This is a genomic window from Microvirga sp. 2MCAF35, assembly GCF_052115545.1.
In the GTDB taxonomy this organism is placed as follows: domain Bacteria; phylum Pseudomonadota; class Alphaproteobacteria; order Rhizobiales; family Beijerinckiaceae; genus Microvirga.
The window spans coordinates 1-46871 of the sequence record NZ_JBFRGW010000034.1 but is presented as its reverse complement, the minus strand read 5'-3'; the positions used below and the strand labels follow the sequence as shown (position 1 = coordinate 46871).

Annotated in this window: 40 protein-coding genes, 2 pseudogenes and 1 riboswitch; of the genes and pseudogenes, 19 read left to right on the top strand and 23 right to left on the bottom strand. The window is 62.9% G+C overall.

Features of this window, described 5'->3' with window-relative positions; translation table 11 throughout:
• Positions 1-82: 82 nt before the first annotated feature.
• Both AB4097_RS16465 and AB4097_RS16460 read left to right on the top strand, forming a co-directional pair.
• A complete protein-coding gene (locus tag AB4097_RS16465) occupies positions 83-1015 on the top strand; it encodes an IS481 family transposase (RefSeq protein ID WP_442041457.1) in 933 nt (310 codons plus the stop codon).
• 78 nt (positions 1016-1093) lie between these two features.
• Positions 1094-1969, top strand: a complete 876-nt coding sequence (locus AB4097_RS16460; RefSeq protein WP_442041455.1) for an aldose 1-epimerase family protein — start codon at positions 1094-1096, stop codon at positions 1967-1969.
• Between the two features lie 46 nt (positions 1970-2015).
• Here the strand turns inward: AB4097_RS16460 and AB4097_RS16455 are convergent, their stop codons facing one another.
• Entirely contained in the window at positions 2016-2336 is a 321-nt protein-coding gene (locus AB4097_RS16455; RefSeq protein ID WP_442041459.1) for a response regulator, read from the bottom strand.
• A gap of 170 nt (positions 2337-2506) precedes the next feature.
• On the opposite strand from AB4097_RS16455, the gene AB4097_RS16450 reads away from it, so the two are divergent.
• The gene (locus tag AB4097_RS16450) at positions 2507-2710 is read left to right on the top strand and encodes a hypothetical protein (protein ID WP_442041453.1); all 204 of its coding nucleotides are present in this window, start codon (positions 2507-2509) and stop codon (positions 2708-2710) included.
• Positions 2711-2801: 91 nt separating this feature from the next.
• Here AB4097_RS16450 and AB4097_RS16445 read toward each other — a convergent pair whose 3' ends face one another.
• Positions 2802-3011 carry a hypothetical protein gene (locus AB4097_RS16445; RefSeq protein ID WP_442041451.1) on the bottom strand — a complete coding sequence of 70 codons (210 nt, stop codon included), beginning with the start codon at positions 3009-3011 and terminating at the stop codon, positions 2802-2804.
• Between the two features lie 249 nt (positions 3012-3260).
• On the opposite strand from AB4097_RS16445, the gene AB4097_RS16440 reads away from it, so the two are divergent.
• Positions 3261-4448, top strand: coding sequence for a YihY/virulence factor BrkB family protein (locus AB4097_RS16440; protein WP_442041449.1), 1188 nt, complete (start codon positions 3261-3263; stop codon positions 4446-4448).
• A gap of 138 nt (positions 4449-4586) precedes the next feature.
• Here AB4097_RS16440 and AB4097_RS16435 read toward each other — a convergent pair.
• The 7 genes and pseudogenes from AB4097_RS16435 to AB4097_RS16405 form a co-directional block, all read right to left on the bottom strand.
• Positions 4587-5357 (bottom strand): annotated as a pseudogene (locus AB4097_RS16435) (GDP-mannose 4,6-dehydratase); the annotation flags it as partial.
• 219 nt (positions 5358-5576) lie between these two features.
• Positions 5577-6504 (bottom strand): annotated as a pseudogene (locus tag AB4097_RS16430) (MDR/zinc-dependent alcohol dehydrogenase-like family protein).
• 172 nt (positions 6505-6676) lie between these two features.
• Positions 6677-6967: a hypothetical protein gene (locus tag AB4097_RS16425; protein WP_442041447.1), complete on the bottom strand. Its 291-nt coding sequence runs from the start codon at positions 6965-6967 to the stop codon at positions 6677-6679.
• Positions 6968-7033: 66 nt separating this feature from the next.
• Positions 7034-7495: a hypothetical protein gene (locus AB4097_RS16420; RefSeq protein ID WP_442041445.1), complete on the bottom strand. Its 462-nt coding sequence runs from the start codon at positions 7493-7495 to the stop codon at positions 7034-7036.
• 98 nt (positions 7496-7593) lie between these two features.
• Positions 7594-9138: a SpoVR family protein gene (locus AB4097_RS16415; protein WP_442041443.1), complete on the bottom strand. Its 1545-nt coding sequence runs from the start codon at positions 9136-9138 to the stop codon at positions 7594-7596.
• Positions 9135-10439 carry a YeaH/YhbH family protein gene (locus AB4097_RS16410; protein ID WP_442041441.1) on the bottom strand — a complete coding sequence of 435 codons (1305 nt, stop codon included), beginning with the start codon at positions 10437-10439 and terminating at the stop codon, positions 9135-9137. The genes AB4097_RS16415 and AB4097_RS16410 overlap by 4 nt, the downstream gene beginning before the upstream one ends.
• Positions 10440-10468: 29 nt before the next feature.
• Positions 10469-12415, bottom strand: a complete 1947-nt coding sequence (locus tag AB4097_RS16405) for a PrkA family serine protein kinase (protein ID WP_442041439.1) — start codon at positions 12413-12415, stop codon at positions 10469-10471.
• 580 nt (positions 12416-12995) lie between these two features.
• Here AB4097_RS16405 and AB4097_RS16400 point away from each other — a divergent pair.
• The 4 genes from AB4097_RS16400 to AB4097_RS16385 all read left to right on the top strand — a co-directional run bounded on the left by AB4097_RS16400 (position 12996) and on the right by AB4097_RS16385 (position 16844).
• Complete coding sequence (locus AB4097_RS16400; protein WP_442041437.1) at positions 12996-14060, top strand: NAD(P)-dependent alcohol dehydrogenase; 1065 nt, start codon at positions 12996-12998, stop codon at positions 14058-14060.
• 241 nt (positions 14061-14301) lie between these two features.
• Entirely contained in the window at positions 14302-15366 is a 1065-nt protein-coding gene (locus AB4097_RS16395) for a hypothetical protein (protein WP_442041435.1), read from the top strand.
• Between the two features lie 138 nt (positions 15367-15504).
• Positions 15505-15840: a hypothetical protein gene (locus AB4097_RS16390; protein ID WP_442041433.1), complete on the top strand. Its 336-nt coding sequence runs from the start codon at positions 15505-15507 to the stop codon at positions 15838-15840.
• An 89-nt stretch (positions 15841-15929) separates the two neighbouring features.
• Entirely contained in the window at positions 15930-16844 is a 915-nt protein-coding gene (locus AB4097_RS16385; RefSeq protein ID WP_442041431.1) for a YihY/virulence factor BrkB family protein, read from the top strand.
• A gap of 3 nt (positions 16845-16847) precedes the next feature.
• Here AB4097_RS16385 and AB4097_RS16380 read toward each other — a convergent pair whose 3' ends face one another.
• Both AB4097_RS16380 and AB4097_RS16375 read right to left on the bottom strand, forming a co-directional pair.
• On the bottom strand, positions 16848-18563 hold the full coding sequence (locus AB4097_RS16380) for a catalase (RefSeq protein WP_442041429.1): 1716 nt from the start codon (positions 18561-18563) through the stop codon (positions 16848-16850).
• A gap of 211 nt (positions 18564-18774) precedes the next feature.
• On the bottom strand, positions 18775-19074 hold the full coding sequence (locus AB4097_RS16375; RefSeq protein WP_442041427.1) for an HlyU family transcriptional regulator: 300 nt from the start codon (positions 19072-19074) through the stop codon (positions 18775-18777).
• A gap of 268 nt (positions 19075-19342) precedes the next feature.
• On the opposite strand from AB4097_RS16375, the gene AB4097_RS16370 reads away from it, so the two are divergent.
• Positions 19343-20179, top strand: coding sequence for a transglycosylase SLT domain-containing protein (locus AB4097_RS16370; protein WP_442041425.1), 837 nt, complete (start codon positions 19343-19345; stop codon positions 20177-20179).
• Positions 20180-20239: 60 nt separating this feature from the next.
• On the opposite strand, the gene AB4097_RS16365 is transcribed toward AB4097_RS16370, so the two are convergent.
• The 3 genes from AB4097_RS16365 to AB4097_RS16355 form a co-directional block, all read right to left on the bottom strand.
• Positions 20240-21028, bottom strand: coding sequence for a hypothetical protein (locus AB4097_RS16365; protein ID WP_442041423.1), 789 nt, complete (start codon positions 21026-21028; stop codon positions 20240-20242).
• A gap of 413 nt (positions 21029-21441) precedes the next feature.
• On the bottom strand, positions 21442-22917 hold the full coding sequence (locus AB4097_RS16360) for an aldehyde dehydrogenase family protein (RefSeq protein ID WP_442041421.1): 1476 nt from the start codon (positions 22915-22917) through the stop codon (positions 21442-21444).
• A gap of 2 nt (positions 22918-22919) precedes the next feature.
• The gene (locus AB4097_RS16355) at positions 22920-24116 is read right to left on the bottom strand and encodes a fumarylacetoacetate hydrolase family protein (protein ID WP_442041419.1); all 1197 of its coding nucleotides are present in this window, start codon (positions 24114-24116) and stop codon (positions 22920-22922) included.
• Positions 24117-24481: 365 nt separating this feature from the next.
• On the opposite strand from AB4097_RS16355, the gene AB4097_RS16350 reads away from it, so the two are divergent.
• From AB4097_RS16350 to chrA, 3 genes are all read left to right on the top strand, one after another.
• Positions 24482-25270, top strand: a complete 789-nt coding sequence (locus AB4097_RS16350) for an LOG family protein (RefSeq protein WP_442041417.1) — start codon at positions 24482-24484, stop codon at positions 25268-25270.
• A 133-nt stretch (positions 25271-25403) separates the two neighbouring features.
• Positions 25404-26228, top strand: coding sequence for a chromate resistance protein ChrB domain-containing protein (locus AB4097_RS16345; protein ID WP_442041415.1), 825 nt, complete (start codon positions 25404-25406; stop codon positions 26226-26228).
• Positions 26229-26232: 4 nt separating this feature from the next.
• Complete coding sequence (gene chrA / locus AB4097_RS16340) at positions 26233-27630, top strand: chromate efflux transporter (RefSeq protein ID WP_442041413.1); 1398 nt, start codon at positions 26233-26235, stop codon at positions 27628-27630.
• 47 nt (positions 27631-27677) lie between these two features.
• Here chrA and AB4097_RS16335 read toward each other — a convergent pair whose 3' ends face one another.
• The 5 genes from AB4097_RS16335 to AB4097_RS16315 all read right to left on the bottom strand — a co-directional run bounded on the left by AB4097_RS16335 (position 27678) and on the right by AB4097_RS16315 (position 33961).
• Positions 27678-28457 carry an SDR family oxidoreductase gene (locus AB4097_RS16335; protein WP_442041411.1) on the bottom strand — a complete coding sequence of 260 codons (780 nt, stop codon included), beginning with the start codon at positions 28455-28457 and terminating at the stop codon, positions 27678-27680.
• A gap of 21 nt (positions 28458-28478) precedes the next feature.
• On the bottom strand, positions 28479-29402 hold the full coding sequence (locus tag AB4097_RS16330; protein ID WP_442041409.1) for a dihydrodipicolinate synthase family protein: 924 nt from the start codon (positions 29400-29402) through the stop codon (positions 28479-28481).
• An 89-nt stretch (positions 29403-29491) separates the two neighbouring features.
• Positions 29492-29665 (bottom strand): hypothetical protein, encoded by a 174-nt coding sequence (locus AB4097_RS16325; protein WP_009493188.1) that lies wholly within the window; start codon positions 29663-29665, stop codon positions 29492-29494.
• 107 nt (positions 29666-29772) lie between these two features.
• Positions 29773-32559 (bottom strand): phosphoenolpyruvate carboxylase, encoded by a 2787-nt coding sequence (gene ppc, locus AB4097_RS16320; protein WP_442041407.1) that lies wholly within the window; start codon positions 32557-32559, stop codon positions 29773-29775.
• Between the two features lie 91 nt (positions 32560-32650).
• Positions 32651-33961 carry an Hsp70 family protein gene (locus AB4097_RS16315; protein ID WP_442041405.1) on the bottom strand — a complete coding sequence of 437 codons (1311 nt, stop codon included), beginning with the start codon at positions 33959-33961 and terminating at the stop codon, positions 32651-32653.
• Between the two features lie 182 nt (positions 33962-34143).
• Between AB4097_RS16315 and AB4097_RS16310 the strand changes: the two genes are divergently transcribed.
• The 4 genes from AB4097_RS16310 to AB4097_RS16295 all read left to right on the top strand — a co-directional run bounded on the left by AB4097_RS16310 (position 34144) and on the right by AB4097_RS16295 (position 40092).
• Complete coding sequence (locus AB4097_RS16310; protein WP_442041403.1) at positions 34144-36489, top strand: Tex family protein; 2346 nt, start codon at positions 34144-34146, stop codon at positions 36487-36489.
• Between the two features lie 152 nt (positions 36490-36641).
• Positions 36642-36747, top strand: a riboswitch (TPP riboswitch).
• 68 nt (positions 36748-36815) lie between these two features.
• Positions 36816-37820 (top strand): thiamine ABC transporter substrate binding subunit, encoded by a 1005-nt coding sequence (thiB, locus tag AB4097_RS16305; RefSeq protein WP_442041401.1) that lies wholly within the window; start codon positions 36816-36818, stop codon positions 37818-37820.
• Between the two features lie 9 nt (positions 37821-37829).
• The gene (locus AB4097_RS16300; RefSeq protein ID WP_442041399.1) at positions 37830-39404 is read left to right on the top strand and encodes an ABC transporter permease subunit; all 1575 of its coding nucleotides are present in this window, start codon (positions 37830-37832) and stop codon (positions 39402-39404) included.
• Positions 39391-40092: a thiamine ABC transporter ATP-binding protein gene (locus AB4097_RS16295; RefSeq protein WP_442041397.1), complete on the top strand. Its 702-nt coding sequence runs from the start codon at positions 39391-39393 to the stop codon at positions 40090-40092. The genes AB4097_RS16300 and AB4097_RS16295 overlap by 14 nt, the downstream gene beginning before the upstream one ends.
• A gap of 115 nt (positions 40093-40207) precedes the next feature.
• On the opposite strand, the gene AB4097_RS16290 is transcribed toward AB4097_RS16295, so the two are convergent.
• The 4 genes from AB4097_RS16290 to AB4097_RS16275 all read right to left on the bottom strand — a co-directional run bounded on the left by AB4097_RS16290 (position 40208) and on the right by AB4097_RS16275 (position 44506).
• Positions 40208-41299, bottom strand: a complete 1092-nt coding sequence (locus tag AB4097_RS16290) for an ABC transporter ATP-binding protein (RefSeq protein WP_442041395.1) — start codon at positions 41297-41299, stop codon at positions 40208-40210.
• 25 nt (positions 41300-41324) lie between these two features.
• Positions 41325-42173 (bottom strand): carbohydrate ABC transporter permease, encoded by an 849-nt coding sequence (locus AB4097_RS16285; protein WP_442041393.1) that lies wholly within the window; start codon positions 42171-42173, stop codon positions 41325-41327.
• 7 nt (positions 42174-42180) lie between these two features.
• Complete coding sequence (locus tag AB4097_RS16280) at positions 42181-43143, bottom strand: carbohydrate ABC transporter permease (protein WP_442041390.1); 963 nt, start codon at positions 43141-43143, stop codon at positions 42181-42183.
• 73 nt (positions 43144-43216) lie between these two features.
• Positions 43217-44506: an ABC transporter substrate-binding protein gene (locus AB4097_RS16275; protein WP_442041388.1), complete on the bottom strand. Its 1290-nt coding sequence runs from the start codon at positions 44504-44506 to the stop codon at positions 43217-43219.
• Positions 44507-44871: 365 nt separating this feature from the next.
• On the opposite strand from AB4097_RS16275, the gene AB4097_RS16270 reads away from it, so the two are divergent.
• The 3 genes from AB4097_RS16270 to AB4097_RS16260 all read left to right on the top strand — a co-directional run.
• Positions 44872-45753, top strand: coding sequence for a BadF/BadG/BcrA/BcrD ATPase family protein (locus AB4097_RS16270; RefSeq protein ID WP_442041386.1), 882 nt, complete (start codon positions 44872-44874; stop codon positions 45751-45753).
• Positions 45750-46535: a GntR family transcriptional regulator gene (locus AB4097_RS16265; RefSeq protein ID WP_442041384.1), complete on the top strand. Its 786-nt coding sequence runs from the start codon at positions 45750-45752 to the stop codon at positions 46533-46535. Before AB4097_RS16270 ends, AB4097_RS16265 begins: the two co-directional genes overlap by 4 nt.
• A gap of 16 nt (positions 46536-46551) precedes the next feature.
• The coding region (locus tag AB4097_RS16260; RefSeq protein WP_442041382.1) for an SIS domain-containing protein at positions 46552-46871 on the top strand (320 nt) is incomplete at its 3' end.

The following is a 46871-nucleotide window of genomic DNA, read 5'->3' as shown; positions in this document are numbered from 1 at the left end:
TGTGAGATCTGAGGAGGTTGTTCATCCCGTCTGAGGGCCTGAAGGTGGTCGTTGCGACACGAACCCCTGACGGACCTGAGAGATGAACAACCCGCACCAGAATGCCCGCACGACCCGGCTGGGTCGAGCGGAAATGATCCGCCGCATCATTGAGGACGGTCAACCTATCCGAGAGGTAGCCCGAGGCTTCGGCATCAGCGAGCGCACCGCTCGCAAGTGGCTGGCCCGCTTCAAGGCCGAAGGGCCAAGCGGACTGGAGAACCGCTCGTCCTGTCCCAGGACAGTAGCCAATCGCACGGCCACGTACTGGATCGGCGTGATCAAAATGCTCCGTCGGGAGTACCGGCTCACCGCTGAGGAGATCGCCGGAAAGCTCAACCTCGCCCGCTCGACCGTGGCGGCCTGGCTCACCCGGTGCGGCTTGGGTCGCTTAACGGCCTTGGAGCCGAAGGAGCCGCCGCGGCGCTATCAGCGTCAGCATCCTGGCGAGTTGATCCACCTGGACATCAAGAAGCTGGCCCGCTTCGAGCGGGTCGGCCACCGCATCACGGGTGACCGGCGCCATGCCAGCACAGGAGCAGGCTACGACTGCTTCCATGTGGCCATCGATGACGCCACCCGACTGGCCTATGTCGAGGTTCTGCCGGATGAGACCCGCCGCTCCACCACGGCCTTCCTGGTGCGGGCGCTGCGCTGGTTCAGAGCGCGCGGCATCCGGGTCGAGCGGGTGATGACAGATAACGGGTCTGGTTATGTCGCGCGACTGTTCCGGAAGGCGCTGCGGCTGCTTGGGATCCGGCACATCCGCACGAGACCGTACACGCCGAAAACCAATGGCAAGGCCGAACGCTTCATCCAGACGCTGCTGCGGGAATGGGCCTATGCGATCCCGTTCAGTTCATCCCATGCGAGAGCCGCTGACCTGCCGCGGTGGCTGACCTGGTACAATCAGCAGCGCCCGCATGGTAGTCTTGGCCGGCGAACACCGGCTCAGGCCCTCGCCGGAACAACCTGATCAGAACCCACATCTAGCTTGCGCCGCCTTTAGCCGATATTCCTTTTTAGGCGGAGATTGAAGTCTAGGAGCTGCCGGATGAGCATTACCATTTCGAGTCCCTTTCTTCGGGCTGAGGTATCGGAAAAGGGCGCGGAACTCGTGCGGCTTCAGGATGAGCAAGGCCAGGATCTCTTATGGGACGGTGACCCAGCCGTCTGGACCGGTCGCTCCCCTTTATTGTTTCCCATCGTCGGTCGTGTGAGGAATGACCGCGTCAGAGTCGACGGATCGGAATACGGGCTCCCGAAGCATGGATTTGCACGCACCTCCCTCTTCGAAATCAGAGAGGCCGAACCGTCCCAATGCCGGTTCGGCCTCGTTGCCGACGAGGCCACGCTTCAACAATACCCGTTCCCGTTCGAACTTGAGGTATCCTATAGGATTGAAGGCAATACGCTGACGATTACGGCTGCGGTGACCAATCCGGGATCCTCTGTCATGCCCGTTTCCTTTGGATTCCACCCGGCCTTTCGCTGGCCCTTGCCCTATGGTGCACCGCGGGAGGCGCACGCAATCCGTTTCGAGCGCGAAGAGACGGCTCCGGTCCGTCGGCCGGTGGACGGGCTCATTAGCCGAGATGTCGAGGAAAACCCTGTTCAGGGGCGGATGCTCCGCTTGCAGGATCGATACTTCGAGACGGATGCTCTTGTCTTCGACCGACTTGAGAGCAGGTCGGTCACCTATGGCGCGCCCGCTGGCGGTTCGATCCAGGTCGACTTTCCGGACATGCCGCACCTAGGCATCTGGACCAAGCCCGGGGCAGGTTTCATCTGTATCGAGCCGTGGCAGGGCCATGCAGATCCCGAAGGCTTCGACGATGAATTTGCCGCCAAGCCGGGCGTCGTTCTCCTTCAACCGGGCGAAACACGGAACTTCACGATGGCTATCACTGTCAGCAGCGCCAGCCTTTAAGCCTGGCGATACTCTGCCCCGACAGCCCCATCACGATTATCAGCCGTCAATGGCTCGTCACGAGTTCGCGGATGCATCTGACTACATCTTCGCTCGAATAGGGTTTCGGTACGAAGCGCCCGTCGTCAGGGATCTGTTCGGGAAGCGGTTTGTGGTAAGCGGACGAAATCAAGAGCGAGATATGCGGCCAGCGTTGCTGGACGTTCTCGGCCAAGTCCAGGCCGTTCATGGTTCCCGGCATATCGATATCCGTGAAGAGCACCTGCACGTCATGAGAGCAGGTTTCCAGTACGGCCAAGGCTACATCGGCATTCGCGGCCTCCAGCACGTGGAAGCCGGCATCCTGCAGATCCTCTGCGGCCGCCATGCGCACAAGGAGCTCATCTTCGACGAGAAGAACCACAGGCGTATCATCTGAATAATTGTTCATCATGAGCGATGGAACGAAACTAACCTATGTTAGTTCCTACTGCTCAGGTGGCTTTTAAACGGGGGAGCCGGGCTATGGCGTCGCACAAGTTCAAGGTTGGAGATCAAGTGCGATTGGTCAAGCTTGCGAGCACGAACACCGTTGAGGCTTTTCTCAATCTGGTGACGGCCATCGACGTCACCCGATCCCAGGACATATGGGAGATCACTCGCCTTCTTCCCGCCGACAGCAACGGCTTCCAGTACCATATTAGGGGCGATCAGGCGGGCCCGGATCGCCTGGTCCGGGAAGAGCAGCTCCAATCCGCCTGATCCGGGAATATCGTCAGATCAAGATGTAAGCATCGCCTGGTCAGTTCGTAATCGGCGATGCCTTCTTTCAAGCCGTATGACGACGGCCGGCTCAGCTCGCTTTGCGAAGCGGGGTTTCATCCACTTGCTTGACCGCTGGCCTAGTCCGGCTCCGGAACTGGTGCAGTTCCTGCCGAACCGTCTCGAGAACCGGATCGAAGGCCGGTCCATGCTCCTTCGCGATCTCGACAAGCACGTCGATCGCCCGAAGCAGGCGCTCCTCGGTCACCGGCTCCCACTTGCGTCCTGACCAATCGTCCATCTCAGACCCTCCTCATGGATTGGGAGAGACACTGATCCAGAGAATCTTGCATCCGGGTTAAAGGCGCCATCCAAAGTGCAGACATGCACAGCCCTCTTAAGAGCCCGGCCTGTGGTACTCCACAACGGCATGAAAGTTCATTGGCCTCCCTGCCTTCGATAAGTGCGTGGAACCGCTGCGTTATTCGGGAGGTTTACGGTTGAACCAGGCCGTTTGGCCGGCAACCGATCAATGAGGCTGTGTTCGACTATGGCAGACAATCCGGCTATCCAGCAACCTGGACCGCGGCAATCCTCCTCCTCTTCGACTATCACGACCATGTGGGCTGTGGTTCTCGGATGGGCCCTTGTGCGCCTTGTCGCGAGCGGGGAGCGCCCTGCTCCATTGTCTCCCCAGCCTTCTTCGCCTCCAGCGCGGGGGCAGGCGCAGCGTCGGAATACAGGGTCGGATATCGGCGAGAAGCAGCATGCTCCGCCTCACGCGGCCGCCGAGAAGGGCCGCGGGCGAGCCGCGGACACGCCGACAGAGATTCCCGCGCGAGGATGGAAGGACATCCTGTGGCGCACCTATGAGGAGTTCAACAAGGACCGTGTTCTGTCGGTTGCCGCCGGGGTGACCTATTACGCTCTGCTCGCCGTCTTCCCTGCGATTGCCGCCCTGGTCTCGATCTACGGCCTCTTCGCGGATCCGGGCACGATCCAGGATCATCTGAACACCGTGTCCGGTGTTCTCCCTGGCGGCGCCCTCGACATCATCCGCGAGCAAGTGACGCGGATCGCCTCGAAGGGAGGCGGGACGCTCGGTTTCGGGTTCATATTCGGCTTAGTCTTGTCTCTCTGGAGCGCCAATGCTGGGATGAAAGCGATCTTCGATGCCCTCAACATCGTTTATGGCGAGGACGAAAAGAGAAGCTTCGTTCAACTGAACGTGCTGTCTCTTTCCTTCACCCTGGGGGCCATCGTTTTCATTCTCTTCGCTCTCGCGGCAATCATCGTTCTCCCTATCGCCCTCAACTTCATCGGCCTGGGTTCGGGCACCGAGTGGCTTGTGTCTCTTGCGCGCTGGCCGATCCTCCTGATCGGGGTGATATTCGGGTTGTCGCTCGTCTATCGCTTCGGCCCCAGCCGTGACAAAGCGGAATGGCGCTGGGTTACGCCTGGTGGGATCGTTGCTGCCGTCCTGTGGCTTGCCGTCTCCATGCTCTTCTCATGGTACGTGGCGAATTTCGGAAGCTATAACGAAACCTATGGTTCGCTTGGCGCGGTGATCGGTTTCATGACATGGATCTGGCTGTCGACGACTGTGGTTCTGCTCGGCGCTGAGATCAATGCTGAGATGGAACATCAGACGACTAAGGACACGACCGAGGGCACTGATCAGCCCATGGGGACACGTGGTGCCGAGATGGCCGATACCATAGGCGTGGCGAAGAGCTGAATGCCTTGTATCACCCACAAGAAAGGCGCTCCCAACGAGCGCCTTTCTTGTTTGCACGCTCATCCTGCCATGCAATGAAAAAGCGCCGTCAAAAGCCGGCCTTTTCAGTTTGCCAAAGAAAGCATGAGACGCACTGATCTACCCGGCTGAGACTGCATCACCTAGATTGGGCATCTTGTGAGATCGACCATCATCGGCATGATCCTCCGAGAACCATGCAATCGTCGACTTCAAACCTGAATCGAGAGATGTCCGCGGCGACCAACCGAGAAGCTTCTTGGCAAGGGAGATGTCAGGGCGCCGGCGGCGTGGATCGTCTACCGGGAGCGGGCGCTTGACAACGCACGAGGATGATCCCGTCATCGCGAGAACCTTTTCGGCCAAGTCGCCCACCGTCAGCTCCACTGGGTTTCCAAGATTCACCGCCCCGGGGAACGGCCCATCATAGGCCATGAGGCAGAGGAATCCTTCGACGAGATCCGAAACGTAGCAGAACGAGCGCGTCTGGCTTCCATCACCGTAAATCGTGATCTCCTCACCCGCGAGAGCCTGGCAGATGACGTTCGAGACGACACGGCCGTCATCGGCCCGCATGCGCGGCCCATAGGAATTGAAGATCCGTGCCACGCGCACATCGGCTCGCCCTGCACGATCGAAGTCGAATGTAAGCGTTTCCGCTGCCCGCTTTCCCTCGTCATAGCAGGCGCGTGGGCCGGTCGGGTTGACGTTGCCTCAATAGCTTTCCGTCTGCGGATGAACCTCGGGATCGCCGTAGATCTCGCTTGTCGACGCGAGGAAGAAACGCGCATGGATCGATCCAGAGAAGGTGAGAAGGTTATGCGTCCCGAGGACGCTCGTCAGCATGGTATGCTCGGGGTCTGCCTGATATTGCGGAAGACGCCGTCGACACCAAGGTCAAGAATGTCATCGAGGCTTGAAACCAGTTGCGCGTCGGGCACCAATGTCCCGGCCTCGGCGACCAGTCCGCGATAGCAGCAACGTCGGCAACTCCGGTGCCGAGGATCGCCTGCATACGATGCCGTCCGATCCAGCCAACCCCAAGGAAGCCGAGACTCGGACGCGCGAGTGGGGTTACGGAATTCGCCTTGAACACAGCCTGTCGCACCATCAGTACGTCACCAGGACCTTGAGGAAGCCGTCCGCCCGATCGCGCGTGGCATTGAGCTCTTCGTCGAGCCGCTCCAGAGGGTAAGTGTGAGTGTAGAGGAAGCTTGGATCGAGGCGCCCCGACGCGATGGCATCCACAGCCGCACGCAATCCCTGCACGTAAATCTTCAGGTCGCGTTCATGCGCGTTGATCATGTCGATGCCGCGCCAGTTCCAGAGCCACATGTTGACCTGACGGGGACCATCCTGGTGGTACCCGGCGATGATCAGCTTGCCGCGTTCGCGGGTCAGCTCGCCCGCGATATCGAGTGGCCATTGCTTCCCGACTGCTTCGATCACCCGGTCGCAGAACGTGCCGCCGGTCAGTTCCTTGACCCGCTCAATGATCCCATGATGATCCTCCATCGGGATCGTCTCGGCCGCGCCCATGCGGCGTGCGAGATCGCGATCACCCGCGCTCCGGCATCGGAGGCGAGCTTGGTGAGAATGACCCCGAGAAGACCGATGCCGATGATGGCGATCGTCTGCCCGGCCTCGATGTCGCTGCGTTGAAAGATGTTCATCGCACAGCCGAGCGGTTCGCCAGGAAAGGGCTGGCCCGCCAGGGCATCCAGCAAGCGCACGACCGCATCGGCTTCGGCCAGATCGTATTCGGCATAGGACTTGTAGGAGAGCGCCGCGACCCGGTCTCCGACGGAGAGGCCTTCCACACCCTCGCCGACCGCGTCCACGAAACCCCAGGCTTCATGTCCGAGTGCTCCCGGCTCGGTCGGATACTGCATCCATTCAGGGCCGGCCCATGGCGTCAGGTTCGAAGCGCACACGCCGCAGCCTTCCAAGCGGAGCCGCACCTGTCCCGCCCCGGCACCGGACGCGGGACCTCGCTGATCTTGATCTGCCCGGGTCCTGTGAGGATGGCGACCCGCATGGTTCCCGGAGCCCCGGCCGGCTCATCGCTCCCCTTCGACGAAGATGTGGAAATGTCGTCGCTGGCAGCACTCTCTTTCAGCAAGTCTGTCCCTCCAGCATAATCGCCCGAGCAACTAGAGACCGGGGGGGAGACTTCAAGGCTTGGCTGTTCGTGACAGGGTGTTGTGATCTCACGCCGCAATCCGGGCGCACATCTCTGCGGTGTATGCCGTGCGTGCCCTGCCGTCGGGCACCAGGCCCTGTTCCCCACACCACGTCGCGAACGCGGCGGGCTCGATCATGATGCGTTCGACCCGAAGCCCCGCCTGCCGGCCGACGGATTCGTTGTTCTCGGCCGAGGCCAGCCAGACCTCGTAGGTCGAGGCAAGATTATGCGGATCAATCATCATGGCGCGGATGCGAGGGTAATCCTCCCGGCTGTACCAGGGCAATCCGATTCGGCGCGGCGGCGTATCCGTCATTCGTCAAGTCTCCGAACAATCGGCACCGGGCCCACTGATCAGAAGGCTCGGTGCCGCGACATTCTTTCAGCTCAGCAGGTAGAACACTGCCGGGGCGGCTGTGAGCAGCCCAGCCGTCGTGAACAGCATGAGCCGATGATCGGGATTCGCGATGCGATGGACCTTCCGGGCCGTCGAGCCGGCTTCCATGCTCCAGCCGTTCATGCAGGAGCAGAGGAGGCGATGGGAGGCGCCTTCCGACAATTCGAAAAATTGCATGGCGTCCCCGAGCGTGTCGCCCTTCAGGCCGGCGGCGCGCAGGACCGGATCTTCGAACGCAACCGTAATGGGGGATTCGTCCGACCTCAATTCCGGCCGCTTGTCCTTCGGGACGAACTCGATCTCGCCCAGTGACCTCAAGCGCCGTTTCGGCTGGCGCTCCAAAACTTCGGCCCAACGCTCGAGGCGTTCGCGCCGTGACAGGAAACCTTGGCTCAACTCATGCACTTCAGCGACGCTACGCAGCTTCTCTACAGGCTTGTGTTCCATAGGTATTCTCCTGCAAGGGAGCCGACCCCGAAACCAGGGCCGAGCCCAGGAATCCCTATGGTCGCGCGAGTCCCAGGCTTTTTTGCGTCAAAGTGTCTTTAAAAGAGCGTTTCGTGCGGGTGAGCCACGTGCTCCTGGAAGATCGCCCCGGTCGCCGGCTCCACCTCTTTCAGCACTACCGCATAGCCCCAGAGATTGGCCACCATCTGAAGGACCCGCTGGGCGTCGTCCTTGTGCAGCAGGGTCCGGTTGAGGACGTGATGGTGCAGGATCAGGCGCCTGTCTCCGGCGAGATCCACATCGACCACCTGGATGTCGGGATCACTCCAGCCGACGTCGTAATGGCGCGATAGCGAACGCCGCAGACGCCGGTAACCCCGCTCGTCATGGATCGCCTCGATCATGAGTTCAGGCTGGTCCGGGTCATCGACGAGATGGAACATGCGCCATTGCCGGATCAGGTGCGGGCTCAGGAACTGCGAAATGAAGCTCTCGTCGCGATAGTTCGCCCACACGTCGCGCAGCACAGCCATGGCATCGCCGCTGCCGGCGATGTCGGGGAACCAGTCCCGGTCCTCTGCGGTCGGCTTAGTGCAGATGCGTTCGATGTCCTGCATCATGCCGAAGCCGAGAGCGTAGGGATTGATGCCGCCGTAATGCGGGTCGTCGAATTCGGGCTGCCGAGTGACGTTGGTGTGCGACTGCAGAAATTCCAGGAAGGAGCCGTCGCTGATCTGGCCTGTCTCGTGCAGGCGGGTCATGATGCGGTAATGGCAATAGGTGGCGCAGCCCTCGTTCATCACCTTGGTCTGGCGCTGCGGATAGAAATACTGCGCGATCTGGCGCACGATGCGCAGGATCTCGCGCTGCCAGGGCTGAAGGCGCGGCGCGGATTTCTCCAAGAAATACAGGATGTTTTCCTGCGGCAATTCGAGAAGTGCGCGGCGGCGCTCCTCGCTCAGCTGCGGCTTGGCGGTCGCCCCCTTGGTCGGTACCGTGCGCCACAAATCGTTGAAGGTCTGCTCCTGGTGGAGATGGCGCTCTCGCTCCCGGCGCTCCTCCGAGCGCAGGTCGGGCCGTTTCTTGCGCGGATAGCGGTGCACGCCGTGGGACATCAGGGCATGGGCGGCATCGAGAACGCGCTCCACGGCCGCATGTCCATAACGCTCCTCGCAGCGCGTGATGTAACCCTTGGCGAATTCGAGATAATCGAGGATGCCATCCGCGTCGGTCCATTCCTTGAACAGGTAGTTGTTCTTGAAGAAATGGTTGTGGCCGAAGGCCGCGTGAGCGATGACGAGGGTCTGCATCGTCGCCGAGTTCTCCTCCATGATGTAGGAAATGCACGGGTTCGAGTTGATGACGATCTCGTAGGCCAAGCCCATGAGCCCCTGGCGATAACTCGATTCATGCATGGCGAAGCGCTTGCCGAAGGACCAGTGCTTGTAGAACAGGGGCATGCCGATCGACGCATAGGCGTCGAGCATCTGCTCGGCGGTGATCACCTCGATCTGGTTCGGATAGACGTCGAGCCCCAGCTCGCCAACCCCGATAGTCTCGACGGCATCATGGATGCGCTGGATCGTGCCGAAATCCCAATCGGCCCCATGAAAGAGCAGGTTGTCTTGCTCGATGACGCTCATGGCACCCTTGCTCCTGCTTCCGCATCGCGCCGGCGGAAGAGCTCCCGGAAGACCGGATAGATCTCGCGGCGGTGGTTCACCTTGCGCATGGCGAGGTTGGCCCCTTGCTCCAGGAGCGACTCATAGGTCTGCCACAGGGACGTCTTATGGTTGATGAACCCGGTCTGCATCCGGTCGCTGTCGCTGCCGACTTCCAGATAGGCGTAATATTGGCAGACTGGCAGGATCACGTTGCGCAGCAGGGTGGCGCTGGTAGCGCCGTCGTTGGGCGAGTTGTCGCCGTCCGAGGCCTGGGCGGCGTAGATGTTCCACGCATCCGGCGAATAGCGTTCCTCGACGATCCGCTGCATCTCGCGCAAGGCGGAGGACACCACCGTTCCGCCGGTCTCGGGGCTGTTGAAGAAGGTCTCCTCGTCCACCTCCTTGGCTTCGTGGGTGTGGCGGATGAAGACGATCTCCACGTGCTTGTAGCGCCGGGTCAGAAAGATGTAGAGCAGCATGTAGAAGCGCTTGGCCAAGTCCTTCATGTGCTCGGTCATGGAACCGGAAACGTCCATGAGACAGAACATGACGGCTTGGGCGACGGGTTTCGAGACGGGCTCGAAGCGGCGATAGCGCAAATCGATGGGATCGATATAGGGGAAGCGCTTGGTGCGCAGCTGCAGCTGCTCAAGTTCCTCACGAAGGGCGGTCAGCCGCTCGGACGGGCCTTCCTGCTCCTCGATCCGGGCGATCTCCTCCTGAAGACGGAGCAGGTCCTCGGATTTCGGCCGCCGCATGGCGATGCGGCGGGATAGGGCATTACGCATCGAGCGCAGCAGGGCGAGGTTCACGGGAGAGCCGGTGACCGTATAGCCGGCCCGCCGCAGCCCTTGCGTCTCTACCGTCGCCACGCGCCGTTTGGCGAGATCCGGCAGTTCCAGGTCGTCGAGAAAAAGATCGAGAAACTCGTCTCGGGTCAGGACGAAGCGGAAATCGTCCTCACCTTCGCCGCTATCGCCGCCCGCCGCGCCGCCGCCGCCTCCGGGCGGCCGTTCGATGGTATCGCCCTCCACGAAGCGCTTGTTGCCGGGCAGGATGTGATCATGCACTCCACCTTCGCCCGACCGCCGGAAGCTGGGCTCGCGAACACCCTCGGCCGGGATAGAGACCTCCCCTCCCCGTTCGAGATCGGTGATGTCCCGATCGCCTGCGGTCTGGCGTACGGCCCGCTGGATCTGCGCCTTGGCTCGGCGCAGGAAACGTTGGCGGTTGGCCAGACTCTTGCCCCCTGGGTTGAGGCGCCGGTCAATGATGTACATAGGAACGCCTGATCTGCCTCCGTCTTCCGTCAGCCCGCCTGCTTCACGCGCATGTACCATTCCACCAGACGCCGCACCTGGCGCTCGGTGTACCCGCGCTCCATCATCCGCTCTACGAACTCTCCGTGCTTCTTCTCCGTCTCGCTGTCCTTCTTGGAACCGAAGCTGATCACGGGCAGCAGCTCCTCGACCTGCGAGAACATGCGGCGCTCGATCACGTCGCGGATCTTCTCATAGCTTGTCCAGGACGGGTTGCGGCCCTGATTGCCAGCGCGCGCGCGGAGCGAGAACTTGACCACCTCATTGCGAAAATCTTTCGGATTGGCGATGCCGGCGGGCTTCTCGATCTTGGTCAACTCCTGGTTCAGGAGTTCCCGGTTCAGGAGCTGGCCGGTATCGGGATCCTTGAAGTCCTGATCCTCGATCCAGGCATCCGCATAAGCCACGTAGCGGTCGAAGAGATTCTGGCCGTAATCGTGATAGGATTCGAGATAGGCCTTCTGGATCTCGTGGCCGATGAAGTCCGCGTAGCGCGGCGCCAACTCGGCCTTGATGAACTCCAGATACCGCCGCTCCACATCCTGAGGCAGCTGCTCGCGCCGCAGGGATTGTTCGAGCACGTACATGAGATGGACTGGATCGGCCGCCACCTCGATGGTGTCGTGGTTGAAGGTGGCGGACAAGACCTTGAATGCGAAGCGGGTCGAGACTCCATCCATGCCCTCGTCGACGCCGGCGGAATCCTTGTACTCCTGCAGGCTGCGCGCGCGGGGATCGACCTCGCGCAGGCTCTCGCCGTCATAAACGCGCATCTTCGAGTAGAAATTCGAGTTCTCGTGCGCGCGCAAACGCGACAGGACCGAGAACCTGGCCAGCATTTCCAGCGTGGCCGGAGCGCAGGGCGCTCCCGCCAGTTCCGAACTGCGGATCAGCTTCTCGTAGATCTTCTGCTCCTCCGTGACCCGCAGGCAGTACGGCACCTTGATCACGTAGATGCGGTCGATAAAGGCCTCGTTGTTCTTGTTGGTGCGAAAGGTTTGCCACTCCGCCTCGTTCGAATGCGCCAGGATGATGCCACTGAACGGGATAGAGCCGATATTCTCGGTGCCGACATAATTCCCCTCCTGCGTGGCAGTGAGCAGGGGGTGCAGCATCTTGATGGGCGCCTTGAACATCTCGACGAATTCGAGAATGCCCTGATTGGCGCGGTTGAGGCCGCCGGAATAGCTGTAGGCGTCGGGATCGGCTTGGGACAGGGTCTCGAGTTTCCGGATATCGACCTTGCCCACGAGGGACGAAATATCCTGGTTGTTCTCGTCTCCGGGCTCCGTCTTGGCAATGGCGATCTGCCTCAGGCGGGATGGGTTGATCTTCACCACCTGGAACTTGGAAATGTCGCCCTTGAACTCGTCGAGCCGCTTGATGGCCCAGGGGCTGAGCAGATTGGTCAGGCGCCGGCGCGGAATACCGTACCGCTCCTCCAGGATCGGCCCCATCTGCTCCGGATCGAAGAGGCCGAGCGGGCTCTCGAAGACCGGGCTGATCTCGTCGCCCGCCTTCAGAATGTAAATAGGATTAACCTCCATGAGAGCCTTCAGGCGCTCGGCGAGAGAGGATTTGCCGCCGCCGACCGGGCCGAGCAGGTAGAGAATCTGCTTGCGCTCTTCGAGGCCCTGAGCGGCATGGCGGAAGAAGCTCACGATCATCTCGATCGTCTCTTCCATGCCGTAGAATTCGGAAAAGGCCGGGTAAACCCGGATCGTGCGGTTCATGAAGATGCGGCCGAGGCGGGCGTCCTTCGCGGTATCGACAAGCCGGGGCTCGCCGATCGCCGCCAGAATGCGCTCGGGAGCGCTCGCATACATCATGGGATCGTTGCGGCACCCCTCCAGGTAGTCCGCCAGGGACATCTCCGCCTCGCGGCGGGTCTCATAGGTCTTTAGGAAACTCGAGAACAGGTCGTCGGAATGATGCATGGCGCCACCGAAATCCAATCCCTCTCAGAGACAACTATTGTGCACCGCTAAGGTTGCTCAGACCATACGATACTGACGATGCGGTCAAATGATGCGGCGTACTCCTTTTGTCATGGCGGAGTAAAAAGCAGGTCGCGACAGGTTCCGCTCTGTCCGGGTCAACCCGTTCGACTTGAAGATAGGCCCGCCCTCGGCATCTAGCCTCGCGGATTGCGGGCGGGACAGCAAGCTAAAGTTTCTGGCAGACATCCGAAAATCCACTGTGCCGCATGGCCGCCTGCACATGATGTGGTTGTCTGCCGTATGTTCCTGCAAGGCTTTTACCGGCCGGCAACCCATCAATTGAGCGTTACCGTCATTTAATCGCGCCGGTTCTTAACCGAGGCTGAATCCGCCCTCATCCATGGGTGACGCAGGATCCATGCCCTGGGCCGAATGAATGTCTCGAACAAACATCCCGTTCATCGGTTGACGGGGGCCTGATCGAACCTATCGTCTGTTGCGCTTGAGTGCTCTGTGGCGCCCTCGCGCCGTGGCAGAACCTGCCTTTTCGACGACCGATAATTCGGAGAATTTTCCCGTGACCAAAGCTTTCGGCTATGCCGCCCAGGATGCGACCACCCCGCTTGCCCCGTTCAGCTTCGAGCGCCGGGAGCCCCGCGAAAACGACGTCCAGATCGAGATTCTCTATTGCGGCGTCTGCCACTCCGATCTGCACACCGCGCGCGAAGAATGGGGTGGCACTCTCTATCCCTGCGTGCCAGGCCACGAGATCGTCGGCCGCGTGACGCGTGTCGGACCGGGCGTGCAAAAATTCAAGGAAAGCGACCTTGTGGGCGTAGGCTGCATGGTCGATTCCTGCCGCACATGCCGCAGCTGCCGCGAGGGCCTGGAGCAGTACTGCGAGATCGGCTTCACCGGCACTTACAACGGGCCAGAGCAGGGTACGGGCGCCAATACCTATGGTGGCTATTCCAACAGCATCGTCGTCGATGAGAGCTTCGTCCTGAGGGTTCCCGAGGGCATGGATCTGGCCGCCGCAGCGCCTCTTCTCTGTGCAGGCATCACCACCTATTCCCCCCTGCGCCGCTGGCGCGTACAGGCCGGACACAAGGTTGGCGTGGTCGGCCTCGGCGGCCTGGGCCATATGGCCGTCAAGCTCGCGCGGGCCATGGGTGCGCATGTGGTGCTGTTCACCACCTCGCCCAACAAGCGGGAGGACGCGCTCGCCCTCGGAGCCCACGAAGTGGTCGTGTCGCGGGATCCCGAGGCCATGAAGGAGCATTTGAACAGCTTCGATTTCATCCTCGATACCGTCGCCGCCCCGCATGACCTCGACAGCTACCTGGTGCTGCTCGCCCGTGACGGCGCCATGGTGCTCGTCGGCGCCCCGGCCGAGCCTCATCCGGCCACGACGGTGTTCAACCTGATCATGAAGCGGCGCCAGCTTGCCGGCTCCCTGATCGGCGGCATCGCCGAGACCCAGGAAATGCTCGATTTCTGCGCCAAGCACGGCATCACCTCCGAGATCGAGATGATCCCGATCCAGAAGATCAACGAGGCCTATGAGCGGATGCTGAAAAGCGACGTGAAGTACCGCTTCGTCATCGACATGGCCTCGCTGAAGCAGGAGGCTGCAGCCTAACTGCAACGGCGCGCATCACAATGCTGGTCTACGGCGATGTGGAACATTCCGTTACGGTAGGCACCAAACAGGCTGCCATCCCGAACATCCTGTCCGACATCCATTCCATGCCGCCCGGAATTGCGCGGCATGGAACATTGGTGACGGCCTTCATCCAAGTGAGCAACTCGTTCAGGGGCTCATCGACGCCGAGTTTCACGAACTCGGCGTCGACACGCTTTCGGCAATTCATCGGGACGGCATGGAATGCCTTTCCCGTCTTGCCCACGCGATCGATCAGTCATGGCGAAGCGGGTTCAGGGAAGGCTCCCTGCCCCGGGATTTCCTCGACAAGCTCCTCAGCTTCGATCCCTCTCGGATGATCAACATCAAGCAGGCGGAAGGCTACGCCTTCTATGCCCTTTATCCGGAGAACTATCTGGAAGCAGCCAGAGCTTCGGGTTTGGGCATCGACACCCAGGTTATCGGCATCCGCAGCATCGGCACGGGCCTCGGCGCCCTTGTGGCAGCCGCCCTCGGGGCTCCGCCGCCTTTCACCCTTCGTCCCACGGGCCATCCCTTCCGACGGGAGGTGAAGGTGGATCCGGGGCTTGTGAAGAAACTGGCAACCCAGGACAGATTATTTGCCATCGTGGACGAAGGACCCGGACTCTCTGGCAGTTCCTTCGGGGCCGTTGCCGACTGGCTGGAAGAGGCCGGCGTGCCACGCGAAAGAATTCACTTCTTCCCAAGCCATGAGGGCTCGCTCGGACCCCAGGCCAGCCCCCGCCACCGGGAGCGGTGGAGCGTGGCGCCGCGCCACGTCCGCACCATGGACGACTTCCTGCTTGGCGGGGCTCCCCCTCACAGCCTGGCCGCCTGGGTGGAGGACCTCGTTGGCCCGCTGGATGGCCCTCTTGAAGATATATTGGGCGGCAAATGGCGTCGGCACCGCTACCAGGACGAGACGATCTGGCCGCCGTCCAATCTCCAGCAGGAGCGTCGGAAGTTCCTGGCACGGGCCAAAGGCGCGTCCTGGCTGGTGAAATTTGCAGGCCTGGGAGAAACCGGGGCCAAGAAGCTCCAGATGGCCCGGCACCTGCACGAGGCAGGTTTCGCGCCGGATGTCGCGGGCTGGCGCCACGGCTTTCTCGTGCAACGCTGGCATGAGGATGCGCGAGGCCTGGATCAGGCTACCTTCGACCGTGATCGCCTGATCGAGCGGGTCGGAGCCTATCTGGGCTTTCCTGCCCACCATTATCCTGCTGAAGGGCAGCCGGGCGCCCCGTTGGACGAACTGCGCCACATGGCGCTCTACAACACATAGCAGGCCCTGGGACACGATGCAGGGGCAGCCCTGGATCGATCCTTGCCGTCTGCGGCGGGCCTTGAGGACAAGGTCCGCCGGGTCCGCTCCGATAACCGGATGCATGCCTGGGAATAGCTGGTATCCGGCGACCGGCTCATGAAGGCCGATGCCCTGGACCACAGCGCCGCCCACGATCTCATCGGCCATCAGGACATTGCCTGGGACATCGCCGGAGCCATCATCGAGCTGGAGTTGTCCGGGCCGGAAACCATCCGGCTCTGTGTCGTCACCGAGCGGGAGAGCGGCCATCCGGTTTCTCCCGAATTGCTGGCCTTTCTGCTCCCCTGCTATTGCACCTTCCACATGGGCTCCCACCTCATGGTCGCAGGCGCGCTCGGAGTCGGGGAAGAGGCTCGCCTGCGCAGGGCGGCGGACCGTTACGGACGGCTTCTGCGGCAGCATGAAAGCTTGGGCCTGGGAATCCGACCTTAACAGGAACAAGGGAAAGTTCCTGCCCGTTAACGGCCAAGGCAACACATTCACCATGCCGGGCGCGCCTGCCCGGCAGGATCGGTCCCTGCATGTTCTCCGACACTTGGCGGCTCTTGAAGGTGGCATTCGCAGGCTGGTGGAACGACCGAGCCATGAGCCTTGGCGCTTCCATCGCGTTCTTCACCGTCTTCTCCCTCGCCCCGATGCTGCTCGCCGCCATTGCGGTCGCCGGGCTGGCCTTCGGGCGGGACGCCGCCCAGGGCGCCATCGTCGGCGAGCTGGGGGGATTGATCGGAACCAAAGAGGCCTCCGCCCTCGAGGCCATGATCGCCAGCGCCAGCAACGTGGGCTCGGGCGTGATCGGCACCACGATCGGCATCGTGACGTTTCTTCTCCTGGTGACCGGTGCCGTCGTCGAGCTTCAGGACGACCTGAACATCATCTGGAAGACAAAACCGCCCGCGAGCTACGGGATCCTGGATTTCGTCCGCACGAGGCTCGTCAGTCTCGCGTTGATTCTGGGCATCGGCTTCCTGCTGCTCGTCTCACTCGTCATCGACACCGGATTGACCGCGATCGGGCACTATCTCGAGTCCAACTTCTCGGGTGCGACGGTCATCCTGCGCTTCCTGAACAGTTTGGTGGCCTTTGCCATCGCGACTCTCCTGTTCGCGATGATGTTCAAGATGCTGCCAGCCGTGGACCTGAGATGGAGCGACGTGTGGACCGGCTCCCTGGTGACGGCCCTCCTGTTCACCATCGGCAAGTTCCTGATCGGGTATTATCTCGGCAAGAGCAATGTCGCGTCGAGTTACGGTGCCGCCGCCTCCATCATCACGATCCTGCTCTGGATCTATTACTCGTCCCTGATCCTGCTCTTCGGGGCCGAATTCACGAAGGCCTATGCCGAGAGTCGCGGGAGCCGGGGTCAGGGGCGCTCGCCGGAGCCTGAAAAGGAAACGGGCCGGGAGATCCCGACCCGTTCCCCTTCGACCATGGCCTGAGGCCTATTCGGCCGCCTGACGGTTTGCTGGCGCGGTCGGCACGTTGCGCATGCCGCCCAGCACCTCCTCGGCCGAGGCCTTGTAGTTCTTCACGGAACTCGTCCATTGACCCCATACGGTCGGGTCGATCTTGTCGCCGTTCCTGCCGAGATTCTGCAGACGGTGCTTGTCCTCGTCGGTCAGGACCTGCTTCGGCAGCGGCTGAAGGTTCTTCACGTCGTCAGCCTTGATGCCGAGCATCTCGCCGACACGGGTTCCGTAATCGTCATGCACCAGCAGGAGATGCCACACCATGCGCTCCTGCACATCCCGCTCGCACTGGCCCAAGAGCGTGCCCAGGTTGAGGACGAGATCGTCCCGCTCCCAATCCATCATGGTACAGTAGCGGCCTCGGGCGTGGATGTAGTCGTTGCGGCGCTCAATCACGCTGCGGGTCAGCCGTCCATGCACTTCCGGCGGATTGTTGGGCTCCTCGCGCGGGGATTCATGCAGGCCGTTATGGATCGAGGGCTCGAAGTTGATGTGCGGGTTCTGCCCCGGGGCCAGGTCCCGGCGGTAGGACATCTGCCCGCCGTTCAGGTTGGTCGACACCTTGGCATTCTTGGCCTGGTTCACCGGCAGCTGCAGGTAGTTCGTGCCGACGCGGTAACGTTGCGTGTCGGAATAGGAAAAGGTCCGGCCCACCAGCATCTTGTCGTCCGAGAAGTCGAGCCCGTCCACGAGGACGCCGGTGCCCATGGCGATCTGCTCGTTCTCGTTGAAATGGTCCTCCACATTGCGGTTCAGGGTCATGACGCCCACGTGCCGCAGAGGGAAATCCTTCTCCGGCCAGATCTTGGTATCGTCCAGCGGATCCCAGTCGAGCTCCGGGTGATCATGGTCTTCCATGATCTGTACGTACACGTCCCATTGGGGATACTCGCCGCGCTCGATGGCCTCGAAAAGATCCTTGGAGGCCGAGCCGAGATCCTGCCCCTGCACCTTGGCCGCTTCCTCCGCCGTCAGGCTCGCCAGTCCGCAGCGCGGATGGAAGTGGTACTTCACCAGCACGGTGTCCCCCTGGGAATTCACCATCTTGTAGGTGTTGACGCCGAAGCCCTCCATGTGCCGGTAGCTCGCCGGAATGCCGCGCGGGCTGAACAGATGGGTCAGCATGTGCATGGATTCGGGCGTCTGGCTCATGAAGTCGAAGATGCGGTTCGGCTCCTGACGGAAGGTGACGGGATCCGGCTTCAGGGAGTGGATGACATCTGGAAACTTGATGGCATCGCGTATGAAGAACACTGCCAGATTGTTGCCGACGAGATCCCAGTTGCCGTCCTCGGTATAGAATTTTACTGCGAAGCCCCGCGGATCGCGTGCCACTTCCGAAGAATCACGGCCACCGATCACGGTCGAGAAGCGGATGGCCAGCAGGGTCTTCTTGCCGGCGGTCTGGAACAGCTTGGCGCGGGTATATTTCGAAGCCGGTTCGTCGCCGATCTTGCCGGTCGCCTCGAATTCGCCGTAGCACACGAAGCCACGGGCATGGACGACCCGCTCCGGGATGCGCTCGCGATCGAAATGAGTGATCTTTTCGAGGAACTGGTAATTCTCCAGCGTGGCCGGGCCACGGCTGCCCACGGTGCGCTGGGATTGGTTGTTGGTGATAGGATGGCCCTGCCTGTTCGTCAGGACCTGATCCGACGTTCCCGACGGCGCTTGAGGGTTCTTGGCCATGGCGATCTCCCTTGAATGACCGGTTGATAGCGACACGCCCCCCAATTAGGATTGTATGGACGAAGGGCAATCAGCGCCAATCGATATTCCTGACCCGCATGATCAGATTATCTGATTGAGCGCTGCTTGCGGCGGGAGCACGTTGCGGAGGCAACCTCCGGCAATCGCAATGGTTGCGGGCACCAGCTTCACGCGGCGGATTCAGGATCGGTCATCGGAACATGCGGTCGCCCTGCTCGTCGATGATCTGCTTGCCCTTGGCGATCGCAAATGTGGCCGCTTCGTCCTTACTGGGATGCGTCTCGGCCCGCACGAAGCGGTGCTCCTTCATGCCCGTGTCGAAATCCTTCTCGATCACGCCGGCGGTCTGGTACCCGCCCTTGGCGGAATAGGGCGCCGGCCGGATGCGAAAGCCCTTGTACTCCACCGCCTCAGCGGCAGGCTCCTCACGCTCGCCTGTGCTGCCTCCGCCCGACAGGCGGCTCCAGAGGTTCTTCAAGATCGATGCCATTGCTGTCCCTGAACAAGGGTTGATTCGAGGGACGGAGCATAGCCGGGACACGACAGAGGAGCGAATCCTCCAGACCTTCCTGCCCAGCGGCATCGCCCATGCACATCGCTGTCGGAGCAATGACGATGCGATGAAAATCCGCGTCTCTGCCTTTGTTTCCCTCGCCGCCTGGATCATTGTGCTCTTGGCGGGACGAATGATCGCCTATCTGTAGCTTGGCACGTCGCTTTCATTCGTTTGCTCTTCAGTTTTCCGAGCGGGGTCTTTCATGCGCTTCCGGCTGGCGCTTTGCGGAATTCTTCTCTGCTGCGGCACCGCCATGGCCGATCCCGGAACATCCTCGGAGAGTGTCGAGCACGCCCTATGTCGGCTGATCGAGGGCGCCGCGCGGAGCCAGCGGATCCCCCACGATCTCCTCACCAAGCTTATCTGGCAGGAGAGCTCGTTTCGTCCCCATGTCGTCAGCCCTGCAGGCGCGCAGGGCATCGCACAGTTCATGCCGGGCACCGCCCAGGAACGGGGATTGGCGGATCCGTTCGACCCCGAACAGGCAATCCCGAAGGCCGCCGAGTTCATCGCCCATCTGTCGGAGCAGTTCGGCAATCTGGGCCTCGCAGCGGCCGCCTATAACGGAGGACCTGCGCGGGTGACCTCTTGGCTCGCCGGCCAGGGCGGATTGCCCACCGAGACCAGGAACTACGTCATCACCGTCACGGGCCGTTCCGCCGAGGATTGGGCCGCCGATGTCAAGGAGAGGAAGAATGCCGATTGGGATTCCTCCGGACAGACATGTCAACAGATCGTCGCCACCCTGCGCATTCCTGGACGTCGCGAGACGATCGAGGCCCCCTTCGCTCCGTGGGGCGTTCAGCTCGCAGGTAATTTCTCAAAGGAGCGAGCTCTAGCCACGTTCAGGCGTACGAGTCAGGCCTACGCTTCTCTCCTGAAGGATGTGCGGCCGATGATCATCGGCACACGGCTGCGCTATCGCGGGACACGCACGTTCTATCGTGTCCGCGCACCGGCTGAAACACGGCAGGCGGCGGAGCAATTGTGCCGCAATATTCGCACGGCAGGCGGCAGCTGCATCGTCCTGCCCAGCTGAAAAAGCCTGCACCACGCGAATGGTGCAGGCTCTCGATTGTGAATCTGTCCGACGAGTCGATCAGCGACGCTGCGGCCGAAGCGAACGGGCCAGCTCGCGGATGACATTGTCCTCGATGTTGAGGTTCAGATCATTGTCATCGCCGGCTTCGTCATCACCGAGATCCGCATCGGCCGTGGCGGCGGGCCTGGACAGAACACCCCGTTGCGGCTGCTGCGCAACCCTCTCATTGGGCTGTGCGGGCGCCGTCGGCGCATTGCGTTGTCCTGGCCCGGCTTCCGCCGGGCTGCGCACGGGTGCATGTGGGGTATAACCGCGTGGAGCGGAATAGCGGTTCTCAAGCGTGTCGAGCAGGCTGTTAAGAGCCGCGTTCGACATCGGAACATCGGGAGCCTGAGGCGCCCCTTCCAAGGCGATGGACCGATTTTGATAAGCCACTTCCGTCGTGACATCAGAACCGAACCATGACAGGGGTCGGAAATCCCTGGCTTCTTCCTCGCTCTCGAACGGAACAGAGATCAGGTCCAGCGGCCCTGGAGTCACGAAACGGACAATCTGAATGTCGCGCGTGCCGACGGTGAGATGGGTGAGCAGATAGTCGAGCTTGCCGGGTGTGACATCGAGAAGAGCCTCGGCATGGGCGCGCGGCACCTCCGTGCGCTCTTCGATCGGCCCGCTGGGACCTGAGTGAAGCAGAACGAGGCTGCCCTTGTCGCCTTCCACCACCACGAAGGAGCTGCGATCAGCCTGATTGGGGAAGTGGCCTTCCGTGACACGATTGCCTCCCCGTTCCTTGCGGATCAGACGCGCAAGCGATGAAGCAATGAGATAACGTCTGGAAGTAACCATTTTAAGTTCTCTACTATTGATGGAGTGCCGCTCACCGGCTCGCAGAACTAGCAGCATCCATTCTCAATAGAACGAAATTGCAATTCAAATCTCTACGCCGATAAGCTTGGATTTGAGTGCAACAACGTTTACCACTGCAGGAGTTCGAGCCTGTAAGTACCGGTTCTCTTGATAGCCTATGATGGCGTTCCCATGGCAAAGTTCAATGCATGGGGCCAAAAGCTGCCCGAGTTTTGTCGATAAAGTTAACGCCGCTCCAGGTGAAGGGCGGACCCTGCACTGAAACTGCAAACACGATTACCGCTTCGAGTCTGGAGAAGCGGCTCTCATGCATGTTGATCAATCACATAAGTTAAAGGCCTCGGCATCTCGCTGGAGATACCGAGGCCATGCGATGCGTGAAGGTAATCGCGTTACTCGCTGGACTTCGTCTTCGGCACGTAGGGACCGTTGCCGTCGAAGGTGTAGGCCGTCTTCACCGTGGTGTAGAACTCCTGCGCATAGCGGCCCTGCTCGCGAGGACCGTATGACGAGCCCTTCCGGCCACCGAACGGCACGTGATAATCCACGCCCGCCGTCGGCAGGTTCACCATCACCATGCCGGCTTCCGCATTGCGCTTGAAGTGCGAAGCATATTTTAGGCTCGTGGTGCAGATGCCCGCCGACAGGCCGAACGGCGTGTCGTTGGACAGCTCCAGCGCCTCGTCATAATCCTTCGCGCGGGTCACGGTGGCAACCGGTCCGAAGATCTCCTCGCGCGCCACACGCATCTCGTTGCTCACCTCGGTGAACAAAGCCGGCGCCAGATAGAAGCCGGGCGTGTCGCGCTTCAGGAGTTCGCCGCCTGCCACCAGCTTGGCACCTTCCTCCTGGCCGATGCGGATGTACTTCAGATCCTGGTCGAGCTGGCTCTGATCGACGACCGGGCCGATATGCGTGCCGGCCTTCAAGGCATCGTCGATGACGAGCCCCTGCATGCGCTCCTGCATGGCGGCCACGAACCGGTCGTGAATTCCCTCGGTCACGATGAGACGTGAGGAGGCGGTGCAGCGCTGGCCGGTGGAGAAGAACGCGCTGTTGACGGCGCATTCCACCGCCACCTTCAGGTCGGCGTCGTCCAGCACGATCATGGGGTTCTTGCCGCCCATCTCGAGCTGAACCTTCTTCATCGGATCGGCCGTGATGCAGGTCTGCGCCACCTTGCGGCCGGTCGGCACCGAGCCGGTGAACGAAATGGCCGATACCTTGGGGCTCTGCAGCATCGCTTCGCCGACCACGGAGCCACGGCCCATCACCAGGTTGAACACGCCCGCCGGCGCGCCGGCGCGGGCGATGATCTCGGAAAGCGCATGGGCCGAGCCCGGCACGAGGTCGGCGGGCTTGAACACCACCGTGTTGCCGTAGGCGAGCGCCGGGGCGATCTTCCAGGCCGGAATCGCGATGGGGAAGTTCCACGGGGTGATCAGGCCGACGACGCCCACCGGCTCGCGGGTGATCTCCACGTCGATGAAGGGGCGCACGGACGGCACCTTCTCGCCGGCCATGCGCAGGCACTCACCGGAGAAGAACAGGAAGATCTGCGCCGCGCGGGTCACCTCGCCGATGCCCTCCGGCAGGGTCTTGCCTTCCTCACGCGAGAGCAGGCGGCCAAGCTCTTCCTTGCGGGCCAGGATCTCATCACCGACAGCCTTGAGGATGTCGTGACGCTGCTGGATCGTGGAACGCGACCAAGCCGGGAAGGCGTCGTAGGCGGCGGCAATGGCGCGCTCGGCCTCGGCCGCGGAGGCGCGGGCGTACTCGCCGACCACGTCGGTGGTGTTCGACGGGTTGATGTTGGCCGAGGCGTCCGTGGCCGAGACCCACTCGCCGGCAATGTAGTTCTTCGTCATCGTTAACCTGCCTGTCTGGTGTTGAGGAGGCCCCGCTGGGCCAGGTTGGTCATGAAAGCTCCAAGGCCGAAGGTCCACGGCTCGCATTCGGAGCTCGGCTTCATGCGGTTCACGAGCGCTCCAAGTTTGGGCGCCGCGATGGTGACGATATCGCCGCGCTTGTGCGTGAAGCCCATGCCGGCATCGTCCCGGTCCTGCGTGGGAGCGAACATGGTTCCAAGAAACAGGGCGAACCCATCCGGATATTGATGGTGAGCGCCGACCGTCTGCGCAACGAGATCCTCGGGATCACGGCTGATCTTGGTGATCGACGACGAGCCTTCGAGCTTGAAACCATCCTCGCCCTCCACGGTCAGCATCACGTCGGTCCGGCGGATATCGTCGAGGGAGAAGGTCTCGTCGAAGAACCGGATTAACGGACCGACCGAGCAGGACGCGTTGTTGTCCTTTGCCTTCGAGAGGAGCAGCGCCGAGCGGCCCTCGAAATCGCGCAGGTTCACGTCGTTGCCCAGCGTCGCACCGACGATCCTGCCTTCGGCGGTGACGATGATCACCACCTCGGGCTCGGGATTGTTCCAGGTGGATTTGGGATGCAGACCCGCATCCATGAACGCCCCGACGGCCGAGAGGGTCGGAGCCTTGGTGAAGACCTCTGCGTCAGGACCGATGCCCACCTCGAGATACTGGCTCCAGGCCCCTTGCGCGACGAGCACCTCCTTCAGGGCCATGGCCTCGGGCGAGCCCGGCTTGAGCCGGCTCAGGTCGTCGCCGACGAGGCGCAGAACCTCGGCCCGGATGGCCGCGGCCGCGCTGGCATCGCCCCGCGCCCGCTCCTCGATGACGCGCTCCAGCATGGAGACCGCGAAGGTGACGCCGGCCGCCTTGACGACCTGGAGGTCGATGGGGGCGAGCAGCCAAGGCTTCGACGGATCCCGACGATCTGGGGACGTGTTGCCTGCAATCTCTTCAAGGGACCCGACCCGCTCGCCTTTGGCGGCCTTCAGGACGCCCGCCGGATCGTCCAGGGCGGCCAGGCCGCTGACCGTGGAGCAGGTGGCGGAGATGTCGAAGAGGCCATCTTCCCTCACCGCCACGACCGAGGGCCCGATGCCGGGACGCCACACGCGTCCGACAAGGGCGCCCTGGAACCCATCCGCCGGCAGAATTCGGGCTATGTTCGTCGAAGACAGATGGTCCATCGGCTGGCGCTCGCTTTCCGTTTTGCTGTTCAGAGTCGTTTCCCCAGAGCACGGGCCCGATGGGTCCGATGCTCCCCTGTGATGGGCGCATGGCTCAGTACGGGACCGGAGGCTCGCCAGATACGCTTTGCGTCCTTGATATAACCGCCGGGGTGCAGGGGGCTATAGGGAAAATGACTTTCTCCGGCTTCGAGCGAGGAAAGTGTAAACCCGCGCTCTTCGCCATTTCGCATCAAAGTTGCGGCGCGCGAACCCATAGGACCGTCAGCGACCCGACCCCCCGTGCGGATCCGTCCGGAGAGCGGAGAGTTAACCCGGCCTTGAAAGTGTGCTTTGTGCAGATCCTTGAGTCAGGAGCTCCCTTCATGAACGACACCAAGCCTTCGAACGCGGCCAATATCGCTTCGCCCTCCTACCGGCTGGCCGCGATGGATCAGGATTTCCTCCTGGGCGATTCGATGCGGGGCGTCCGGTTCATGCTGGAATATGCCAAGGCAGAGGAGAATCTGCGGATCTGGGGCGTGCGTTCGACCATCGTCATTTTCGGCAGCGCCCGGGTGCTGGAAAACGGCCCCGGGAAGCATCCGTTCTGGTACAGGGAGGCTCGCGCCTTCGGGGCCCTTGCATCGCAGCGCGGCGGTGCCCTGACCGACAACGGCGGCAAGCGGGACAACGTGATCGCCACCGGCGGCGGGCCGGGGATCATGGAGGCGGCCAACAGGGGGGCATTCGATGTCGGCGCTCCCTCCATCGGCTTCAACATCACCCTGCCCCACGAGCAGGAGCCCAATGCTTATTCGACTCCGGACCTGACGTTCCGTTTCCACTACTTCGCCATGCGCAAGATGCATCTGGCGATGCGGGCCAATGCCTTGGTGGTGTTCCCCGGCGGATTCGGCACTCTGGATGAATTGTTCGAGTTCCTGACGCTGCGCCAGACCGGCAAGGCACCTCCCCTGCCGATCGTCCTCTTCGACCGGGCCTATTGGCAATCGGTCATCAAGTTCGATGCGCTGCTCGAACACGGGATGGTGAGCGAACATGATCGCAGGCTCGTGAACTTTGCCGAGACCGCCGAGGATGTATGGAAAACCCTCATCGACAACGGCCTCGTCGTACAGACGTTGGAACGGAAGCCCGATGAGGAATTCTGACGGGACTGTCGTATGCAGGCTGGTTGACAAACCCTTAGGAGGAGTATGAAATATCTTTCATGGGGATTGCGATCTCCCCACGAGGCGACATGCCCAAGCATCGCATCCGCAATAAAACTCAACGGATGCACCCATGTCGTCGTTCAACACTATCTCCCCTGAAAAACTTGCGCGCCTTATCGGCACGCCGAAATGCCCTCTCCTCATCGATGTGCGTACCGATGAGGACTTCGACGACGATCCTCGTCTGATACCCGGCTCCAAGCGCCGATCATTCGAAACCGTCGCCGATTGGTCTCCTGAGCTTGATGGCCCGTCTGCTGTCGTTATCTGTCAAAAAGGCCTGAAGCTCAGCCATGGGGTGGCCGCTTGGCTGCGCCATGCGGGATTGTCGGCAGATTCCCTGGAAGGTGGAACGCAGGCCTGGGCAGAGGCCGGTTTGCCCATGGTCCCGGCCGACCGGATTCCACCTCGTGATCGTGAAGGACGAACGGTCTGGGTCACCCGTTCGCGGCCCAAGATCGACCGGATCGCCTGCCCCTGGCTGATCCGCCGCTTCGTCGACCGCAATGCCGTCTTCCTGTTCGTCCCCACCTCGGAAGTTCAGGGAGTAGCGGAGCGGTTTTCAGCCACGCCTTTCGACATCGAAGGCGACGATGTTTTCTGGAGCCACCGTGGCGAGTTGTGCACCTTCGACGTCATGGTCGAGGAGTTTGGACTTGCGTCCGTGCCTCTGAACCGGCTCACCACCATCGTAAGAGGAGCGGACACAGCGCGGCTTGACCTTGCGCCCGAGGCCCCCGGCCTGCTCGCTGCTTCGTTGGGATTGTCCCGGATGTATGCGGATGATCTCGCACAGCTCGAAGCCGGGCTCCTGCTCTACGATGCATTCTATCGGTGGTCCCGCGATGCGACCGATGAAACGCATAATTGGCCATCGAAGAAGCCGGGGATCTGACGGAATGGATATCGCACGGAACCCAGACAAGCGCATCGCTCAAGTCGCGCCCAGCCACGGCGTCTCGTGGGGCGAGGCTTTTCGCGTCTGGCTGCGTGTCGCGGCCCTGAGCTTCGGCGGACCGGCCGGGCAGATCGCCGTGATGCACCGGATCCTGGTCGAGGAGAAGCGCTGGATTTCCGAAAGCCGCTTTCTCCATGCCCTCAATTACTGCATGCTGCTGCCGGGTCCCGAGGCGCAGCAGCTCGCCACCTATGTAGGCTGGCTCATGCACCGCACCCTCGGCGGCCTCATGGCGGGCGGATTGTTCATCCTGCCCGGCATCGTGGCCATCATGGGATTGAGCTGGATCTATGCTCTCTACGGCAAGGTCGGCATCGTCGCGGCGCTCTTCTTCGGCCTGAAGGCCGCCGTGCTCGCCATCGTGCTCGAAGCGGTGCTGAGAATCGGCAGGCGCGCCCTCAAGAACCGCATCCTGATCGGCCTCGCGGCGGCAGCCTTCGTGGCGATCTTCTTCCTCGGTGCGCCCTTTCCGCTGATCGTGTTCGCGGCTGGCCTAATCGGCTTTCTCTGCGGGCGAGCGGGTCTGCCTCAGTTCCAATCCGGCGGACGACCCGACAGTGGCTCAGGTGTCCATGGCGATCTCCTGGGCGAACATCTTCCTGCCCACGCACATCCGAACATTAAACGAAGTCTGCTTGTCGCGGCGACGTGGCTGACGCTCTGGCTCTTTCCAGTCCTGATGCTCGTGCTGTTCCTCGGCAGGGGCGATGTCTTCAGTCAGGTTGCGGCCTTCTTTTCCAAGATGGCGATGGTCACGTTCGGCGGCGCCTACGCGGCCTTGGCCTATGTGGCGCAGCAGGCGGTGGACACCTTTGGTTGGCTGCGGCCCGGCGAGATGCTCGACGGTCTCGGCATGGCCGAGACCACGCCCGGGCCGTTGATCATGGTGCTGCAATTTGTGGGCTTCATGGCGGCCTTCCGGGACGCCGGCCCGCTCGATCCATTGCTTGCCGGCACCTTGGGCGGCCTTCTCACCACATGGGTGACCTTCGCGCCGTGCTTTCTCTGGATCTTCCTCGGCGCGCCCTACATCGAGACCTTGCGCGGCAACCGGGCTCTGAGCGGAGCGCTTTCGGCCATCACGGCCGCCGTGGTCGGCGTGATCCTGAACCTGGCGATCTGGTTCGGCATCCATACGATCTTCGGCGATGTCCGAGACGTGGCGTGGGGCCCGTTCCGTTTCGATGCGCCGGTATGGGACAGCGTCAGCCTTTGGGCGCTGCTGCTCTCGGGCGCCGCCATCCTGGCCATGTTCCGCTTCCACGTAGGGATGCTGCCCACGCTTGCCGCGACATCGGCGGCCGGAATCGCTCTCTATTGGGCGGGAATCATCGCTTGAAAGCATGAAGTGAGGCGGCTTTCCGCCTCACCTTGATATTGTCGGTATCAGGTCGTGGACGAGATCTGCCCGCCGTCGACGCGCAGGATTCCGCCCGTCATGAACGAGGCCTTCTCGCTTGCGAGGAAGACGGCGGCTGCCGCGAATTCCTCGATCTCGCCGTAGCGGCCTGCCGGAATGCCCGCGCGAGCGGCGGTGGCCACATCCTCGACGGAACGCCCGGTGCGCTCCGCATTGGCGGCATCGAGTTGCTTCAGACGATCGGTGGCGATGCGGCCCGGCGCGATGGCGTTCACGGTGACGCCCGAGGACGCCACTTCACTCGCCAGCGTCTTGCCCCAGCCCACGAGCGCAGGCCGGATGGCATTCGAGATGGCGAGATTCGGGATCGGCTGGATCACCCCCGAGGAGATCACCGAGATGATGCGGCCAAACTTGCGCTCGATCATGCCGGGAAGAAGCTGATCGGCGATCCGCACGAGATTGACGAACATGGCATCGAACGACTGACGCCACTGGTCGGACGATACGCCCTGCGCCTTCCCTGGCGGCGGGCCTCCGCTGTTGAGCACGAGAATGTCCACGCCGCCAAGAGCCGCCGTCACATCCTTCACCAGCGCATCGACCTGATCGACCTTGCCGGTGTCGCAGATGAAGGGAAGGACATCCTTGCCGATCTTGTCAGCCGCAGCTTTCGATCCCTCCATCGTGCGGCTGGCGATGGCGACACGCGCGCCCTCCTGCGCCAACCCTTGAGCGATGCCGAAGCCCAGGCCCTTGCTCGCGCCGAGAACGAGCGCGCGCTTTCCGTTCAATCCTGTTTCCATTCGTAGAACTCCCTTTACAGATTACGGACGCTCGATGCGCTCCATCAGCCATTCGATCTCGGCAATGGTCTCCGGGCTCAGCTTCGGCCCGGGCTTGCGCAGCGTGTCCGACGCGATGATGCCGCGCCGCTTCAGCACGTATTTGCGCACGGCAAGCCCCACGCCGGGCTGCGTCTCGTAGCGCACCAGCGGCAGGTGGCGGTCGAAGAGATCGTGAGCTTCCTTCCGCTTGCCCTGATTGACGAGATCGACCACGCCGACCAGCATTTCGGGATAGGCATAGCCCGTCATGGCGCCGTCCGCGCCGCGCTCCATCTCGAAGGGGAGGAACATGCCGCCGTTGCCGCAGAGAATGGACACGCGGCGTACCTGGCCGGCATCGCTGGCGCGGCGCAAAGTCGTGATCTTGTCGAGACCCGGCCAGTCCTCGTGCTTGAGCATCACGCAGGAGGGGCTCTGCTCGATGATCCGCATGATCACCTTGGGCGTCATGACCACATTGGTCGTGAGCGGATAATCCTGGATCACCCACGGCATGTCCGCGCCGATCGCTTCCACCGCATCGGCATAATAAGAGACGATCTGATCGTCGGTCTTGAGCGTCGAGGGCGGGGCAATCATGACGCCGGCGGCGCCCGCATCCATCACCTTGGCGGACAGCCCCGACATGGCGGCGAAGCCCGCGGCCGAGACACCGACGATGACGGGAACCCGTCCGGCCACCGTAGCGATAACCTGACGGGCGAAGGCAAGAGCCTCGTCCGCCGCCAGCTTGGGCGCTTCGCCCATAATGCCGAGGATCGTCAGTCCGGTGGCGCCGGCTTTCAGATAGGCCTCGACCATCCGGTCGGTCGAGGCGACGTCCACACGCCCATCGCTCTCGAAGGGCGTGGGACAGATGACATAGACGCCGGCGGCAGAACTCGTGAGCAAGGCTTCCTCCATGGCAGGATAGGGCAGGAGAGATCAGGGTCCCTCCATACACCCGCTTTCCGCCCGGTGCACTACCTTAGCTGCAGCCGGCCCTCATACCTTTAGCGGTGGCCGGAACCGCCCTTCTTGCCGCCGCCGTCCTGCTTGTTGACGGTGGCCCAGGCACGACGCTCGGCTTCCTTCTCCGAGACGCCGCGGTTTTCATAGCCTTCTTCAATGTGCTCGGCCTTGCGCTTCTGCTTGTCCGTGTAGGCGGACTTGTCACCACGAGACATGGTTCTCTCCTTTTCAGTCGGCATCGCAGAGAGGCGCCCGAGAGCGCCTACCCTCTCGGCGTTAACCGAATCAGAGAAGCCAAGTTCCGCAATTCTGTTGCGGGCATTTAGCCGCTGTTGCGCAGGCCCGCCGCGATGCCGTTGATGGACAGGTGAATTCCCTGCACGACCTGGTCGTCCGCATCACCCGAACGGTGACGCTTCAGCAATTCGATCTGCAGGTGGTTCAGCGGGTCGAGATACGGAAAGCGGTTGCGGATCGAGCGGGCGAGAAGCGGATTGCCGTCGAGGAGGGATTGCTGCTGCATGATCGCGAGCAGCTGCTTGATCGAAGCTTCCCATTCGTGGCGCAGGCGTGGGAAGATGGCCTCGCGCAGGCTCTCGTCCTCAACGAGCTTCGCATAGCGCGACGCGATGGCGATGTTGCTCTTCGCAAGCACCATGTCCATGTTCGACAGAAGTGCCCGAAAGAAGGGCCACTCGCGGTACATTTCCTGCAGCAGGGCCAAGCCGGTATCGGGATGCTTTTCGAGCCACTCGTTGACCGCGGAGCCGAAGCCGTACCAGCCCGGCAGCATGAGGCGGCACTGCGCCCATCCGAACACCCAGGGGATGGCGCGCAGGTCCTCGATGCGCCGCGAATTGGTGCGCGACGCGGGCCGGCTGCCGATGTTCAGGTTGGCGATCTCGCCGATCACCGTCGATTCCCAGAAATAACGCTCGAAACCTTCGGTCTCATAGACGAGCGCCCGATAGGCCTTGAAGGCGCTGTTCGAGAGTTCTTCCATGGCCTTCAGGTATTCCTCGCGCGGCGCCGATTGGCCCGAATGCAGCAACGAGGCCTCAAGAGTGGCGGCAGCCAGGATTTCGAGATTGCGTCGCCCCAGGTCCGGATTGGAGTACTTGCCCGCGATCACCTCACCCTGTTCCGTGATGCGGATGGCGCCCTGCACGGCCCCGCCCGGCTGCGCGAGGATCGCCTGATAGCTCGGCCCGCCGCCACGGCCCACGGACCCGCCTCGACCGTGGAAGAGGCGGAGAGCCACGCCATGGCGCCTGAACACCTCGATCAGCTCGATCTCCGCCTTGTAGAGCTCCCAGCCCGACGTGAGGAAGCCACCGTCCTTGTTGCTGTCGGAATAGCCGAGCATCACCTCCTGTGCCTGGCCGCGGCTGCGCAACAGGCGCATGTAATCGGGCAGCGCGAAGAGCGCATTCATCACGCCGCTGCAATGCCGCAGATCCGCGATGGTCTCGAAGAGCGGGATGATGTTCACATCCATCTCGCCGTCACGCGGACGCAACAGACCCGCCTCCTTGAGGAGAAGAGCAACTTCGAGGATGTCCGACGGATCGCTCGCCTTGGAGATGACGTAGTTCGGCACGGCCGCGCGACCGTAGCGACGGTGCGCTTCCGCGGCTTCGTGAACGATGGCGAGTTCGGACGAAGTTTCAGCCGAGTAGTCGAGATAAGGTGATGTCAGCAGGCGCGGTGTCGCGAGTTCTTCCAGGAGCAGGGCGACACGCTTGTCCTCCGGCAACCCCTCGTAGTCGGTCCCGGGAACCGCCTTCTCGAAGAGTTCCGCGACCACGCGCTGATGAACGTCGGAGTTCTGGCGCATGTCGAGGCTTGCCAGATGGAAGCCGAACACGTCGACCGCGCGACGCAGTTTGCGCAGGCGTCCCCGCGAGAGGGAGCCCGATCCGTTCGACCGCAAAGAGCGGTGCAAGATCGACAGATCGCCTTCGAACGCCTCGACACTATCATAGGCGGGCGCGTCGCCCACCGCATGACGCGCCACGTCGCCGTGCCCCAGTCGCGCGGCGGTTGCCGCAAGGCGCGCATAGATGCCCGAGATCGCCCGGCGATAGGGCTCGTCCTGACGATGAGGAGAAGGATCGGGCGAGGCCTTGGCGAGTTCGTGAACTTCATCGGAGACGTTTACATAGCGCCCGTCGAGCGACAGCTCGGCACCCAGGCAATGAAGCTCTTCCAGATAGAATCCGAGCGCATGCTTGCTTTGCAGCAGCAGGGCCTGACGCAGAGCATCCGCCGTCACGAAGGGGTTGCCGTCGCGGTCGCCGCCGATCCAGCTCCCCATTCTCAAGAAGGAGGGAAGTTCCGTATTTTCCCAGACGGGATCCATGGCAGAAAGCTGGTCCTCGAGCGCCGCATAGACGCGGGGCAGCTCCTTGAAGAACGTGTAGTCGTAATAGGAAAGACCGTTGTTGACCTCGTCGATCACCTTGAGCCTGTTCCGGCGCAGGATGCTCGTCTGCCAGAGGGTGAGGATGGCGCGGCGCAGGCCGTCTTGGCAGGCTGCCTCCTCGTCCGGAGTCATCTGCTGCCGGTCGCGCTGTGCCAGGATCTGGGAGATCTCCATCTCCCTGTCGATGGTGCTCTTGCGGCGCACCTCCGTCGGATGCGCCGTCAGGACCGGACAGACGAGAGCGGAGCCGAAGAAGGCCTGCAGCGCGTTGTGACTGATGCCCGCCTCCCGAATGAGCTTGAGGGCCCGCGCCAATGTTCCCTCGCGCGGTGCCGTCGCCTCCAGGGTATGAGCGCCCGCCATTGCATGGGCGCGGGAGCGGCGGACATGGTGCTGGTCCTCGGCAATGTTCGCCAGATGCGAGAAATAGCTGTAGGCCCGGATGATCTGGTTGGTGCGCCCGCGCGACAGGCTGTTCAGGATCGTCTCAAGCTCGCGGCGGGCGACTTCATCCTCGTCGCGATGGAAGCGAATCGAGGTCTGGCGGATGCGCTCCACGATCTCGAAGGCCGCCTCGCCCTCCTGTTCACGGATCGTGTCGCCGAGAATGCGTCCCAGAAGCCGGATGTCGTCGCGAAGGGGAAAATCCTTCTCGGGGGTGACGTCGGGATTGATCAGGGACATGGGAGGGCTCCCGCTTCATGTGCATATGTTGCACTGCGAAATAAAACCCTTTGTTACCTCGCGGCAAGCGTAATTTTATTTTAATTCCAACTCAGTTTGCGACAGCCCAGCGCTCCGGCGCCTCCGACTGCCCAATGAGCGCCAGCCCATAAGCAATGGACTCGAACTGGTCGGCAGAGGTCAGCCGCGTCTCGCCGAATCGATCGACGAACAGGCGGCGGATGGCCGGGACGAAGGACGTGCCTCCCGTAAGGAAGACCCGCTCGATGTCCCCCGGCCTCACACCGGCTTTGACAAGCGCCTCGTCGACCGTTTGAGCGATCCGGTCGACATCCTCGGCGATCCAGTTCTCGAAATCGGCGCGGGAGATCTTCGCCTGAATGTCGACACCCTCGCCCTGAAAGCGGAAATCCGTCTCCACATGATTGGAGAGCGCCACCTTGGCCGACGATACGGCCCGGTAGAGGGCAAATCCTAGGTCGTATTCGATGATATCGATGAATTTCTCCAACGGCTCCGGCTCGAGAGCGACACGGGCGAGTTCGCGCAGCTCCTTCAAGTCGCCGCTGCCCTTCATCATGGCGAGCTGGTTCCAGCGGGCGAAGTTGGCGTAGTAGTGATTGGGAATCGACAGGATCTTGTCCATGGAGCGATAAAGACCGCCCTTTCCGAGACGCGGCGACACGACCTTGTCGACGATGCGGTAATCGAAGGCATCGCCCGCAAGGCCGATACCGGCATGCCCCAACGGCTCGGCGCGCAGCACGCCGCCAACTTTCGAGAACCGCATGACCGAAAAGTCGCTGGTGCCGCCGCCGAAATCCGCCACGAGCACGGTGGCGTCGTGATCGAGCTGGCGTGCATAGAAGAAGGCGGCGCCGACCGGCTCATAGACATAACGGGCCTGCTCGGCCCCGAGCCGTCCGAAGGCGGTCCGGTAGCGCCGCATGGCGAGATCGTCGTCCGGATTGTAGCCCGCGAACTGGACCGGCCGGCCGATGACGACATTGCCGGCACCCCAATCCAGCCGGGAGCCGCCATGATGCGCGAGCGTGCGCAGGAAGGCGCTCAACAGGTCCTCGAAAGCATAGCGCTCCCGGAAGATGCGGGTTTCCTTGAAGGAGGCGCTGGCCGCAAAGGTCTTGAAGGACTGGATGAAACGGTGGGCATGGAGCCCTTCCAGGAACTGATCGATGGCCCAGGGCCCGCCCTCGACCTCCGTGCGCAGACCGTTGCCGTGCCGTTCGTCCCAGAAGCAGAGCGCCGTCACATAGACCTTGAGGCGCTCTCCCCCGTGCTCGAAGGTCAGCGCCTCCACATTCCCTTCCGGATCCGCGACGGCCACGACCGTGTTGCTGGTTCCGAAATCGATGCCGATGGAAAAATCAGGGGACACAGGCATGGGGACCTCGGAGGACGGCTTGAAGGGCCGGACGGTCTATACGCCAAGGCCGGACAAGCCAAGGGGAAATGTCAAACACCTCATTCCCCAACGGCACTGCGACCCCGGGGCTGTGGACGGCCCGTTGACCGGCGGGCGCCCCACCCGTAGAAGCCGCGCCTTATGCTTCTTCGGAGACTTTCATGCTATCCATCGGTCAGCGTATCGCGAACGAACTGAATGTTCAGGAATGGCAGGTCAAGGCAGCCGTCGACCTGCTCGACGGCGGTTCCACCGTTCCCTTCATCGCGCGCTACCGCAAGGAAGTCACCGGCACCCTGGACGATGCCCAGCTGCGCAGCCTGGAGGAGCGCTTGCGCTACCTGCGCGAGATGGAGGACCGCCGCAAGACGATCCTCGACAGCATCCGCGAGCAGGGCAAGCTTAACGACGAGCTGGCGCTCCAGATCAACAATGCCGACACCAAGGCACGCCTCGAAGACCTCTACCTGCCCTACAAGCCCAAGCGACGCACGAAGGCGCAGATCGCCAAGGAGGCCGGCTTAGAGCCCCTGGCCGATCTTCTCCTGAGTGAACCCGCCCGCGAGCCGAAGGAAGCGGCAGCCGCTTTCGTCAATGCCGAGAAGGAGGTCGCCACGCCCGAGGCGGCCCTGGAGGGCGCTCGTTCGATCCTTGTCGAGCGCTTCTCGGAAAACGCCGAGCTGCTGGGCTCCTTGCGCGACATCTACTGGGAGCGCGGCAGCCTCACCTCCAAGGTCCGCGACGGCAAGCAGACGGACGGGGCGAAATTCTCCGATTACTTCGACTTTGCCGAGCCGCTGACGAAGCTCCCATCCCACCGCATCCTAGCGCTGTTTCGCGGTGAGAAGGAAGAGATCCTCGATCTGCGCATGGAGGAGGACAAGGATGCTGCCGAGCCCGGCTATGTCAGCCGCTACGAGGGCCGCACCGCGCTCGCCTTCGGCATCGTCGACCAGGGCCGTCCGGGGGACAAGTGGCTCCTGGAGACGGTGCGCTGGGCCTGGCGGACGAAGCTCCGGTTCTCCATCGAGCTCGACATGAAGATGAAGCTCTGGCAGCTCGCGGAAGACGAGGCCGTGAAAGTGTTCGCCGGCAACCTGCGCGACCTGCTGCTCGCGGCTCCCGCCGGCGCGCGCCCGACGCTCGGCCTCGATCCGGGCTTCCGCACCGGCGTGAAGGTGGCCGTGGTGGATGCGACCGGAAAGGTCGTGGCAACCGATACCATCTACCCGCACGAGCCGAAGCGCCAATGGGACGAATCCATCGCGACGCTGGCGCGGCTCTGCCGCGTGCATAAGGTCGAGCTCGTCGCCATCGGCAACGGCACCGCCTCGCGCGAAACCGACAAGCTCGCGGCCGAACTGGTGTCGAAGCACCCGGACCTGAAGCTCACCAAGATCATGGTCTCGGAGGCGGGCGCCTCCGTGTACTCCGCATCGGCCTTTGCCAGCCAGGAGCTGCCGGACCTCGACGTGTCCCTGCGCGGCGCCGTCTCCATCGCGCGCCGCCTGCAGGATCCGCTGGCGGAACTCGTGAAGATCGATCCGAAATCCATCGGCGTCGGGCAGTACCAGCACGATCTCGCGGAATACAAGCTGTCCCGCTCCCTCGATGCAGTGGTGGAGGATTGCGTGAACGCCGTCGGCGTCGATCTCAACACTGCCTCCGCGCCGCTCCTGTCCCGCGTGTCGGGTCTCGGCGAGTGGGTGGCGAAGAACATCGTCGAGCACCGCGATGCCAATGGCCCGTTCAAGACCCGCAAGGCGCTGACCAAAGTCTCTGGCCTCGGCCCCAAAACCTTCGAACTGGCGGCGGGCTTCCTGCGCATCCCGAATGGCGACGATCCCCTCGACGCCTCCGGGGTCCATCCGGAAGCCTATCCGGTCGTGCGCCGCATTCTCGAAGCCACCAAGAGCGACATCAAGGTCGTGATCGGCAACGGGGCCGTCCTGAAGAAGCTCAACCCGCAGGCTTTCACGGACGAGAAGTTCGGCGTGCCGACTGTGAAGGACATCCTGAGCGAGCTGGAGAAGCCCGGTCGCGACCCGCGCCCCGAATTCAAGACCGCCACCTTCATGGAAGGCGTCGAGAAGATCAGTGACCTGAGGCCCGGCATGGTGCTGGAAGGCGTTGTCACGAACGTCGCCGCCTTCGGGGCCTTCGTCGACGTGGGCGTGCATCAGGACGGGCTGGTGCATATTTCGGCGCTGGCCGACACCTTCGTGAAGGACCCGCGCACCGTCGTGAAGCCGGGCGACATCGTGAAGGTGAAGGTGCTCGAGGTCGACGTTCCACGGAAGCGCATCTCGCTGTCCATGCGCATGAGCGATCCGGCCGAGAAGCGGCCTCAGGGCCGCCAGGACGATAACCGGGCCGCGTTCCAGAAGCACCGCTCCCAGACCGAGCGGAAGCCTGCCCCGCAGGCTCAAACCTCCGGCGGCGCGCTGGCCGATGCCCTGCGCCGGGCGGCCATGACAGGCGGCAAGGACAAGGGCAGCCGTAAGTAGGGAGCGGCTTGTAGCCGCCCCTGAACTGCCAAGCGCATCGTGCGAAAAAGTGGTCCCGGTTTTGCGCGCTTAACGATGCGCTCTTCAAAAAGTGGAGCATCGGATGGGTCCCAAAAGTGGCTTCCACTTTTGGGTCCGATGCTCTAGAAGCAAGGCGTCTCACGGGGAGCCCATCCGGGGCTGAGAGGTGGCAAGGCCGCCGACCCGTCGAACCTGATCCGGGTCATGCCGGCGGAGGGAATGAGCATGCGACTTCGCCAGAAAAGCCATGCCCCGTGCAATCCGCGCCGCCGGTCCGGCCTGCCTCATGCATGGGAGCGCCCCTGATGTTACGCCGATTGCTTCTCACCCTCGCGACCCTTGGACTTGCCACAGGCCTTGCCCAGGCCCAGACCAAGCCGACGCTGACTGTCTACACCTACAGCTCGTTCGCCGGGAAATACGGCCCCGGCAAGACCGTCAAGGAGCGCTTCGAGGCGACCTGCGGCTGCGAACTCAACTGGGTCACGGCCGAGGACGCCGGCAGCCTGCTCGGGCGGCTGCGGCTTGAGGGCGAGAACACCAAGGCCGACGTGGTGGTCGGCCTCGACATGAATCTCATGGCGGAGGCCAAGTCTCTCAACCTCTTTGCCCCTCACGGGGTGGATGATAGAAGTTTGACACTTCCTATCACATGGACTGACAGCACCTTCATTCCATTCGACTGGGGCTATTACGCCTTCGTGTACGATGCCAACAAGCTCGCCAATCCGCCCAGGAGCCTGAAGGAGCTGGTCGACAATCCCAACGGCCCGAAAGTGGTCCTGCAGGATCCCCGCACCAGTGCTCCGGGCCTCGGGCTCCTGCTCTGGATGCAGAAGCTCTATGGCGATGAGGCCGGCGAGGCCTGGGGCAAGCTCAAGCCACGGATCGTCACCTTCACCAAGGGCTGGTCGGAGGCCTATGGCCTGTTCCTGAAGGGCGAGGCCGACATGGTGATGTCCTACACCACGTCGCCGGCCTATCACGTCGTCGCGGAGAAGAAGGACAACTACAAGGCTGCCGCCTTCTCGGAAGGGCATTATCTTCACGTGGAACTGGCCGGCATGACCCGGACGACGAAGCAGCCGGACCTCGCCAAGCAGTTCATGGCCTTCATCCTCAGCGAGCCGTTCCAGTCGGCCATGCCCGAGGGCAACTGGATGATGCCGGCGAAGACTCCCGCTGCCGGCCTTCCCGACGCCTTCAGGAACCTCGTGCAGCCGGACAAGGCGCTTCTCTTCACCCCCGAGGAGGTGCAGCAGAACCGCCGCGCCTTCACAGATGCCTGGCTCAACGCCACAGCGCGCTGATCGCCGCCCATGGTCCTGAAGCTGCCCCATCCCGGAACCCTGGTGGCCTTCGCCATCGTGAGTCTGGTCGCGGGCGGGTTCATCGCTCTTGCCACCGTCGATGGAGGGACGCCCGCGCTTCTCTCCATCGGCCCCTATCTCGGGCGCGTTCTCGCCTTCTCCATCGCTCAGGCCCTGCTCTCGACCGCCCTGTCCCTCGTTCTCGGGATCGGCCTGGCGCTCGCGCTCGCCCGCCGCCGGTTTCCGGGGCGCGATCTCGTGCTGGCGACGTTGAGCACCACGATGGTGCTGCCGACCATCGTGGCCGTGTTCGCGGTCTTTGCCGTCTATGGCCGCAGCGGATGGATTGCCGACATGCTGGCCTTCTTCGGACACAGCAGCAGCTTCAGCATCTTCGGTTATCCTGGCATCCTGATCGCGCACGTGTTCCTGAACGGTCCCTTCGTGGCGCGGATTACCCTCGACGGGTTGAACCAGGTCCCGGCCGAGCACTGGCGCCTTGCGGGCGCTTTGGGCTTCACGCCCGCCCAAATCTTCCGCCATCTCGACTGGCCGGTGCTGCGGGCGGAACTGCCCGGCATCGCGGGCCTGATCTTCCTGATGTGCTTCAAGAGCTTCGCCATCGTGCTGGCGCTCGGCGGAGGACCGAGCCGTTCGACGCTCGAAGTGGCGATCTACGAGGCGCTCAAGATCGATCTCGATTTCGGCCGCGTCGCCTGGCTAGCCCTGATCCAGTTGGCGATCTGCCTGTCGATGACGGGTCTGCTCCACTGGGCCTTCACGCGCCCTCCCGTCGGCCACACGATCCGCAGCCTCGTTCGTCGGCCCGATGCGAAGAACAGGCGCCTCAAGACCCTCGACGCCATCGTGCTCATCGTCAGCGCCCTGTTCATCGGGCCGCTCGCCTTCAGCGTCCTGACGGGCTTTCGAAGCCTTCTCGCCGTGATTGATGCCGATCTTCTCCGGGCCTTCCTCACGAGCCTGGCGATTGCGAGCGCGGCCGCCATCCTGGCCTGCCTCCTTGCTTATGCGCTCGCCTCCGCGGCGCGGCGGCGGCGCATCGTCCTGCGCTCGCCGCGCATGGCCGCCTTCTACGATATCCTGCCCGACGCGCTGCTCGCCGTTCCGCCCTTCGCCCTGACCGCCGGCCTGTTCCTGCTGATCCGGCGCTTCGGTGATCCCTCGACGGCGGGTTTCATCCTCTTGCCCCTCATCAACGGCCTCGCAGCCGTGCCCTTCGCCTATCGCTATGTGGCGCCCCATCTCCTCACCACGGAGGAGCGCTACGGCCGCGTCGCCGCGTCCCTCGGCCTCACCGGCTGGTCGAAGCTGACGATCATGGATTGGCCCGTCCTCAAGCGTCCGCTCGCGGCGGGCTTCGCGCTCGCCATGGCCCTGTCCTTCGGCGATTTCGGCATCATCGCCCTCTTCGGCGGTATGGAGCTGGTGACCCTGCCCTATCTCCTCTATGAGCGTCTCGGCGCCTACCGGCTCGACGAAGCGTCGAGCATTGGTCTCGTCATCGTGCTCTTCGCCGTTCTGCTCGCTCATGTGTCCGGTCGATTGTCCCATGCTGGTGATTGAGAACTGCCGTCTGACTTGGCCCGATTTTGTGGCCGATTACACGCTGACCGTACCGGCGGGACATCTCTGCGCCGTCATCGGCCCATCGGGGGGCGGCAAGACCACCCTGCTCCACATGATCGCCGGTTTTGAGGTCCCTGAGAGCGGCACCCTGACCTTCGACGGACAAAACCTTCTACCGCTCGAACCAGCCAAGCGCCCGGCGGCCATCGTGTTCCAGGACCACAACCTGTTTCCGCATTTGAGCGCGGCGCAGAACGTCGCCCTGGGCCTGCGCCCGTCCCTGCGATTGAGCGCGGACGAGAAGCGCCTCGTCAGCGAAATGCTGGACGCGGTCGGCCTCGACGGCTTCGAGGAGCGCAGGCCCGGCGAGATGTCGGGAGGCCAGCGCCAGCGCGTGGCGCTGGCGCGCGCACTCGTCTCTGGCCGCCCGCTCATCCTCCTCGACGAGCCCTTCAGCAGCCTCGATCCGACGCTGCGCCGCGACATGATCCTGCTCGTCGACGCGTTGCGGCGCAAGCGTCCTGTCACGATCCTCATGACGATCCACACGCCCGAGGACGTAGCCGACGTCGCCGACCAGATGGCCTTCGTGGCCGACGGGCGGGTCGTCGCGTCGGGCAAACCCGCCGACATTCTCACGAGCGCGCTCGCGCCCAGGATCGCGGCGGCCGTATCGGATTCGTGAGGCATGACACGCACCACGTCATGGCCGGGCTTGTTCCGGCCATCCCGATTCTCTGAAGCGCCGCACCTTTCCGATCGGGATCACCGGCACAAGGCCGGTGATGACGTGGGAGGTCTCACCCCCGCCCGGCGAGCACCGACAAGCCCGAGGCATCGAACACGTGCAGGGCTCGGCGCGGCACATGGGCCGTGTAGGAACCGCCGGGCGCCGCGTCGGTCTCGCCCGGCGCGCGCACGATCACGTCGTCACCGCTCGCGAGCTTCATGTAGACATAGCTCGACTCGCCGAGCTGCTCGACCGCGTCGATGGTGCCCCGCAACGAGGTCGTGTCGGCCCCACCCTCTTCCATGTGCTCGGGCCTGATCCCCACGGTGACATGGTCGCCGGCCGACAGGCTGCCTGACTTCGCGGGCACGAGTGCTTCCGTGCCTGCAAAGCCGACGGTGGCGCCGGTGCCGTCGACGCGCAGAACCTGCCCCTTGATGAAGTTCATTTTGGGCGAGCCGATGAAGCCAGCGACGAACAGGTTGCGAGGATAGCGATAGAGCTCCAGCGGCGCGCCGACCTGCTCGATCCGGCCATGGTTCATCACCACGATCTTGGACGCGAGCGTCATGGCCTCGATCTGATCGTGGGTGACGTAGATCATCGTGGCGCCGAGATCCCGATGGAGCTTGGCGATCTCGAGACGCGTGTTGACGCGAAGCGCCGCATCGAGGTTCGACAGCGGCTCGTCGAAGAGAAAGACGCTCGGGTTTCGCACGATGGCCCGGCCGATGGCGACACGCTGGCGCTGACCGCCCGACAATTCGCGCGGCTTGCGATCGAGAAGCGGGGTGAGCTTCAGAATTTCCGCCGCCTGCCGCACGCGGCGGTCCACCTCAGCCTTGTCCGTCTTGGCGAATTTCAGCCCGAAGGCCATGTTCTTATAGACGTTCATATGCGGGTAGAGCGCATAGGACTGGAACACCATGGCGATCTTGCGATCCGCCGGCGGCAGCTCGTTCACACGTCGGCTGTCGATCCTGATCTCGCCGCCGCTCACCGTCTCGAGGCCCGCGATGATGCGCAGCAGCGTGGACTTGCCGCAGCCGGACGGCCCGACGAAGACGACGAATTCCCCGTCCTCGACGGAGAGATCGATGTCGCGCAGGATCTCCGTCGCGCCGAAGGACTTGGCCACACCATGCAGGGAAACATCAGCCATCGCGATCAATTCCAACCATGAACCGTCACTTCACCGCGCCGGCCGTGAGGCCGCGCACGAGATAACGCGAGAAGACGAGATAAAGGACGAGCACGGGAGCGATCGCCAAGGTCAGTGAGGCCAGCACGGCGTTCCAATCCGTCACGTACTGGCCGATGAATTGCTGGACGCCCAGGGTGATGGTCTGCTTGCCGTCGCCCGGCGCCAGGATCAGCGGGAACCAGAGATCGTTCCAGACCGGCACCATGGTGAACACGGCGACTGTCGCGACGGCCGGGCTGATGAGCGGCAGGATGATGCTGAAGAAGATCCGGTATTCGCTCACCCCGTCGCAGCGGGCCGCATCGCGCAGATCCTTCGGGATCTGCTGGATGAACTCGCCGAGAATGAGGATGGCGAGCGGCAATCCTTGCGCCACATAGACGAGGATGAGCGCGGTGAGCGTGTTGACGAGGTTCAGCTCCACCATCATGCGCAGGATGCTGACGCTGCCTAAGCGGATCGGCACCATGATGCCGATGGCGAGATAGAGGCTGAGCACGGTGTTGCCGGGAAATCTGTATTCCGTCAGCGCCCAGGCAGCCATGGCGCCGATGAGCACGATCAGCACGAGGGAGACCAGCGTCACCGTCAGGCTGTTGAAGAAATAGAGACCGAAATCCGCATTGGCGAAGACCCGGTCGAACCCGATGGTGGTAAAGGTCTGGCCGTTGGGCAGCCCGAGCGGATCGGCGAAGATCGCGCGCCGCGTCTTGAAGGCGTTGACCAGGATGAGCAGGATCGGGCCGAGCGCCAGGATCGTGTAGAGGATGAGCGCGATATGGACGGCAATGCGGCCGGGCCTGACGGTCGTTCCTCTAACGGTTGATGCCATGGCGCCCTCAGAACGTGTGCCGCTGCAGCCGCCGCTGCACGCCGAAAAGATAGATCAGCACGCCGATCAGGATGATGACGAGCATGGCGGTCGCCACCGCGGCCCCCATGGTCGGGCTGCCGACCTGGAGCTGGAAGCCGAAGAAAGTGCGATAGAAGAACGTGCCGAGAATATCGGTGGAGAAGTTCGGACCGGCGAGCGCGCCCTTGATCGCGTAGATCAAATCGAAGGCATTGAAATTGGCGACGAAAGTGAGGATCGACACGACGCCGAGCGTCGGCAGGATCAGGGGCAGGCGCACGAACCAGAACACGCTGAAAGGCCCTGCCCCGTCGACGGTGGCGGCATCGAGCAGGTCGTCGGGAATGTTCAGGAGCGCCGCATAGATCAGCATCATGGGAATTCCGACGAACTGCCAGACCGAAATCAGCGAAACGGTGAGCAGGGCCGTCGATTCCTGGCCGAGCCAAGGGCCGAACAGGCTCCCCAGGCCAACGGCCTTCAAGAGGCTCGGCGCGATGCCCCAGAGCGGATTGAGGATGAGCTGCCAGATGAAGCCGATGATGACCACGGACAGCATGGTCGGCAGGAAGATGAGCGTGCGGTAGACGCTTCCGCCGGTGAGGCGCGGCAGGCTGAGCAGCATGGCAAGACCCAAGCCGATGCCGTTCTGCACCACCATGTGGATCAGGAAGAAGATCAGGTTGTTGCGCAGCGCGTTCCAGAATTGGCCCGACCAGTTGGGATCAGCCAGAAGGGTCCGGAAGTTCTGCAGGCCCACGAAGCTGCGGATCCCGGCCTCGTCGCCCGCATAAAGGCTCAGGCGGATCGTGTCGATCAGGGGATAGATCGAGAACAGTGTGTAGATCGCAACCGCCGGAGCGAGGAAGACCGCGATGTGGACGGGAAAGCGCGAGCGGGCCCGCACCGCATCCGTCGACTGAACCTGTGAAGCCGTGAGATCCGTCATGCTGCTCCGGGCCGAAGGAGAAGGAAAGGCGGGCCGCCTTTGGGAAGCGGCCCGCCCTGTCGCGTGTCGGCGCTTACTTCTTGTGCGGCTCGTACCAGCTCGCGAGGCCGTCCTCGGCCTTCTTGGCGGCCTCTTCCGGCTTCATGGTGCCGTTCATCACCTGGGCGCTCACGTTCCAAAGCTCGTTCTCGAGGTTCGGCGTGCCGCGTGACAGGATCTGGTAGGAGTTGCGGATCGAGCTTTCGCAGGTTCCGCGCCAGCCGACGAACTTCGCCGCGACCGGGTCCTTCACGGTGACCTTGTCCTTGGAGAGCGGGAAGAAGCCCGGCAGCTCGTTGGCGTAGATGTCCGCGAACTCGGGAGACGCCACCCAGGACAGGAAGGTCTTGGCCGCGTCCATGTTCTTCGACTTGGCGTTGATGCCGATCGCGATGTCCGTGTGGTCGCTGATGTAGCACTTGTCGCCGTCCTTCACGACGGGCGGCGCGAAGGCGTCGAACTGGAAGTCGGCCTGCTTGCGGAAGATCGGCACGTCCCAGGAGCCGGCCGGATAGATGGCCGCGCGGCCGAGCGTGAACAGGTTCTGCGTGTCGGGATATTTCTGCGACTTGTAGCCGTCGCCCATGTAGGGAGCCCAGCTCGCCAGTTCCTTGAACACGTCCACGTAGGCCGGATCGGTGAACTTCTGCTTGCCCTCGATGAGCGCCTTGCGGCCCTCCTCGCCCTTCCAGTAGTTCACGCCGATATTCTGGAAGCCCATGGTGGCGGCTTCCCACTGATCGGCCGTGCCCATGGCAATCGGCGTATACTTGCCGTCGGCCTTGATCTTGTCGAGCACCGCGTGGAACTCGGCCACGGTCTTCGGCGGCGTGAGCTTCAGCTCGTCGAAGATCTCCTTGTTGAAGACGAAGCCGTGGATGACCGAGGCCATCGGCATGCAGAAGGTGGTCTTGCCGTCGTCCGTGGACCAGGCGCTCTTGGCCACGTCGGAAAAGTTCTCGATCCCTTTCACGTCGTTGACGGAAACCAGGTTGCCCTTCTTGAACAGATCCAGGGAGGCGTCGAACGGGCGACAGGTGATGAGATCGCCCGCCGTGCCGCCGGCGAGGCGCGCGTTGAGGGCGGCGTTGTACTCGGTCGGCGGATCGGCCTTGAACTGCACCTTGATGTCGGGGTGCTTCTTGTTGAAGGCCGGAATGATCTTGGTGTTCCAGACATCCGCGTCGTCGTTGCGCCAGCTCTCGATGGTGAGCGTCTGGGCCGACGCCGCATGGGCGAAAGCAAGGGCCGACGCGGCCACCGAGGCGCCCGCGAGCAGCCGTCCTGCACGGCGCAGGAAAGCTTTCGAGTGGAGTTTCTTCATCGTCTTCGTCCTCCGTGACCGAGAGGCGTTCCGGACGCCCCTGAATTAATGGCCCTCTGATTGTCCCGTGCCGGTTTTACTGCATTCTTGTGTTTTCCCACGGACCAGCCTGACTGTTCCACCGGAAAGCTCATTGGACAAGTGACCTCATATTGGTATCGGCAAAAATCAAAGACAACTCCTCTTTGCGGACATTGCTCATAATTTGCCGGCTCTCCATTTTGGCCGCGTTGCGCTCTTTACGGATGAGCACTGCCGGCAGCTGTGGACAACACGCCGGGATATTCCACGATGGCACCTCTTCCCGAACTGGACATTAAGTGGCATGGTGCCTGTCCGTAAGATCGACTGCGAGATCCGATTGCATGACCGACCTTCTGTTCCTTGGCATTGACGGCGGCGGCACCAAGTGCCGGGCCCGGCTGCGCGATGCGAAAGGAACGCTTTTGGGCGAGGGAACGGGCGGTCCGTCCAATATCCGCCTCGATCCCGAGCTGGTCTGGAACTCGCTCCTGACCGCCTGCCGCGAGGCGCTTTCGCCGGCGGGGCTCCAGGAGAGCGATCTCAAGCGCATTCACGCCGGCATGGGGGCGGCCGGCGCCGGGCAGACCAGCGCGGTCGAGCGTCTTCTGTCGCGCGGCCATCCCTTCGCCTCCTTCGAGATCGAGACGGATGCCCACACGGCCTGGCTCGGTGCCTTCAAGGGGGGCGACGGCGCCATCCTGATCGTCGGCACCGGCTCCTGCGGCTATGGCGGCACCAGCGGCCAGTGCCATTATGTCGGCGGCTGGGGCTACGAGATTTCCGATGAAGGCAGCGGCGCCGCCATCGGGCGCGAATTGCTGCGCCGCTGCATCTGGGCCCATGACGGCCGCATCGCCGCGACGCCGCTCTCCGAGGCGGTTTTGACAGAGTTCAACAACGACCTCGAAATCCTGATCGACTGGGTCGGCAAGGCGCGGCCAGCCGATTACGGACGCTATGCGCCGCTCGTCCTGCAGCATGCGGAACGGCGCGATCCGCTCGGCATCGCCATCATCGAGAATGCGGCCGCAGGCTTGAGCGCGATCGGCATGCGCCTGCTCGATCTCGGCGCGCCCGCGATCTGCCTCTTCGGCGGATTGTCGGAACCGCTCCGACCCTGGCTGTCGCCGCCCATCCAGCGAACCATCGCGGACCCCATGGCCGACGCGCTCGATGGCGCCATCCTGCTCGCCCGCACGGCTCTCCAGGAGCCTCGGCCATGAACGACCAATCGAGCGAGCCGCTCGCCTTCGTTCCCCTGGACGACGGCAACCCCACGCCGCTCTATCTCCAGCTTCAGCAATCCATCGAGGAGGCGGTCCGCAAGGGAGCGCTCAAAGCTGATGCGGCCCTTCCGGGCGAGCGGGATCTGGCCAAGCAGCTCGGCATCTCGCGCGTCACCGTGCGCAAGGCCATCACCGGGCTCGTGCAGAAGGGCGTGCTCGTCCAGCGCTGGGGCTCGGGCACCTTCATCGCGCCGCAGATGCGCCTCGAACAGCCCCTGTCCCGCCTGTCGAGCTTCACCGACGACATGTCGGCCCGCGGCCTGAACTCCTCGGCCGTGATGCTGAGCCGCTCGACCGGGCCAGCCTCCACGGACGAGCTGATGGCGCTCGGCCTCTCGCCGGGAGACCTCGTCAGCCGCGTCAACCGCCTGCGCCTCGCCAACGGCATTCCCATGGCGATCGAGAACGCGGTCATTCCCTCGAAGGTCTTGCCCGATCCCTCACTCGTCCGGCAATCGCTCTATGCGGTGCTGCACGAGCAGGGCTTCATGCCGACCCGCGCCCTGCAGCGTCTGCACGCGGTTCTCCTGAACGAGGAACAGGCCGAGCTGCTCGGCGTTGCGCCTCGGAGTCCCGCGCTCTACATCGAACGTCGCTCGTTCACCGCCGCGGGCGAAGTCGTCGAGTTCACCTCGTCCTATTACCGGGGCGACGCCTATGATTTCGTGGCCGAGCTGACCATCAGCCAGCCCGAACGGATGCACAACGATGATACCTGACACGAATGCTTCTTCCATGACGGCCATGCTTCGCGAGGCGTGTGAGGCGCCTGAGGTTGTGGCGCGGTTGCTTGCGCGCAACGCACCCCTGTGCCGCGATCTCGGGGCGCGCCTGCGCGCCGCCCCGCCGCCGTTTGCCGTCACCTGCGCGCGCGGCAGCTCGGACAACGCGGCGACCTTCGTCAAGTACCTGCTCGAAATCCAGTCCGGCCTCGTCACCGCCTCGGTCGGCCCCTCCGTCACCTCCGTCTACGACGCCCGCCCGCGCATGCGCGACGCCCTGTTCCTCGCCGTGTCGCAATCCGGCCGCAGCCCCGACATCCTCAACCTCGCCCG

Bases quoted from the DNA above. Each gene is read 5' to 3' on its own strand.
- AB4097_RS16465 (WP_442041457.1), top strand. From the start codon at position 83: ATGAACAACCCGCACCAGAATGCCCGCACGACCCGGCTGGGTCGAGCG.
- AB4097_RS16460 (WP_442041455.1), top strand. From the start codon at position 1,094: ATGAGCATTACCATTTCGAGTCCCTTTCTTCGGGCTGAGGTATCGGAA.
- AB4097_RS16455 (WP_442041459.1), bottom strand. From the start codon at position 2,336: ATGGCGGCCGCAGAGGATCTGCAGGATGCCGGCTTCCACGTGCTGGAG.
- AB4097_RS16445 (WP_442041451.1), bottom strand. From the start codon at position 3,011: ATGGACGATTGGTCAGGACGCAAGTGGGAGCCGGTGACCGAGGAGCGC.
- AB4097_RS16440 (WP_442041449.1), top strand. From the start codon at position 3,261: ATGGCAGACAATCCGGCTATCCAGCAACCTGGACCGCGGCAATCCTCC.
- AB4097_RS16425 (WP_442041447.1), bottom strand. From the start codon at position 6,967: ATGACGGATACGCCGCCGCGCCGAATCGGATTGCCCTGGTACAGCCGG.
- AB4097_RS16420 (WP_442041445.1), bottom strand. From the start codon at position 7,495: ATGGAACACAAGCCTGTAGAGAAGCTGCGTAGCGTCGCTGAAGTGCAT.
- AB4097_RS16415 (WP_442041443.1), bottom strand. From the start codon at position 9,138: ATGAGCGTCATCGAGCAAGACAACCTGCTCTTTCATGGGGCCGATTGG.
- AB4097_RS16410 (WP_442041441.1), bottom strand. From the start codon at position 10,439: ATGTACATCATTGACCGGCGCCTCAACCCAGGGGGCAAGAGTCTGGCC.
- AB4097_RS16405 (WP_442041439.1), bottom strand. From the start codon at position 12,415: ATGCATCATTCCGACGACCTGTTCTCGAGTTTCCTAAAGACCTATGAG.
- AB4097_RS16395 (WP_442041435.1), top strand. From the start codon at position 14,302: ATGGAATGCCTTTCCCGTCTTGCCCACGCGATCGATCAGTCATGGCGA.
- AB4097_RS16390 (WP_442041433.1), top strand. From the start codon at position 15,505: ATGAAGGCCGATGCCCTGGACCACAGCGCCGCCCACGATCTCATCGGC.
- AB4097_RS16385 (WP_442041431.1), top strand. From the start codon at position 15,930: ATGTTCTCCGACACTTGGCGGCTCTTGAAGGTGGCATTCGCAGGCTGG.
- AB4097_RS16380 (WP_442041429.1), bottom strand. From the start codon at position 18,563: ATGGCCAAGAACCCTCAAGCGCCGTCGGGAACGTCGGATCAGGTCCTG.
- AB4097_RS16375 (WP_442041427.1), bottom strand. From the start codon at position 19,074: ATGGCATCGATCTTGAAGAACCTCTGGAGCCGCCTGTCGGGCGGAGGC.
- AB4097_RS16370 (WP_442041425.1), top strand. From the start codon at position 19,343: ATGCGCTTCCGGCTGGCGCTTTGCGGAATTCTTCTCTGCTGCGGCACC.
- AB4097_RS16365 (WP_442041423.1), bottom strand. From the start codon at position 21,028: ATGGTTACTTCCAGACGTTATCTCATTGCTTCATCGCTTGCGCGTCTG.
- AB4097_RS16360 (WP_442041421.1), bottom strand. From the start codon at position 22,917: ATGACGAAGAACTACATTGCCGGCGAGTGGGTCTCGGCCACGGACGCC.
- AB4097_RS16355 (WP_442041419.1), bottom strand. From the start codon at position 24,116: ATGGACCATCTGTCTTCGACGAACATAGCCCGAATTCTGCCGGCGGAT.
- AB4097_RS16350 (WP_442041417.1), top strand. From the start codon at position 24,482: ATGAACGACACCAAGCCTTCGAACGCGGCCAATATCGCTTCGCCCTCC.
- AB4097_RS16345 (WP_442041415.1), top strand. From the start codon at position 25,404: ATGTCGTCGTTCAACACTATCTCCCCTGAAAAACTTGCGCGCCTTATC.
- chrA (WP_442041413.1), top strand. From the start codon at position 26,233: ATGGATATCGCACGGAACCCAGACAAGCGCATCGCTCAAGTCGCGCCC.
- AB4097_RS16335 (WP_442041411.1), bottom strand. From the start codon at position 28,457: ATGGAAACAGGATTGAACGGAAAGCGCGCGCTCGTTCTCGGCGCGAGC.
- AB4097_RS16330 (WP_442041409.1), bottom strand. From the start codon at position 29,402: ATGGAGGAAGCCTTGCTCACGAGTTCTGCCGCCGGCGTCTATGTCATC.
- AB4097_RS16325 (WP_009493188.1), bottom strand. From the start codon at position 29,665: ATGTCTCGTGGTGACAAGTCCGCCTACACGGACAAGCAGAAGCGCAAG.
- ppc (WP_442041407.1), bottom strand. From the start codon at position 32,559: ATGTCCCTGATCAATCCCGACGTCACCCCCGAGAAGGATTTTCCCCTT.
- AB4097_RS16315 (WP_442041405.1), bottom strand. From the start codon at position 33,961: ATGCCTGTGTCCCCTGATTTTTCCATCGGCATCGATTTCGGAACCAGC.
- AB4097_RS16310 (WP_442041403.1), top strand. From the start codon at position 34,144: ATGCTATCCATCGGTCAGCGTATCGCGAACGAACTGAATGTTCAGGAA.
- thiB (WP_442041401.1), top strand. From the start codon at position 36,816: ATGTTACGCCGATTGCTTCTCACCCTCGCGACCCTTGGACTTGCCACA.
- AB4097_RS16300 (WP_442041399.1), top strand. From the start codon at position 37,830: ATGGTCCTGAAGCTGCCCCATCCCGGAACCCTGGTGGCCTTCGCCATC.
- AB4097_RS16295 (WP_442041397.1), top strand. From the start codon at position 39,391: ATGCTGGTGATTGAGAACTGCCGTCTGACTTGGCCCGATTTTGTGGCC.
- AB4097_RS16290 (WP_442041395.1), bottom strand. From the start codon at position 41,299: ATGGCTGATGTTTCCCTGCATGGTGTGGCCAAGTCCTTCGGCGCGACG.
- AB4097_RS16285 (WP_442041393.1), bottom strand. From the start codon at position 42,173: ATGGCATCAACCGTTAGAGGAACGACCGTCAGGCCCGGCCGCATTGCC.
- AB4097_RS16280 (WP_442041390.1), bottom strand. From the start codon at position 43,143: ATGACGGATCTCACGGCTTCACAGGTTCAGTCGACGGATGCGGTGCGG.
- AB4097_RS16275 (WP_442041388.1), bottom strand. From the start codon at position 44,506: ATGAAGAAACTCCACTCGAAAGCTTTCCTGCGCCGTGCAGGACGGCTG.
- AB4097_RS16270 (WP_442041386.1), top strand. From the start codon at position 44,872: ATGACCGACCTTCTGTTCCTTGGCATTGACGGCGGCGGCACCAAGTGC.
- AB4097_RS16265 (WP_442041384.1), top strand. From the start codon at position 45,750: ATGAACGACCAATCGAGCGAGCCGCTCGCCTTCGTTCCCCTGGACGAC.